This window comes from Rossellomorea marisflavi, from assembly GCF_001274775.1.
Classification (GTDB): domain Bacteria; phylum Bacillota; class Bacilli; order Bacillales; family Bacillaceae_B; genus Rossellomorea; species Rossellomorea marisflavi.
Genome location: NZ_LGUE01000001.1, coordinates 976,049 through 1,033,552, shown reverse-complemented (window position 1 = coordinate 1,033,552; position 57,504 = coordinate 976,049). Strand labels below are relative to the sequence as shown.

Here is a 57,504-nt window from a genome sequence, read left to right as displayed (position 1 = left end):
GACTGGAACCTGTGATCGGAAAACATCTCTATGAAAAAAATGGATACCTTGCAGGCAAGGATGAAGAACGACTGGCAGATTTGCATGACATGTTCAGAGATCCCGAAATAAAGGGAATCATTTGTGCATGTGGTGGGGTGGGAACAGGAAGGATCGTTTCAGATCTTGACTTCGGCCTCATCGGCCGCAATCCAAAGATTTTTTGGGGCTATAGTGATATCACTTTTTTACATACGGCCATATTCCAACAGACTGGTCTCGTAACTTTCCACGGTCCCATGCTAAGCTCTGATATCGGACTTGACTCTGTACCGGAGTGGACAAAGAAATCTTTTGATCAGCTCTTTGGCACTGAGGATGTCATTTATCCAGAGTCGCTTTCAACCATTGAAACATTGGTAGAAGGGAAAGCAGACGGAGCCGTTGTAGGCGGGAACTTGACACTGTTGGTCAATTCATTGGGAACAACGCATGAGATCGATACAAAAGGAAAACTCTTTTTCATCGAAGAGATTGATGAGGAACCTTATAAAGTGGATCGGATGCTCAACCAATTGAAGATGGCCGGGAAATTATCCGATGCGTCCGGTATCATCATCGGAGATTTTAAAAACTGCGATCCAGTTAAACGGGACCGCTCCCTCAGCTTGGATGAAGTGATCAACCACCATATCATTCCCGCTGGAAAACCGACCCTTAAAGGATTCATGATTGGTCATTCTTCACCTAGCTTTGCCATTCCATTCGGGGCACATGGCTTTATGGATACACAGGATCTTTCCTTTAGAATCGAATCTGGGCTTCGAAAGGGGTCATGACCATGATCATCCAAAAAATTGAAACATTTCAAACCCATGTTCCACTGATCAAGCCATTTAAAACGGCCCTGAGGACCGTGACCGCCGCTGAAGCGATCATTGTGAAAATCACCTGTGAAGATGGACGGATCGGGTGGGGAGAGGCCCCGCCCACAGCTGTCATAACAGGAGAGACCCTTCAAAGTATAGAAGGAGCAATCCACTATCATCTGAAGCCTGCCTTGTTAAAAGGGGATCTATTGAATCATGAGGAGATATTCCATCGGATCCAAACATGCATGACCGGGAACGGAAGTGCAAAAGCAGCCGTTGATATGGCAATCTATGATCTAGTAGCCCAGCGAAGCGGGCTGCCCCTTTATCAGTTTCTTGGAGGGTACAAGAACCGATTGGAAACGGATTTCACCGTCAGTGTCAATGAGCCCTCTGAGATGGCCAATGATGCACGTCAGTACATAAGAGAAGGATTTGATGTATTAAAAGTCAAGGTAGGTAAAGATGACATAGAAAAGGATATCCGCCGGATCCAGGCGATTCGGGAGGCAATTGGTAGGGAAGTGCAGATACGGCTCGACGCGAATCAGGGCTGGGGAGCAAAAGAGGCAGTCCGTGCCATCAAAAAAATGGAAGACTCTGATCTAGGAATCGAATTGATCGAACAGCCGGTGCCCGCTCATGACCTGAACGGACTCAAATGGGTAACGGACCATGTGGATACACCGATCATGGCCGATGAGAGTGTCTTCAGTCCACTTCAAGCACTGGAAGTGGTAAAGCACCGATGTGCGGATCTCATCAATATCAAACTGATGAAAGCAGGTGGGATTCACCAGGCTATCAAGATCAACGTCCTTGCAGAAGCTGCGGGAATGGAATGCATGGTGGGGAGCATGATCGAGTCCCGTTTAGGTATCACCGCTGCAGCCCACTTTGCAGCCAGCAGCCGGAATATCACCCGATACGACTTTGACGCTCCCCTTATGCTAGCGCACGATTTTCTTGAAGGCGGGGCGACCTATGAAGGGAAACAGATCAGACTTTCTGAAAGTCCTGGATTGGGCGTTAAACATATTCACTTTGAGAAAGGGAGGATAACCAATGAAGGAAAGGTCAGTAGTTAATGTGGCCGTGGCCACTTTATGGACGACACCGCAATCCCCTAGAAAACGTGATGAAGAAATCCTGTCCGACCCTGTAGACATGGAAAAGTGGATTGCTCCGCAGGACTATGAATCACTATTGGAGCTGTGCGATCGCAATCTTATCCAATCCCAGCTATTGTTCGGAACCGAAGTAAACGTGGTAGGGATAGAAGGGGACTGGTCTGAGGTAGTCGTGGCGGAGCAGCCTTCGTCCAAATGTGCAGACGGATATCCAGGATGGATCCCGAGCTCTCAGCTGAGCAAGGATGAACGCAAGGTACCGAAGGACGGGTATGCCATCGTCAATGTCCCGTTCACTGAGCTGGAATATGAGAATGGAAGAATGAAATTAAGCTATCTGACTGCCCTTCCGGTAATCAATCAAACGGAAGAAGCCGTTCGGGTGCAGACACCGAAAGGTCCCGGCACCCTCCAAGTGGATGATATCGTTTTCTCTTCACGTACTATACCAGATGTGCAGGGAGACGGTGCTGCGATTGTGAAAGACGGAGAGCAATTTTTGGATCTCCCTTATCTTTGGGGCGGAATGAGCGCTTTCGGATATGATTGTTCAGGTTTTTCCTACAATATGTGCCGTGCTAACGGTGTGATCATTCCAAGGGATGCAAATGATCAGGCCCTGCACGGAAAGAAGGTGCCATTGGATGCGTTGGCTCCTGGAGATCTCCTGTTTTTTGCTTATGAGAAAGGCAAGGGTGCGGTCCATCATGTTGGTATCTACCATGGGGACGGCGTGATGATCCACTCTCCAAAAACAGGGAAGACGATCGAGACCCTATCGCTGAAAGGAACGTATTATGAGGAAGAACTTTGTGAAGCAAGGCGCTATTGGAAAGACTAGGAGGCGGTAAGGATGACCAATGAAAAGCTACTTCAAGTGAAACGGCTCAAAAAACATTTCCGACTGGATAAAGGGAAGCTACTGAAAGCGGTGGACGACATATCCTTTGATATATATCGTGGCGAAACATTCGGGCTTGTAGGAGAATCCGGATGCGGAAAATCGACGACTGGACGAACGATCATCGGGCTCTATGAATGTACGGACGGGGAAGTGGACTATGCGGGTCGGAATCTCCACGCACTAAGCGCAAAAGAGCAACATGCATTTCACCGTAAGATCCAGATGATATTCCAGGATCCCTATGCTTCTCTCAATCCCAGATCCACTGTGAAAGAAATCATAGCGGAGCCCATGGAGTCCCATCAGCTTTATAAGGATAAGAAGGAACAGCTGGAAAAGGTCTATCAGTTGCTGGAAGACGTCGGATTGAACCGGGATCATGCTAACCGATATCCCCATGAATTCAGCGGCGGACAGCGTCAGCGGATCGGGATTGCACGCGCTCTTGCTCTCGATCCTGAGTTCATCATCGCAGATGAACCGATATCGGCACTTGACGTATCCGTACAAGCCCAAATCGTCAACCTCCTTAGGAAACTCCAAAAGGAAAAAGGCATTACCTTCTTGTTCATTGCCCATGACTTATCCATGGTGAAGCATATCAGCAATCGGATCGGCGTCATGTATTTGGGTTCGATCGTCGAGCTGACTGAGAGTAAGGAACTTTACAAAAAGCCTCTGCACCCATATACACAGGCGCTACTATCTGCCATCCCGATTCCGGATCCCGACGTGGAAGACAGGAGGGAGCGGATCATCCTGAAGGGTGAGATCCCTAGCCCCATCGATCCCCCGAGTGGATGCGTATTCAGGACGCGCTGCCCTCACGCAATGGATGTTTGTGCAGAGAAAAAACCATCCTGGAAGGAAGTGGAATCGAGTCATTTTGTAGCGTGTCACCTTTACGATGAAACCATAATCAAAGATCATGACGAAGTGGCCGTAACCAAATGAAAACAGCAGGGCTGGAAGGTTTGAGAGAGGATCTGATGAAGGTCGTACACGAATGTCCCGGAAGTGTAAGTTTCACGATCCTCTCACATGACGAGTCCCTGTCTTGGGAAGAGAACCGGCGCAAATCATCTGCCAGCCTGATCAAGCTGCCGATCATGATGACTGCATTTGAACAGATTCAGACAGGCAGCCTCAATGGTGATGCCATGGTGGTCCTGCGTCATGAAGATCATGTGGAAGGCGCAGGGGTCTTGAATGGATTACATGATGGAATCACACTGTCCATTGAAGATTTGTTGAAGCTCATGATCACCGTCTCAGACAACACAGCCACCAACCGGCTGATCGAGCTGATTGGAAAGGATTCAATCAACAGATTCTGCCTGACGTGGAATCTAAAGCGGACGTTCTTGAACCGTAAGATGATGGACTTCCGATCGTTGGAAATGGGACAGGACAATTGGACGTCATCCATGGACGTGGTCAGCTGTCTTAAAGGGATCAACGAAGGTCCCTTTAAGGAGGCATCCAAGAGAAAAATGCTTACGATGCTCTCACGCCAGCAATTTCGTGATAAACTTCCTGCATTGGTAGGGGGAGATGTAAAAGTCTTCAATAAAACCGGGGAACTACCTGGCGTTGAACATGATTGTGCAATCTTGGAGTCAACTTCAGGAAAGATTGCTTATGTGGCTGTTCTGATTGATGGGCTGCAGGCTCCAGAGGATGGTAGGAGGGCGATCTCGAGAATCGGAAAGCTTGTATATGATTATTTAACCGTTTAATACCTGTAATCGTTTTGTCATAATTGTCATATAAAACATTCAGACAGACATGGGGCTCCTCCCAGAAAGGCGCAGAAAGACCTACAACCTTGGAGGAAGATGGTAGGCTACCCTTATCCTACAGCCTATCCTGCCGGCCGATCAAGGTAAAGAAGAGGGGCATACGGCTCGTTTTAGAGTTCCTGGGTCCAACCCTTTCCCTGTGAAAAACATCATTGTTTCATACGGGTGTAACATGCCTATTCTTTCCTTCCTGTACAATAATAGGAGGGGGGATATACGATGAGAGAATGGATAGTAGATGAAAACGATGTAATGAAGATGCTGGATTCATGGTTAAGGGATCCCAAGCCTTTCTGGGAAGGATTTTATGAAAATCGCGAACGGAAAATCCCTATTTTTACAAGTAGACCCGATGAGAACCTTGTGTCGTATGTGAACAGCGGTCGATTGAAAACGGGCAAAGCACTGGATATTGGCTGTGGTGCCGGAAGGAATGCCATTTATCTCGCCAGTAATGGATGGGAAGTCGATGCAATGGACCTTTCTTCGACTTCCCTAAAGTGGGCAGGGGAACGCGCAGAAGAAGCGGGTGCTACGATCCGCTTCTTCCAGGCAGACCTCCTTGAACATCAGATTGAAAAGGATGCATATGATCTAGTGTACGACTCGGGGTGCTTTCACCATATTGCTCCACACAGAAGACCCCGGTACAGAGAAGTGATCCTGAATGCGTTGAAGCAAGATGGATATTATGGTCTCGCCTGTTTTTGTGAGGACGGAGAATACGGGGGTGCCACCCTATCAGATTGGGAGATCTACCAAACGGGGTCGCTCCATGGCGGGATGGGATATACTGAGGAAAAGCTCATTCGGATTTTTGAATGTTTCACCTCAGTTGAAATACGGAAAATGGTCGGGGACGGCGATCCGGATGTATTTGAATCCGATGGACTATGGGCAGCATTATTCAAGCATGATCTGCTCCGGTCCTGAACAAAAAGTAAAAGAGTTGGGCGTCCATCGCCCAACTCTTTTAGTCTATCAATAAACTTTGTCGCCATTGAAGATCGAATTTTTCACAACTACATAATCGACGGTCCGGATGGCATCGAGCTTCGTTCCGCCTGCATAGGAGATCGAGGATTGAAGATCCTGTTCCATTTCCGTCAGTGTATCCTGGAGGGAGCCTTTATGCTCAACGAACATTTTCTTCCCTTCCACGTTTTTCTTTTCACCTTTTTGGAATTCAGATGCAGAGCCGAAGTATTCTTTGACGCGCTTTCCATCAATTTCGGTCGTCTCACCAGGAGATTCTTCATGCCCTGCGAATAACGACCCGATCATGACCATGCTGGCACCGAATCGGATGCTTTTGGCGATATCTCCATGGGTCCTGATCCCGCCGTCAGCGATAATCGGCTTGGTTGCAGCTTTTGCGCACCATCTTAGTGCCGCAAGCTGCCAGCCACCGGTTCCAAAACCGGTTTTGATCTTTGTGATGCAAACTTTGCCCGGACCGATCCCAACCTTGGTCGCATCGGCTCCAGCGTGTTCAAGTTCTCTTACCGCCTCTGGTGTCCCCACGTTTCCAGCAATAACAAAGCTCTCAGGCAGGAGTTTTTTAATATGTTGGATCATGCTGATCACGGCATTTGAATGGCCATGTGCAATATCGATCGTGATGTATTCAGGTACCAACCCTTTAGAGGCCAGTTCCTCCACAAAACTATATTCTTCTTCTTTCACGCCAACGCTGATGGAAGCAATCAGTCCGCGAGCGTGCATGTCCTCGATGAAGCTGATTCTTTTCCCAGGTTCGAAACGGTGCATAATATAGAAATAGTTATGTTCTGCAAGGTACATAGCAATCTTCTCATCGATGATGGTCTGCATATTGGCAGGAACCACAGGAAGTTTAAATGTATGTCCACCCAATGTGATGGCTGTATCACATTCTGAACGGCTGTTAACAATGCATTTGGCTGGAATCAATTGAATATCTTCATAGTCGAACACGTTTTCCATCATGAACACTCCTAAACACGAATAATTATCGTCGGACGAAAATGAAATGTTCGTCCATTGGTAATGTACATGATTTCTTGACCGTTGTCAAAGTTTTTTATCAATTTAAGATGACGTGATTGTAATCGATTACTATTTTTCGCAGCAGCAGGGGCAGTCGCATTCTTTTATTGTTTCACAAAGACAGTTTGGGCAAGAACATTCGTGGACCATCAGGACACCTTCTTTCTTTTACCAACCAGTATATCCAGATGAAAGAATGTTCAATCGATTTTCATTCTCCCATTGCAAATCGATCGCTAATGGATTAGAGTAGGAATAACCGTTAAATTATTTTTACCGAGTAAAAAGAGGTGTACAGTATGGCAGGAATCTATATCATCAAAGACCTTGATCAGCTTAAAGCGCTCAGCGATCCGTTTCGGGTCAGGCTGATGTTCAAACTGATTGAACGGCCGTATACGGGTCAGCAGCTGTCCGAAATCTTCGAGCTTTCACGAGCACGGATTCATTATCACCTGAAAGAGCTTGAAAAACTTGGTCTTGCAGAAATCGTGAAAACCGAAGAGAAAAATGGCATTATTCAAAAGTTCTATCAGTCTGTGGCAACAGGTTTCTATCCCCATTCAAGTCTTTTCCCACACACAAAGGAAATCAGCGATATGAAACAATATCTCATGCTTGAAATGATGGAACAGACGACATCGAAGCTATTATCTGCACCATCTGAAGCACTTGAAGATGTTGATTCGAGTGAAGATCCTTCTGAGTGGAATATGATGGCGTCATCCTGGGAAATACAAGCTTCGGAAGATACCTTCAAGTGGTACATCAAGGAACAATTCAAACTGATGGAAGAACTTGATCGCCGCGCGGAAGCAGAAGAGGCGTCGAGCAAAAAGAGATATTTTGTATCCAACTACGGTTTCCGGGTAGAAGAGCCTGTTTTTGAAAGAGTAAAAGACAAAGACCAGTGAGAAGGTCTTTTCTTTTAGTACAACGGTAAAATAATTTTAACTGAGTATATTTTTTTTACTTTGACGGTCAAAAAAAACTTACTGTCAGGAGATGGTGAACGGGATGAAAGAGCATTTGTTTAGAAATCGAAACTTCAGCTTCATGTTTACAGGCAGGATCCTATCGAATATGGGGGACAGCATCTACTATGTTGCCGCCATGTGGCTTGTGTACGAACTGGGAGGGAGTGCCTTTTATACGGGCTTGGCCGGTTTCCTCACCATGCTGCCGACGGTGCTGCAGTTCTTGATTGGTCCACTGGTCGATCGTTTCAGTACAAAAAAGCTGCTGACCATCGTACAGCTACTTCAGGCTGGATTGATCCTGATGATTCCGGTTGCCCATTTCATAGGTTATTTGAATGTGGCCGTGATCTTGACGATCATGCCGATAGTATCCATGATGAATCAGTTTACGTATCCCGCCCAAACAGCCGTCTTGCCACGGATCATCAAAAAAGAACAGCTTGTAAAAGGGAACGCTCTGTTTACGTTCGCCTATCAGGGAGTCGACATGATCTTCAATGCCCTTACCGGAATCCTTCTCCCATTGATCGGTGCCATAACCCTCTTCATGATGGATTCTGCTGTGTTCTTAGCAGCCGCATTAGTATACAGCGCCCTTCGCTTCCCGGCGAAAAAAAATACCACGAAAAGGACGTTGAAAGAATCGACCATTCTGTATAAGCATGAGCTTACAGAAGGGATGATGATTGTTTTTCGCTCGTATATGGCCATCTTCCTGGTCGCGTCCGTGATTGCAAATGGGGCCATCGGTGCTACATATGCCATCCTGCCTGTATACACGGGTGAATCAGCAGGAGCATCCTGGTATGGATGGTATCTTGGAGCCATTTCACTTGGTCTTCTGACTGGTGCACTATTCGCTCCCGTTCTCTTCAGGTTTCCGCTTGGCCGGTTAACCATTATATTGTATTTACTAGGCGGGGCCAGCTGGATCTTGTCTGGTCTTTCGGGTATTTCCATAATCGGGGCTATATTGTTTGGCCTGGCCTGGCTACCCATCGGTGCAACGAATGTCATTACGGGGGCTGCCATCCAGTCCATCTTGCCACCGCATCTGATGGGAAGGGTATTTTCGGTTGTCGCGTCCATGAGTGCTGTGGCCATGCCCCTTGGCTCCCTTTTTGGGGGGAGTATGGCCGACAGGTGGGGAAGCGGCATCATCTTCATGTCGGCAGCAGGCGCCATCGTCTTCATTTCGATCTTCTGGTTAAGTGTCTCGAAGCTCCGCAGGCTTCCAAGTTCACATGAGTTGTCTGCCGAGGATCTCCATTTACCTGAAAATTCCCACTCCACAAACATTGGATGATAATGGTAGAATAAGAAGGGATAGTCAGTCTATGGAGGCATGAATATGATATTGAACACAACCATTCAAGAAGCAGGGTATGGCCGGGATGATCTGATTCTGCAAGACATTTCATTTGCGGTCGGGAAGGGTGAGCTTGTGGGGCTGATCGGGCCCAACGGTGCGGGGAAAAGCACAACAATCAAAACCATCCTTGGTCTTATGAAGCATGTGAAGGGAACGGTCGAGATTTCTCCCTATGCGTATATACCGGAACGTCCGATTTTTTATGAACGGCTGACGATGAGGGAACATATCGACTTTCTGTACACGACCATTGGAGGAGAACCGACAGCCTTTGAAGAAAAAGTGACTAGCCTGGTCAGCTACTTCCGATTGACCCATGTCCTTCATCATTATCCTGATCAGTTCTCAAAAGGGATGCAACAAAAAATGATGCTGATCCTGGCGTTTCTGAAAGAGCCGGATCTTTATATCATTGATGAGCCGTTCATGGGGCTTGATCCGACTGCCGTGAAGAAACTCCTCGCCCTTTTGGAAACTGAGCGTAGAAGGGGAGCGGGCGTCCTGATGTCGACCCATATCCTTGACACTGCCGAGCGGATCTGCGACCGCTTTGTACTGGTAGCAGAAGGGAAAATGATCGTCGAGGGGGACCTGAAGGCCATCCGGAGAAAGAGCGGACTCCCAGCAGGCTCGCTATTCGATTGCTTCGATGCGTTGACAGAGGGGGAGGAGAATGGTGGTCTGGCCCATTTTTCGGCATCGATTCAAGGATGAGTGGCGGCAGAAATGGAAGGTGATCCGCTCGGTCATCGACTGGACGATCGCCCTCTACCTTGTAGTTCCGCTTGCATTCATGGCGCCTTTTTTCTATCGGGATTGGTGGACTGAAACGGAATCCTATTGGGCTTCTGGTATCCCGGTCTGGATCCTTCTGTCTATGTTGGGCTTCATGACACTCGGGGGAAACATTCGCACCTATGTCCTAGAGCCGGATCTATTGTTCCTGATAGAAAAGAAGAAGCAAGTCATTGGACTTAAAAGACTGGGCTTAATGGTCACCCTGGGACAGATCCTGATGTCACTCATTTTACCTATCGCCCTCTCACTTCCCATATTCCTGAACATTTATAATGAACGTCCCTTGACTATAGCCGTGATCTTCATTCTATTCGTCTTACTAAAATGGTCAGTGCTGCTCATGAAGAAATACATAGCGGGAAAATGGTCAAGGGGAGCCCTGATGCTATTGATGGTAGCAGTCTTTGTACTGGTCTCAACGGATGCGGATTCACCGATATACGGGTTCGTGGCATTGTTGGTCCTGCTGTCGACGGTCATGGGTTACTTCGTTCAAGGGGTGAAAAGTACAGGGGATTTCCTAAGTGAAGTGGAGACCGAGCAATCGGAAAGAAATCAGTATGTAAACCTGGTGTATAGCCTTTCCTCTCAAATAGAAAAAGAAAAAGGAGGGAAACGTGGCAGGCCATTGATCTTGTTCAGGAGCTCCAGTCGTTTGTTCCGGGAACGGACAGCTGAAAATGGAATCCTGGAACTATGTTTAAAGGCATTTTTACGTAATGGAACTTTCTTTCGGACATATATACAGATGATTTCCATCACCACAGCCGGAATTCTGTTCCTTCCCCTTTTATTGAAGTGGTTGCTGTTTGGGGGTATCCTCATTTTCATGACCTTCTGGCTCCATACCATTTTCAAGAAGCTCATGGGCAACCGGTTCTTTGAAGTGGCGCCATTTGATCAAGAGGCGGAGTACGCTGCTGCCAACAGATTTGGTAAGTGGCTCGGAACGCCCGTCCTTATCTGGACAGGGACAATCACGATAATCTCGACAATCTGGTCGGTTTATTTTTAACTAGGAGGAATCTACATGGTTGAACTGAAGAAAATGAGTGATCATGAGTTTGAAGTATGGAGGAATAGAAGCGTCGCTTCTTACGCCGCGGAGAAAGTAAAAGCCGGTAATTTCAAGGAAGAAACGGCAATTGAAGAGTCTGAGAGAGAATTTCAGAAGCTTCTGCCACAAGGGAAGGATACACAGGATCACCATCTGTTCACCGTCATGGACGAGGGGGAAAACGTTGGGGTATTATGGTTTCATGCCAATAACGAAATGAAGGAAAATTACATATTTGATATTGAGATGCTCGAAAGCAAGCGGGGCATGGGATATGGAAAACAGACGCTTCAGGCATTGGAAGAGCTCAGCCGGGATATGGGGATGGAGAAAATTACACTTCACGTGTTCGGTCATAACAAGACAGCCATCGGACTTTATACAGGCACAGGGTTTGAGCCGACCAATATTATTATGTCTAAACAGCTATAATAGTCTTATTTAAGAGATTGAGACAAAACAAAAAAGGTCATGACGACCAATATCAGCATGGCTTCTTAATACCGCTCATGATTTCCGTGCAAGACTTCGCTTTCCGCGGGTAGCCCGTGAGCCTCCTCGGCACGCCTGCGGGGAGCCATTCTTCCCGCCGGAGTCTTCGTCTTGCACTCCAATCAACCGCTAGGAACAAGTAAATAGTAATGGTCATGAAACAAATCAAAAACCCGAACTTTCTCAGACAAGATCGTTCGGGTTTTACTATGACTAAAACACTCTTGTCCCAGCTTCTTTTCTATTGTTATTGAATCGTGACGTAATCCTCATCCACGCTATCTTGTCCTTCCTCGAACTTGAGCTTTGTCCTGAATAGGTACCTTGCTCCTGCGTGTTCACCCGGCAGATCATCTGGAATCTGGTAAACGAATGAATACATATCCTTCTCTTCAGTCTCAAGAGCATGAGTGATCGCCACGATCCTCGTATCGATAATCTCTTCTTTCTTACCGTTCTCATAGATCATGACAAGCTGACATTCGATTTTTGTCAGGAGCTGGTCCACGATCCCCCCGTTGATATGGAATTTCCCTGATAGTTTTTCACCTTTTCGGTAATGATCTTTTGGAAGGGTCAAATCAATCATTGCTGAGCCGACACCGTTTAAGGACATGTATTTTCGCAGTAACATAGGGATCCTCCTTTTATCTATTGAACGTAAAAGACCTTTACCACGAAGAGATGCCACATTTAGCCACATACTTCCGGTAAAGGTCTCGCTAACAACAATGTTGCCGATGAAGCCGGGGGTCTTCACCCCGTAATGACGACCTCATCGTATAAGCTACTCCCCTTTATGGGATTCAGTTGAGATTATCATAAGGAGAAATATCTATTCTGTCAAATGTTACGGTGAATGGATGTAAGCCGTTCCCAAAAGGACGAGCTTTTCATATAGTAACGTAAAAGGAGTGATGATTATGGCTAAGGCCAGTGACTTTTTAATTGCACTTGATGACGGGCATGGAATGGAAACTGCGGGGAAAAGGACCCCTTATATCGAATCCCTTGGAAGACAGATCCGTGAAAATGAATTCAATGCTGCTGTGACGAATTATCTCAAGATCGAGCTGGAGAGATGTGGTTTCAGAACGGTTTTGACTGCCCCTACAGATGTGGATACCCCATTAAAAGAAAGGACGGATCTCGCCAATTTCCTGAATGCGGACGCGCTTGTTTCCAATCATTTCAATGCTTTGAAAGACCGCTTCGACCCCGGCGGCAATGATCCTGAAGGACATTCCATCCATATTTACCCGGGAGATGCAGTTGGAAGACAATTCGCAGAAACGGTGGCAAAATATATCCGTCAAAACCCCCGTCAGAAGTTCAGGGGAATCATCGAACAAAATCTTCATATCACCCGCGAGTTCAAGAATGCTGCCATCTTGATTGAGAATGGGTTCATGGATAACCGCAAGGAATCCTTACTAATGATCAATCAGACCTTCCAACAGGAAAGGGCACGCGAAGAGGCACAGGGAATCTGTGAGTATTTCGGTGTGCCTTATGTAGGGGGAAGCGCGCCTGCTCCTGCCCCAGCTCCATCCCCAACCCAAAAGCCTGTAAATGGTAGTGAGATTGGAAAACGTGTTGAATCGATCTACCGAGGTGCGGATCAATTGAATTTTTATTCTAAACCGACCTTCGACCAAGCGTTCGTGGCAGGAAAACTTGCATTCGGGTTTGGCTTTCCTACTATTACAGCGAAGCTGAACGTAGAAGGTGCCCAGATGTATGAAGTGAAGAATTCCAAAGGAAACACCTACTATGTGACGGCGTCCCCTCAGTTTGTGAAAGTCGTCGGTCCTGGTACCAGTTCACCTCAGCCCCCATCATCACCGTCGATTAAAGCCATCGGAGAAATCACCATCATCGGGGTGGCGAATGCTGCCATCATCCAAGACCGACCGGATCGACTTGCATCCGTCAATCTCGGTACCATCAATCGAGGCCAGACCATACGGGTTGCTGGCTCGGTTAAAGGGAGGAATAGTCCTACCGGCTACTGGGAAGTCATCTACAATGGAAAACGTGCGTATATAACAGGTGAATTTGGTCAGTTCCGTCCTTATTGATCAGGAAAGCCCGGATATATTCCGGGTTTTTTTGTGTATAGGAAGGTACAGATACAGAAAATGTCGTATAAACAAGATAGGGAGGGATGATATTGTACGTATTGAAAACGAAGGAAATGGATGACGACGTGATGGAATACATGGAAATATCCGTGCCTGAGAAACGAAGGGAGGATGCCTTCAAACTGCTGGATCTCTTTACTGAAGCATCAGGTTTCGAAGGGAAGCTGTGGGGGAAAAGCATCATTGGATTTGGATCCTACCACTATACGTATGCAAGCGGGCATGAAGGAGATGCGGCACTGGCAGGATTTTCACCGCGCAAATCCAAGATTTCTATCTATCTGGGCTGTACGGGAACTGATAAAGACAAACTCTTATCGAAACTTGGCAAACACACAAGCGGAAAGGGCTGTGTGTATATCAATCGGTTAAGTGACGTAGACACGGACATTCTGAAAGAACTGATCCGGTTATCAATCCATCAACTTCAAACCAAATATCCTTCAAACGAGTGAAGAAGAGTCAGTCAAAAGACTGATTTTTCTTTTTTGCTTCGCTGGTAAAATGAATTCTTGTGTTAGAGATTTCAACCATATTCCATCCCTTCGCAAACTTATGGCTTGCAATCGGAACGAATATCTTATATGATTAATCTCGAATTAAGAATATCTCAGTTCAAGATATACGAGGTATTAACTCCCAAGAAAAGAAAGGAACGAATACACACATGTCAAAAGTATTGTACATCACTGCACATCCACATGATGAGTCTGCTTCATTCAGTATGGCAGCAGGTAAAGCATTCATCGATTCTTACAAAGAAGCCAATCCATCAGATGAGGTTGTTCATATCGACCTTTACAAAGAAAACATCCCTCACATCGATGCAGATGTATTCAGCGGATGGGGCAAACTTCAAAGCGGAAGCGAGTTCAACGCATTGTCTGCTGAAGAGCAAGCAAAAGTAGCACGCCTGAACGAACTATCTGATCAGTTCGTTGCAGCCGACAAATATGTTTTCGTTACACCATTCTGGAACTTCTCTTTCCCTCCAGTTATGAAAGCGTACATTGATTCTGTCTCTGTTGCGGGCAAATCATTCAAATACACCGAGCACGGCCCTGTTGGACTCCTAACAGACAAAAAAGCCCTGCACATCCAAGCGCGCGGCGGTATCTACTCTGAAGGTCCTGCAGCAGCAATGGAAATGGGACATCGCTACCTTGAACTCATCATGCAGTTCTACGGTGTGCCTAGCTTCGAAGGTCTCTTCATCGAAGGACACAACGCTATGCCTGAAAAAGCGCAAGAAATCAAAGAAAACGGAATTGCCCGTGCAAAAGACCTTGCGAAAACATTCTAATAGTTGAAACAAAAAAGACCGCCAGCCTGGATACCCAGTCTGGCGGTTTTTTTATGGAGTACTCCCTCTGCAGCGAAGGAAGCACTCCGTTCCGTTCGTTTATCTAGGGAGGAAGGTGGGTAATGCATGATCTATGCTGGTCTTGCTTGTCCAGTCACGGATTAGCCGGCGGTAGCCAATGCCGTGAAACTTTCAGGACCTACCCTGACAGTACCCAATGCTGTGGCACTGACATAGGCGGAGTAAACCAGTGGACCACTCGCAGGGATTCCAGGATTGAAGTCAGCGCCAGCGAATGTGATCAATTGTGGACCTACAATGGATAAATCCAAAACTTGCCTGGCTGTATACACTGTAATTAAACCAGATTGTTGTGTACCACGGATGATGGTGATATCAACGTTCGTCGCAATTGGGAGCAAAGGCAGCTGAACAGCCATCGTTCCTTCGAATTGAACCCTGATCTGTCCAACGGTTGCTTTCGTCACGTCCAGACCCACAACTCCGAAAAGACTATTTTGACCTACAAGGATCGGTGTTGAAATCTGTCCATACGTGCTCGCATTCTGTGAAGTACGCGCATCAAGAAAAATTCCCATATATTCACCTCCTGTCTTGTTATCTAGTACAGTATATGCATGTCCACTGAATGCGTCTGTGCACATGATTCAGTTTTAAAAAATGGATGATACCCCCAAGTGAAACTTTTCCACCCGCTATATCGTATATAGAAGAAACCATACATAAATTGGGGGAGTCAACATGTGGATCAGCATCGGTTTCAGCATCATCTATCTTTTTTGTATCATTTATATGATTTCTTATCGCCTGAATATAAAAAAAGCGGTTGAACGTTCAGACGAAGCCTATTATCCTTCAGCACAAACGAAATTAGATAATATTATCGTCCCTGACAGGTGGGAGCCCATGATCCCACTTGATAAACGCTCTAAATCCTATCGGATCCTCCACTGGGGAACGCCTGCCCTCATCCTGCTGATGAGCATTCTATTCATCCTGGTATTCGGAATGGATTTTTTGCATGGTTCATTCATTAATTTTGGTTATATCTTCTTTACCTTCCTTGTCATGATCCGGCATCAGGGTAACATCTATCTGTTGAATGATGGCGTCATTTTAAATGGCAGATTCTTCTCGTGGAATAAGGTGAAGGGCTATAAAGTGGAGAAGATCGTGAAGTGGCACGAATTATATGGGTTGGACGAACGATTGAACAATAGTTATAAGGTCAGCCTCCTATTGAAACGGGGGATCTTCCAGCCGAATTACGTAGTACTCACGGAAGAGCGTGACATGAGAACTGTCGTTCAGCTGCTGGAGGATAAAGGAATTGAGGGGACGGTAGCGTATGTACTTCCTCACCCGGAGGTGCAACGATGACCATCGAGCGTGCCCTAGAGTCTGCTAAAGAATTGATCCGTATCCGGTTCCCTTCATGTGAGGCAGCCGTATTAAGTGGAAGTGTGGTGAGAGGACAGGACACGGCCACTTCTGATTTGGATATCGTCGTCGTGATCAACGAACTCTCCTCTTCATACAGGGAAAGCCTGATGTGGCAGGGGTGGCCGGTTGAACTATTTGTCCACACCCCGACGGGGATACTGGACTTCTTCAGAGATGATTGTCTCCGCGGCAGGCCATCGCTCCCGCGGATGATCTCAGAAGGGCTGCCTCTAACAGGCAATCAAACCCTCGACTCATTAAAGGCTACCGCAAACAGGCTTCTCAGTGCCGGACCAGAACGCTGGGATGAAGATACCATTGATAGGAAGCGGTATTTTCTAACCGATGCCCTCGATGATTTCAACGGATGTACCGACCGGGGAGAAGGATTGTTCATTGCCGGCCATCTGGCAGAACTACTACATGAATTTGTCCTGAGGACCAGTGGTTGTTGGATCGGCAGTTCAAAATGGATTGTGAGGGCACTGAAGGAGTTTGACCCTGAGTATGCACTACGTTTTGTCGATGCATTCGATTCCTATTACAAACATGGGGAGAAAAGAGGGGTGATCACTCTGGTGAATCAAGCTCTCAGTCCGTTCGGTGGCCGCTTGTTCGAGGGATTCTCAATCGGGAAACCCTTAGTCGGGCCATTCTCCTGACTATACTAAAAAGGGTGTTCCGGTTGAACCGGAACACCCTTGGTTTTTAATCAGGTATGATTTGGAAGCTGTCATGATCTTTTCGATGCATGCCTTCTTCAAAAATGAGACGAGTAACAAATTTATACGAGATGCCCTCTTTACTTGGAGGGAATGTATCTGCCAGTCGGCAGGCAAATTGAATTTTTCGTTGCTCTCCTGCTTTCATAATGGAAGAGCTCAGGATCGTATTCTGGTGAAGGATGGATGAACACTCGGTCTTTTCATTGTATTGAAGCAGATCGGTCTCGATCCTTTTCAGCTTCTGGTCGACTTTACCGCCGATCAGTTCGTATTCCCCTTTAATAAGTTCTCCTGGACAATAGGCAGAACGATGCAATACAAGATCGATCTTCGCAGCACCGATCCCCATCTTACACATCAACTTTGCAAACATCATTCTCACCCTCGCTTTCTTTATAATATTTATCTGATCATGGGCAGAATTATCCTCTAACAAAGCTATATTGTAAAGAAAGAAATCAACGATGTCTACACTAGATTTTCGACATTTTTCGATTAAGCTCACTAACCTCATGAAAATATAAAATATAATGGAATAGTTGTAAAATAGAGGTAGATTAATAGGGTGACTTTCTATACAATAGGAAGCGGAAGAAGTCTTATCTGCCGGACGCGCAGGTAGTGAATATAACGTACAAAGGGGTTATCGAATGAAGGAAAAGAAAGCGAAAAAAAATCAGACGACGGTCCGGATGAATCTGCTGTTCGTTTCCGTGTTTTTTCTGTTCTCCATGCTCATTCTCCGACTAGGTGTCGTCCAAATTGTCAAAGGAAGTCAATATGAAGCGGAAGTATCGAGAACGGAAAACGTCAAGTCGGATAACGGCAATCCACCCCGAGGCAAGATCTATGACCGCTACCGGAATGTGATTGTCGATAACGTCCCCATGAATGCCATTACGTATACGAGCACTCAGTCGACAAAATCTAAAGAAATGCTGGAAGTAGCTGAAAACCTCTCCAAACTGATTGATATCGACGAAAAAGTGATCGAGAGCATTAACCCTCGTGACAAACAGGATTACTGGCTACTCCGAAATAAGGAAAAAGCCGCTGAGCTCGTCACGAAGGATGAATTGGCTAAATTGGAAGCCAATGAAGAGATGGACGAGGATGAACGAAACAAAAAAGCGTATGAAATGCAACTAGATAGAATCCCTAAAGATGAACTGAAGGCTTTTACAAATGAGGAATTGAAAGTACTCGCTATCTTCCGCCAGTTCAATACCGGATATGCCCTGACGCCGAAGATTGTCAAAAATAAAAACGTCAGTGATGAAGAGATGGCCAGGGTAAGCGAAAACCTGTCAAGTCTTCCAGGGGTGAATGTTACTACGGACTGGGAGAGGAAGTATGTCCAGGACAGTACATTGCGATCAATCTTAGGTAAGGTATCAACGACGGAACAAGGAATCCCTACAGAACTGGTAGATGACTTCAAATCCAAAGGGTACGCCATGAACGACCGGGTAGGAACCAGCTATTTCGAATCAGAATATGAGAGTCTCTTGAAAGGAAAAAAAGAGGAGATTGAACACATCACCAAAAACGGAAGCGTCATTGACTCTCAGATGATTAAAGAAGGGCATAGCGGAAAGGACGTCTACCTTACCATTGATCTGAAGCTTCAAAAAGAATTGGAAACAATCGTAGAAGAAGAGTTAAGCAAGCAGGCTGCCAAGCGCTGGGAGTCACCGTATCTTGATCGTGCCTATCTGATTATGATGAATCCTTATACGGGTGAGATCCTTTCCATGGTCGGGAAGAAATATGGTCATGATAAAGACGGAAATGTGGAACTACAGGATGATGCACTTGGGACGTTTACTTCGGAGTACGGAGTGGGGTCGGCTGTGAAAGGGGCCACCGTTTTGACTGGGTATATGACAGACAGTCTGGCCATCGGCGAATCCCTTTTGGATGAAGCCATCCAGATAAAAGATACTCCGGTCAAACGCTCATGGTTCAACCAAAGCAGAGGGGCCATGTACATGACGGATAAGCAGGCACTTGAATGGTCCTCAAATGCTTACATGTGGAAAACGGCGTTTAAAGTAGCCGGCGTAACATATCAAAAAGATCAACCGATGAACATCAAAAGAGAAACCTTTGATACATTCCGTAATCATTTTAAACAGTTTGGTCTTGGAGTCAAAACGGAAATTGATCTTCCAGGTGAAGCAGATGGGCTCCAGGGTTCCGAATATAAGCCGGGTAACCTTATGGACTTCGCCATTGGGCAATACGATACGTATACCCCAATGCAATTGGCTCAATATGTATCCACCATCGCCAATGGAGGATACCGCATGCAGCCTCATATCATGAAGGAAATCAGAGAGCCGAACTATGAGAGTGAAAAAGTAGGATCCTTGTTATATGAACATGAGTCTAAAGTGCTAAATAGGCTTGATGCTTCTGAAGAAGAGATTCATTCCGTCCAACAAGGATTCTACCGGGTGGCCCATGGTGCGAATGGAACGGCTAATAACTTTGCCAACGCTCCTTACGATGCCGCCGCAAAGTCAGGTACAGCTGAAGCATTCTACTATGCCCCTGAACGCGGAAAAAACCTGGAAACCTATAACACCACTCTGGTAGGGTACGCCCCGTATTCACATCCTGAAGTGTCGTTTGCAGTAGTACTCCCTGCATCTCATCAGGATAAGGACCCTTATGTCAACAAAACCATCGCTAAACGAGCAATGGATAAATACTTTGAGTTGAAAAAGGAATACGAGAAAAAGGGTTATTACAGCGAATCAACAGATAAAGAAGTTATAGAGACAGATGAATGACCAGACAGGCAGTCCCTACTGAGGGGAGTGCCTGTTTTCTCATAGACGGGAGATTGAAATGAAGACAGAGTCGGAAATTACCGAAATAATTAAAAATGATCCATGGATGATGAATATACTCCAAGTCACAGCCGAATTAGGCCTCCCCGATTGCTGGGTATGCGCAGGTTTTGTTCGAAACAAAGTGTGGAATCATCTCCATGGTCGGGGACGGGAACCAATGAATGACATCGATGTGGTGTATTATGACACTAGTGACACCGACGAAGAGACGGAAAAAAAGATCGAACTTCAGCTTCTGAAGTCTGTTCCCCATGCTCCTTGGTCGGTGAAGAATCAGGCAAGGATGCATGAGGTGAATGGGGATGAGCCATATGCTTCCACGGCCGATGCCATCTCGAAATTCCCTGAGACAGCCACGAGTGTAGCAGTCCGAATGAATGATTCACAGGCTCTCCAATTGCTTGCTCCTTGGGGAATCAAGGATCTTGTCAACTTGGAAGTGCGTCCGACCCCGCATTTTAAAGAAATGCCACCTGGATACACGGTTTATGAGAAGAGAATACAGGAAAAAGGATGGAACAAAAAATGGCCGATGGTGAAGGTCTTTTCCAGAGGGGGAGTGCTTTATGACTGAAGGGTACGCTCTATCCTCGAACACCATTGAACAATGGAAAGCACGGATCCTGCCGGAAGTGGATTGGTTTTTCTTCACGAACGATGAATACTTTCCTTATGGAGAGATGGACGTGTTAGTGAAAAGCAATCTTTCACTGGATATCAGAACATCGTATTTGACGTGGGCTCTTCCTGAAGGGGTATTTGTAAAAAAAATGCATCCAGGCGAATTTGAGGAGCTATCATATGAAGCCAGACAGAGAATCGCCGAAATTCAATGGCAACTCGGGAGGGGCTTAGTATTTGATCACGAAGAAACGGAAGAATGGTTTGGTGAACATGTACCGCCATTATATAAAGGAGCCGGAAAGAAACTCGTACTCTTTACAATCGCTTTTTGGCGTTCACTTGAGGAGCATCAAAAGGAAGGCTTTCTAAGAGCCTACAGCCGAATGTGGGTAGATGAACAACCATCATGGAAAGGGGCTCCTTCATCTTTTAAAACATTCATGCAGCGGGAATATCCGCATCTTATTCCGTATCTTGATGTTTTTCCCGACAGGAACGGCGCCAACTGCCTGGCTGCAGTCGCATTCGCCGTCGACGCTTCGTCCGATCCCTATCATTGGATGCAGGCAGAGGAACTCGATCATCTGATGGCCGGGAGGGAGGAGGTCGGGGATATAACCGGAAAGGAGGTCCTGGTGTGGAGGGATTCTGAAGGGATGATCATCCATGGGTGCTATTCGTTGAATAAGGAATTTGTTTTCAATAAGCACGGACAGACGATGTTCAATCCCTGGCAGCTTCTTACGGTGGAGCAGGTGATAGGCTCCTGGGGAGCGCCGGTCATATACAGATAAGAAAAGAAGGGACCCATCAGGAGGTCCCTTCGTCGTCACTTTCTTTTTCGTTAAACCATAGTGGATCGTCATTATCGACTTCACCATTGTAGTTGATAAACAGCTCTTCGCCAGCTTTGATATCCCGATACGCATAAAAATCGAATGTATGATTATCAAAGTTGATGTCATAGATCGTATTTGGGGTATAAGAATGGTTGAAAAGCATTCCATATCCGAGAAGAAGTGCCGTATGGTTCATGCCATACTCAAACACATAATCCGCCAAGAAGGTCTTTTCAATATAGTGATGCTCTTCATTTGGGTATGGAATCACGGGAGCCTCATGAATCAGCTCTCCTTTTGGGATATCCTGTTTAGCAAAGACACCTCTTCTAAGTTCCCCGTCACTGACGGGAGACATTTTCACTTCAATCATCCTGACACCTGCTTTCAAAATTCTCTTCTAGATCTGTCAGGCCGACCGGCTCATGCACGATTAGAAAAGGCATAAAGGTTTTTCATCACTGTGCCCTATTGGGAACGATCAGAAAACCTCTCCCTTTAGCCTGACAGACTTACCGGTAAATTGCAATCGTTAAAAAAGGTCTTTAAAGAAGGATTTGATGCCCCGGGCGCTTCGCACAACCCAGCTCGCTTTTTCAACCGTTTCTTCAGCCGTTACGTCCACTGAGTAAGAAGCAGGTTCACCGTCCGGGATATACTCCTCTTCAGGAGGATTTTTCACCTTGAGGACACCGACCTTTTCTCCTTTTTCAATCGGAGCGATCAGCTTACCGTCATCAGTTACTTTATCCGGATCCAGGACCAATTCCACTTCGGTCTTTTCTTTTTGTTCTTTTGGAAGGGTGAGTGCAATCGGTTCTTTTATGGAGACACTGAGCTCTCTATCTTTTCCATTGTATACCTTTATGTTTCCAGATGCTGAGGTTGCATCCTTTAGGGATAAATCCACTTCCTCGAATTCATTGAATCCGTAGTCCAGAAGCTCGGCAGATTGAATGAACCGCTCGGCACTGCTGGATTGACCATTCGCATCCTTTGCATCCAGGATGACGGATATGTAGCGGTTTCCATTTCGTTCGGCTGTGGCCGTGAACGTGGTGCCGGCAAATGGGGTCGTCCCGGTTTTCAACCCGTCTGCTCCTTTATAATAGAAGGATTTCCCTTTCAGCAGCCCATTTGTACTTTTCATCGTCAATTCTTCATCGGTTCCCGGTCGGAACTTCTTGGATGAAAGACCCGATGTTTCAAGGGTTTCAGGGTAGTCGTGAATGAGGCGATAGGCAAGGGTGGCCATATCTTCAGCAGAGACGACATTTTCATCATCCGGTTCAGTACCTTCAGGATACATGCCAAGCATATCCACGTTGCTGAGACCGGAAGAATTGACGAAGTGGTAACGCTTCAACCCGAGTTCTTTCGCTTTTGAATTCATCTTCTTGACGAACTCACCTTCTGAACCGGCGACGATTTCCGAAAGGGCGATCGCAGCGCCGTTTCCAGATTTGATGACCATGGCTTCATAAAGTTCTTTGACTGTATAAGATTCGCCCTGCTTCAGAGGCACATTGCTCAATCCGGGAGCGTTGGCGAGCTGATAGACTTTGTCGCTGATCTTGTAGGATTGATCCCATTTGATCTTCCCATCTTTAACAGCTTCTTGAACCAGATACTCCGTCATCATTTTGGTCATGCTGGCAATTCCCAGCTCTTTATGTTCATTTTCACCATACAGGATCTTTCCTGTGTTTCCATCTATCACAATGGCCGCATCCGCATGGATTTCCGGCTCCCCCGCCGCAAAGGCTTCACCTTGAAACCCGGCGACGGCAAGCATGGATACCAAGAGGGCAGATGCCGTCTTACGTCCATTCATATCTGTATACCTCCAACGTCTAGTGACTTACAACCCCGTTATTTTACCATAGTTTCATTGGAAGGGACGAGTCAGTTTGTGACAGATACAGAAGGATATGCCGGAAGAATGTCGAATGGGTAGAGAAGTCTTGCCTAAAAGGAGGAAATCACCATTCCTAATTTAAAAATCAATTTCGAAACCTCATTGATTCCCTGGGTGGAGGATATCGCCCGGAAAAATGATAGTTCAGGCCACGCCCTCTATATTATGAAAGATGGGAAGACCATTCTCGAGCATTACGGCGGATACCACTCGTTTGAACCAGGTGCCCAAAAGGTGAATCCAACATCACGCTTTAACATCGCATCTGCACGGAAGAGTTACATAGCGTTGGTGATTGCATATGCCCTGTACGACAGATTGCTTGAATTAGATCGACCCGTGCACGATTATATGGAAGAAAGTAATCCAGTGTTCAATGGGGTCTCGATCAGGCATCTCCTCACCCACACCCATGGTATCGGGGAAGGGGGCGAGGGCCTCTATAAGGATTTCACTCCAGGAGAGAACTGGAGCTATAACAATGTTGGAGTAGATACACTGGCGCATCTGGTGATGGAAATGTACGGTGTGACCATCAGCTCCTTCCTTCAGGAAAGAATCTTCGACCAGCTTAATTGGACGGAAACTGGCTGGGAAAATGAAGATTCTCCCCAATTGGTGAAGATTATCAACAGCAGAGATGAAGAAGCTTTGAACGGTCTGCATGCGGATTGCGATGGTTCAAAGAAAAATTTATTTGTTTCCGCAAGGGAATTCGCTTGGTGGGGTCAGCTGCATCTTGGTAAAGGGAGGGTCGGTAACCGGAAAATCATTCCTGAAGAAGTGGTCAATCTTGCAACTACCATCCAGACCCCCATTGGACTTCCGTACGACTTGCCGCGGAACGGGGCTTTTTGGTATATACAGGACATCCCACGGATGAAAAGTGAAATCGGGGATGCTGTCCCGGCTGGTTCCTACCAGATTCTCGGGGTGACAGGGCCAACGATCCTGGTGATCCCGAAATATCAAATTGTTGCTGTCAAAATGTATAACAAAAGGTATAATTACGGAGGCGCAAATTACCTTCATTTTTTGAAGGAATATAGTAATCGGGTGGCAGACGCCTGTACATAAAATAGGGGATGAATGGAATGAATGAGCAGCGAAGCAATAACCTGAAGAATTATGCGGCCCTTGCAGTGAAGGTAGGGGTGAATATCCAAGGGGGACAGGCACTTTGGATCAGTGCTCCCCTCGGGACGGAGGAATTTGTCCGTTTGGTGGTGGAAGAAGCCTATTTGGCCGGCTCGAAAAATGTGCATGTCCAGTGGTTCGATGAAGCGATCTTGAGGACCCACTATGAACTGGCTCCGGAAGAAACTTTTTATGAGTATCCTGAGTGGCTCGCCGCTGCCCACGAATGGCTAGTCGACCATAAGGGTGCTTTCCTGCAGGTTGACTCAGGGGACCCCGATCTTTTGAAGGGAATTGATGCGGAAAGGATCACCGCTTTTGAAAAAGCGAGCGGAGATGCACTGGACCGGTTTTACGAAGCCATCGAAAACGACCACATTCCATGGTCGATTGTGGCAATCCCTTCTCAGAAATGGGCAGAGAAGGTATTTCCTCACCTAACGGGCACAGAGGCAATCGATGCCTTATGGAAACATATCTTCCAATCGGTACGGATGTATGAATCCGATCCTGTTGAAGCGTGGAAGAGACATATCAGTGAGCTGACAAAAAGGGCTGAAAGACTGAACGATTTCAATTTAAGGAAATTACATTATACTGCACCAGGCACAGATCTCAGCGTGGATCTGCATGAAGACCATATTTGGCTGACTGGTGCAAGCAAGACACCTGATGGAAAGGACTTCATCGCCAATATGCCTACGGAGGAAGTCTATACCGTTCCGGTCAAAAGCGGGGTGAACGGGACCGTCCGTGCAACAAAACCCCTTGCCTACAACGGCAATGTCATCGATGATTTCAACCTTACATTCAAAGATGGGAAGATCATTCATGCTACTGCTCAAACAGGAGAAGAGATCCTGAAGAAGATGATCGAAGTCGACGAAGGGGCGGCATTCCTTGGCGAAGTAGCCCTCGTTCCCCACGATTCACCGATCTCAAACTCCGGAATTCTATTCTTCAATACGCTCTTTGATGAAAATGCATCCAATCACTTGGCAATCGGTTCTTCCTACCCTACCTGCATGAAGGATGGCAGCATTCTCTCTGATGAGGAGAAGGAAGCGAGGGGACTGAACGAAAGCGTCGTTCATGAAGATTTCATGATCGGTTCCGAGAGGATGGATATCGTCGGTGTAACCAGGGATGGGGAGAGTGTACAGATATTCAAAGACGGGAACTGGACATTCTGATTCAAGGAAAAAGAATTAAAACATGAAAAATTATGGTAATTTAGGTTTAGTTCAAACTGCCTTGAGGTATTGAAAAAACAGGGCGATTTTTCCAGTCGCTTTGTTTACTTTAATACTTAAGGAGGGTAGACCGTTCTCACTAACTTAATAGGATGATTAGGAGCGATGGGTCATGAGCTGGTTTTTAAAAGGCTTGAAGCAATACACTGATTTCAGTGGGAGGGCAAGAAGGCAAGAGTATTGGATGTTTACTCTTTTTAGTATTATATTCGGTTTCGTATTCTATTCGGTGCTTTTGATTAGTTTGATCATTGATTCTATGGGGTTGGGCGTGTTTGGTATCCTCCTTGCAGGTATATATTATTTAGCAATCTTCATTCCATCACTGGCCGTCACAGTGAGGAGATTACATGATATGGGCCGCAGTGGATGGTGGTACTTCATCAGCTTCGTACCTTTTGCAGGAGGAATCATTCTAATAGTATTCTGCTGTCTTGATAGCGAAAACGGAAACAACCAGTGGGGGTCGAATCCTAAGAATAGCGATAGTATGATTGAAGCAATCTAAAAGGACTGGGAGACCCTTCCTACACAAGCAATGAAAGGATCGAGGAGCCTTGAATCATCCGTCTCTTCCAGCTACCGATGTGGATGCGAGAAGAAAGAAAGGCTCCACTTTCCTATTTACAAATGAAACGGTGATGCAAAATGAGTTTTGAAGGACAAAGTATTTTACCCGCAGTGAGATCGATGAAAGATTTTGACAAAATGCTCAAAACGTCATTCCAATACGGAGTCTTTCTTGACCTCCACGTAGGGATGCTCAAAAGTGTATTTGACTATGCTAAAAAGGAAAAACGGAATATGTTCCTCCATCTGGATTTGATCCACGGCTTATCAAGTGATGAATATGCTACAGAATATATCTGTCAGGAAATCAAGCCGTACGGGATCATCTCCACCAAAGGGAGCGTGATTAAAAAAGCACGTCAGAGGGGGATTTATGCCACCCAGCGAATATTCGTCATTGATTCCAGTGCCATGAAAAGGAGCATTGAACTCATTCACAAGACGGACCCCGACTACATAGAGGTGCTTCCCGGGGTAGTACCTAAAATTATTCGTGAAATAGGCGAAAAGACGGGTAAACCGATTTTTGCAGGTGGTTTGATTGATACCGTGGAGGAAGTAGAGGCATCCCTTGAAGCCGGTGCCACGGCCATCACGACCTCCAATCTCGATCTTTGGAAATATTATGATAGAAAAAATCTTAATAACTGATTGACAACGCTTCCATGTTATTTTAATATAGGGATTAAGTTAATAACCAGTGAATGAGACCTAAGAGACTCACAAGATTTTTTCCGTTTATAACCATTATAAAAGGGATATTTCTGTGGGTCTTTTGTCTGTGAACTGGTTGTTCCATAGACAAATTGTTATACCAGAAGTTGAAAGCGGAATCAATCAAAGGGGTAACGGGGTCCAACGTCTATGGAATTGACTTATACTATCTTGTTGGAAAGAAGGGGTATTATGTCTCCATTTTTAGCTGAAGTGTTGGGAACTGCACTGCTTATCGTATTCGGTGCAGGGGTATGTGCCAACGTCAATTTAAAAAAATCATTCGCTTATAACTCCGGATGGATCGTCATCACATTCGGATGGGGCTTGGGTGTTGCTATGGCTGCCTATGCAGTCGGTCAATTCAGCGGAGCCCATTTGAATCCGGCTGTAACATTTGGACTTGCCTTTAACGGGGACTTCCCTTGGAGCGACGTGCCGATGTACATTCTTGCTCAAATGATCGGTGCCATTATCGGTTCTGCGATCATCTATCTGCATTTCCTTCCACACTGGCATGCAACAAAGGATCCGGGAGTTAAGTTGGGCGTGTTTGCAACAGGTCCTGCAATCCCACATTATTTCTCGAATATCTTAAGTGAAATCATTGGAACTTTCGTCTTGGTTATAGGATTATTGACAATAGGGGCGAATACATTTGCAGAGGGATTGAATCCATTCATCGTCGGATTCCTGATCATCGCTATCGGTATCTCGCTAGGTGGTACCACTGGATATGCGATCAACCCTGCACGTGACCTCGGTCCACGTATCGCTCATTTCATCCTGCCGATCCCGGGTAAAGGGTCATCCAACTGGGGCTACTCATGGATTCCGGTTCTTGGTCCGCTATTGGGTGGATCATTCGCCGGTGTATTCTACAAAGCATTCTTCAGCGGATCGATGACATCGGCGTTCTGGATCATCCTTGCCGTGATGGTTGTAGTATTGGTACTTGCCTACATGGCAGACAGGAAACAATCTCTTGCTGAAAAAGCTGCATTACTAGCAGACGAAAATTGAATGGAGGAACAAAATCATGGAAAAATTCATTCTCTCCCTTGACCAAGGGACAACAAGCTCAAGGGCAATCCTTTTCAATCAGAAAGGTGAAGCGGCCCATACGGCACAAAAAGAATTCACACAGCATTTCCCGAAACCAGGCTGGGTAGAACACAATGCCAATGAAATCTGGGGATCGATTCTTGCCGTCATTGCAAGCGTTTTATCTGAATCAAGCGTAAAAGCAGAGCAAATCGAAGGAATCGGAATCACAAACCAGCGTGAAACAACAGTGGTATGGGATAAAGAAACAGGCGATCCCGTATATAACGCAATTGTTTGGCAGTCAAGACAAACGGCTGGAATCTGTGATGAACTGAAGGCCCAAGGATTGAACGACAAATTCCGGGATAAAACCGGATTGCTGATCGATGCATATTTCTCCGGGACAAAAGTAAAATGGATCCTTGATAATGTTGATGGGGCCAGGGAAAAAGCTGAAGCTGGAAAACTTCTATTCGGTACGATCGATACGTGGCTCATTTGGAAGATGAGTGGTGGAAAAGCGCATGTAACGGATTATTCCAACGCATCCCGTACGCTCATGTACAACATCTATGATCTTGAGTGGGACAAAGAACTACTTGATATCCTCGGGGTTCCTGAAAGCATGCTGCCAGAGGTAAGACCGTCTTCTGAAGTGTACGGCACGACGATTCCTTACCATTTCTTCGGACGTGAAATCCCGATCGCAGGAGCTGCAGGGGACCAGCAAGCAGCCTTGTTCGGACAAGCTTGTTATAATGAAGGAATGGCAAAGAACACTTATGGTACAGGTTGCTTCATGCTGATGAATACTGGAGAGAAGGCTGTGAAATCTGAGAACGGTCTGTTGACGACACTTGCATGGGGAATCGATGGTAAGGTCGTATATGCCCTTGAAGGAAGCATCTTCGTTGCCGGATCGGCAATCCAATGGCTTCGCGACGGTCTTCGCATGTTCAACAACGCAGCAGACAGCCAGGCTTATGCAGAACGCGTTGATTCTACGGATGGCGTGTACGTAGTTCCTGCTTTCGTAGGTTTGGGAACACCATACTGGGATAGCGATGTCCGCGGATCTGTATTCGGATTGACGCGCGGTACATCCAAAGAGCATTTTGTCAGAGCAACATTGGAATCCCTTGCGTATCAAACGAAAGATGTCTTGACTGCAATGGAAGCCGATTCCAACATTCCCCTGAAGAAACTCCGTGTAGATGGTGGAGCAGTCAAAAATGATTTCTTGATGCAGTTCCAAAGCGATATCCTGGACGTCCCCGTCGAGCGTCCGGTCGTCAATGAGACAACGGCCCTAGGTGCTGCCTACCTTGCAGGACTTGCCGTTGGATTCTGGAAGGATCAAAATGAAATTTCTCAACAGTGGAACATGGAGAAGCAGTATGATCCGGATATGGAACAAGAAAAGCAGGAAGAACTTTACAACGGGTGGAAAAAAGCCGTTAAAGCAACTATGGCTTTCAAATAAGATCAACCTGTGATATAATAAACTCAAGTTAATAAAACGGTTAGAGACCAAGAGAGACCATTTCCACATTTATAGAGATTATTTCTATAATGCTGGTTTTGGTCTCTTTTTTTATGGTTAAAGTATAAGAGAGATTACTCATTAACCGTTCACAACCATACATTCTAGGAGGAACCACTTATGACTTTTTCCAGCACGCACAGACAAGAAGTGAAAAATGCATTAAAAAATGAACACTATGACTTGATCGTAATCGGTGGGGGGATCACCGGATCAGGTATTGCTCTTGATGCTTCCAAGCGCGGTATGAAGGTTGCGCTTGTAGAAATGCAGGATTTTGCTGCAGGGACTTCCAGCCGTTCTACCAAGCTTGTCCATGGTGGTTTGCGCTATTTGAAACAATTCGAAGTGAAAATGGTTGCAGAGGTCGGAAAAGAACGTGAAATCGTGTATGAAAACGGGCCACACGTCACCACGCCTGAATGGATGCTGCTCCCGATGCACAAAGGTGGTACATTCGGTAAATTCAGCACATCCATCGGTCTTAAAGTATATGACTACCTTGCAGGAGTCAAACGCAGTGAGCGCCGGACCATGCTTTCTGTATCAGATACATTGACGAAAGAACCTTTGGTGAAGAAACAAGGCCTCAAAGGTGGGGGATACTACGTAGAATACCGGACAGATGATGCTCGTCTGACCATCGAAGTCATGAAGGAAGCCATCGCTCACGGAGCAACCTCCATCAACTATACAAAATCCCAGCGTTTCATTTACGACAACAAGAAAGTCGTGGGAATTGAAGCGGAAGATCTGCTTACCAATGAAACGTACGAGATCCGAGGAACAAAAGTCGTGAATGCTGCCGGTCCTTGGGTAGATGATGTCCGCCATAAAGATTACAGCACGAATAATAAACAGCTGCGCTTGACTAAAGGGGTACACCTTGTCATCGACCAAAGCAAATTCCCGCTTCGTCAGGCTGTGTACTTTGATACTCCGGATGGCCGCATGGTCTTCGCGATTCCGCGTGATGGGAAAGCGTACGTGGGTACAACAGACACCATCTTTGATAAAGATAAGGCTCATCCGTACATGACATCTGAGGATCGCGATTACATCATGAATGCTATCCACTTCATGTTCCCTGATGTGAACATCACCAACGATGATGTAGAGTCAAGCTGGGCTGGTGTACGACCGCTGATCTTTGAAAAAGGGAAAGATCCTTCAGAAATCTCACGTAAAGATGAAATCTGGGAAGCCGAAAGCGGTCTGATCACCATTGCAGGTGGTAAATTGACGGGATACCGCAAGATGGGTGAAACGGTTGTAGACCTTGTGGCAAAACGATTGAAGGAAGAAGCGAAGCGCAAATTCCCAGAGTCCGCTACCAAACATATGCCGATCTCAGGTGGGCATGTGGGTGGATCCAAGAACTTCCCTGCTTTCGTCGATGAAAAAGCGAAGGAAGCTGTACGCTACGGTCTATCTGAAGAAGAAGGACGCAAACTGGCCACCATGTACGGCTCCAATGTAGATCAGCTGTTCAAACTTGCACATGCGTATACTGGAACTTCAGGAGACAAAGAAGTACCCGCTTCCCTTTATGCTCAACTGCTCTATGCCATCCAGGAAGAGATGACCGTAACGCCGGTCGATTTCTTCATCCGTCGTACGGGCGCATTATTCTTTGATCGTGCATGGGTCGTCAAGTGGCACGAGCCTGTAATTGAAATGATGAATGGATTGCTCAATTGGACGCCTGAGCAAAAAGAGAAATTCACCAACGATCTGAAAGTCGAATTGAAGAATGCTGTCGTACCAATCGATCAGCAGTAATATGCTTAGAATTATAAAAAAGGTCATGTGTGTTAAAGACTTTGACAATCCGAGCGTCTCATTACTCTAAATAAAGCTTTATTGCTTTAAATGGATATTGAACGCAGGGGGAAAAGTCTTTACCATTAAGAATGAAATTGACCCTCATAGAAAAGAACGGTTCCCGCGATGGGAGCCGTTCTTTTTTTGATATACTTGAACACAAAGGGAGGGATCGTATGAATCACAAAGTAGCCATCGTGACAGGGAGCAATAGCGGATTCGGCCTTCTAACGACGGTAGAGCTCGCGAAAAGTGGATTCAGAGTGATTGCCACCATGAGGGACACCGCCAGGAAAGAGGAATTGCTGAAGAGAGCGTCATTCTTGCACGTTGAAGACCGTATTTTCATCCAGGAACTCGACGTAACCTCTGCATCGTCCCTGGAATCGTTCAAGGAGTTCCTGAAGTCTTTGGATAGAATAGACGTGCTCGTGAATAATGCAGGATTTGCACAGGGTGGGTTCCTTGAAGAAGTATGTCTGGAAGAGTTCCGTCAACAATTCGAAACGAATGTTTTCGGGGTGATCGGGGTGAGTCAGCTTCTCTTGCCTTATATGAGGATGCAAGGCAGTGGGAGAATCATCAATATCGGCAGCATCAGCGGTCGGATTGGTTTCCCCGGTCTGAGCCCTTATGTATCATCCAAGCATGCGCTGGCTGGCCTTTCAGAAAGTCTGAGACTCGAAGTGAAGCCATTCGGGATCGATGTCCATCTGATTGAAGCAGGCTCATATCAAACAAACATCTGGACCACTGGAAAGAAAATTACAGAGCGTTCCCTTCATTCAACATCACCTTATCATGCACAAATGAAAAAGCTGAATGCCCATTTGGTTGAAGCAGGGGCTAAGTATGGGGACCCCCGGAAAGTATCGGATTTGGTCGCAAGGATCGCCACTGGCCGTAGTCGAAGATTCAGGTATGCAATCGGAAAAGGTACTGGTGTGACAATTTTAATTAAATCGCTTTTACCATGGAAGGTCTTTGAAAGGATCATGCTTCATATACTAAGGTAATATACCTTCCATATTCCTTATAGAAATGGTGAAAATTTCATGATAAAATGAAAAACGTGCAATATCCACTTCTTTATAGTGGAGAATGAAACAGACTACTACATAATCGAGAAGGAGAGTATCAAATGATCAAGCGTACAGGGGAAGTAACAATGGGGATTTTCGGCATTATTTTCTCATTTGGTTTTACCATCATGGGAATCATGGCCAATGTCCTTTTAAGTAATCCCGACTTTGTAAGAGGAATGGAGGAAGCAGAAAACGATCCTCAATTTCAGGCGGACACTGGTGGGATGAGTGTGGAGGATATCATGACGATGATTGAAGCATCCAGTACTTATCTGATTATTTTAGGGATTGTCGCTTCCATTATTGGTTTGCTTGCGGTCATCTTCATCACAAAGAATCGAAAGCCTGTTCTTTCAGGAGTACTATTCATCGTTTCGGCCTTGATTATCGGTATTGGAACGTTCGGTGCCGGATTAGTACCAGGGATCCTATATTTGATTTCAGGCATCATGGCCCTTGTCCGCAAGCCAAAACCGATGGACACGGCACTTTAATTTTCACAGTAGAGCATCCCTTAAAGGGGTGCTCTTTTTTCATCCGATCCCAAACCATTCAATCAAACCGCCAAATATGGTAGCATAGAGAAGGAAAGACCTTTACCAGCACTGGAGGAAGAATCATGAACCGATTGGAACAATTCAAAGAATGGCTGCAACAAGAACAAATTGATGCAGCATTCATCAATTCAAGTGAAAATGTATTTTACTTAAGTAAATTTCTAACTGACCCACATGAGCGCCTCGTCGGGGTCTTTGTATTCCCTGAAGCGGAACCATTCGTTGTCGCACCGGGAATGGAAGTACGCCAGGTGAAAGATGCCGGGTGGCCATATGAAGTGATCGGATACTCCGATCATGAAGACCCTTGGGATTTTGTTGCAAAAGCTATGGAAGAGCGGAACGTCCAAGCCAAAAAGGTGAGCTTCGAAAAAGAAGTGGTCACCTATGCACGAAGTGAAGCGTTCCTCAACCTCTTTGACGCACCTGAAATCGTCAATGCTGAAGACCGGTTGAATGACATGCGCGTCTGCAAATCTCCTGAAGAGATCGAAATCATGAGGAGAGCAGCGAAAATGGCCGATTATGGTGTGGAAATCGGAGTCGCTGCCCTTAAGGAAGGGATCTCGGAAATGGAGGTCCTTGCCACTATCGAGTATGAACTAAAGAAACAGGGTGTACGTGAGATGTCTTTCGCCACGATGGTCCTTTTCGGTGAAAAAGGCGGGGATCCCCATGGAAATCCAGGAGACCGTAAACTCAAGGCCGGAGATCTCGTCCTTTTTGATCTAGGCGTGGTACTTGATGGCTATACGTCTGATATTACTAGAACCGTTGCATTTAAATCTATTTCCGACAAACAAAGGGAAATATACGAAACGGTATTGAAAGCAGAACTTGCTGCCCTTGAAGCAAGCAAGCCAGGCAACCGTGTAGGGGATCTTGATTCAGTCGCCCGTGACATCATCACAGATGCAGGATATGGAGAAAACTTCCCACACCGCATCGGCCATGGTCTTGGCATCAATGTCCATGAGTTCCCTTCCATGAGCCATACCAACGATGGGATCCTTCGTGAAGGAATGACCTACACCATCGAACCTGGAATCTATATTCCTGAAATCGGCGGTGTGCGAATTGAAGATGATGTGCTGATCACAAAGGACGGCTGTGAAACGCTCACATCCTATCCGAAGGAACTGCAGATCATTGAATGACCTTTTACCAGCAGGTAACACCCTGCTGGTTTTTCATATTTATCTCAGCGCTGCATGATATAATAGGAGGAAATATTCCATAAGAAAGGATAGGCCGATGAAACTTGTAATTGCCGAAAAACCCGATCAAGGTGCCACATTGGCAAAACCTTTCCCCCATAAGAAACGGCAGGGATATATCGAGATCCAGCCAAACCCGATTTTTCCGAACGGAGCCTATGTGACATGGGCCGTAGGACATCTGCTTCAATTGAAGTCTCCTGAAAAGTATGAATCATCATGGAAAAAATGGTCCCTCGATACCCTCCCCATCGTACCCGACCGCTTCCAATATGAAGTCCAACGCAGCAAAGCGAAACAGTACAATGTCATTAAAAGTCTCCTTCAAAAGGATGAAGTGTCTGAAATCATCCATGCGGGAGATGCAGGACGGGAAGGAGAACTGATTGTCCGCAATATCACCACCATGGCAAAAGCCAGGAAACCGATGAAAAGATTGTGGATTTCTTCCCTAACGGAGAAAGCCATTGTGCAAGGGTTTCAGAATCTGAAAGATGAAAGTGAAACGCGAAGTCTTTACCATGAAGCCTACTCAAGGGCATGCGCAGACTGGCTTGTCGGTATGAATGCTTCGAGGGCCTATAGTCTCCTCCTGCAGGGGCAGGGGATGTCGGATGTCTTTTCAGCGGGAAGGGTCCAGACCCCGACTCTTGCTTTGATCGTAAAAAGGGAAGAAGAGATCGAACGATTCAAAAGTGAACCATTCTGGGAAGTGAAGGCCACCTTCAATATGGATGGCGACGTTTATGAAGGAATCTGGGTCAAGGATGGGAACACACGCATCCAGTCCAAGGAGATGGCTGAAAAAATTGCCGCCTTCTGCCAAAAGGGCAGTGCCCGTGTAAAAGAAGTGAAGACAGAGAGAAAAGAATTTGCACCACCGATGCTTTTCAATTTATCCTCACTGCAGGCTACCATCAATAAAATGTATAAGTACTCTCCTAAAAAAACACTGGATATCCTTCAAAAGCTTTATCAAAAAGGAATCGTTTCATACCCACGATCCGATTCTCAGCATGTGACGAAAGGAGAAGCGGAAGCATTCCCGGAAATCCTCGCTAAGCTGAGGAAGTTCAACCCATACTCCAAATGGATCGGTGAATCACCACCCAGCCTCATGAACAATAAACGTTTCGTGAATGACCAAAAGGTATCCGACCACTATGCCATCATTCCGACGGAACAGGTAAAAGATCCCGACAAGCTCACCGAGGAAGAACGGAAAATCTATGATGTTGTGATCAGGAGGCTGATTGCCGCCCATCATGAGAAGGCCATCATCGATTATACATCTGTGTCCACACTGGTAGAGGAGAGGGCGGAGTTTACCTCAAAAGGAAAACAAATCATTCAAGAGGGCTGGAGGAAGGTCATCGTCCCGACTGAAAAAGACAACGACGTCATCCTGCCTCCTCTTTCAGAAAACCAAAAGGGAATGGTGACAAAAGCCTCTGTTAAAGAAGGGAAGACCCAGCCTCCCAAGCGATATACAGAAGGCCAGTTGATCACCCTGATGAAGACTGCCGGAAAACACATTGAAAATGATGAACTTGAAAAAGTCCTGAAAGCAACCGAAGGACTTGGAACGGAAGCTACACGGGCGGGGATCATCACGATGCTGAAAGATAGACAGTACATCTTCATCCAAAAGAATATTGTCTATCCCACCGACAAGGCCAGGGTGCTGATCAGAGCGGTTGGCCCTCATGTACTTGCCTCCGCCGAGATGACCGCCAAATGGGAGCAAAGACTGCAGGAGATTGGAAAGGGACAAGCCTCAGCACCTGAATTCATGGAGCAAGTGAAAAAGCTAAGTGCGAGCCTGGTAAAAAAGGCCACAGAAGAATCAAATCGCTGGGATTTCAACGACCTTGATACATCTTCCATCCAAAGGGAAAGAGGGAAGGGAAAAAGCAGGGTGAAGACCCCGGTCGGCATCTGTCCTAAATGCGGCGGGAAAGTCATACCCAAAGGGAAATTCTATGGATGCAGCGAGTATGGGAAAACGAAATGCAGCTTCAGCATTTCAAAAAAGATCCTTTCGAAAACGATTCCTCAAGCCCAGGTGAAGAAGCTTCTCAAAGATGGACGTACGGACCGGATTGACGGCTTCAAAAAAGGAGAAAAAGAATTCTCTGCCTATCTTGGCTGGGACGCCCAGGCTAGGAATATACAGTTCCTATTTGACGTAGAATGACGTGTCTTCCATCCATTTCCTCCGGATACCATGATGGTTTGATCGAAAACAATGTTTAATTCAAATGAAAATGGATAAAACATAAGAGAAAGATCAAACTTGGAGGTTTTAATGTGAAGAAGATTTTAATGGTATTGACCAATGCAAGTAAAATTGATGATGAACATGAAACGGGACTCTGGCTTTCAGAGTTTGCTGAACCATATGAAGAATTCACGAATCAGGGATATGGTGTAGACGTGGCCAGCCTTAAAGGCGGAAGGATCCCTCTCGATCCGAACAGCCTTGAAGACGGCGATCTCGTCGAAAAATGGAAGGGTGTAACGAAAGAGCTTGATCAGACCCTCGTCTTATCTCAGCTCAACATGGAGGAATATGTAGGGATCTTCCTTCCGGGAGGCCATGGTACGATGTTCGATCTTCCAGACAGTCCTGAATTGAAGTCGGCGCTTGCTCATTTCGCTGACAACGATAAGGTGATCGGCGCTGTATGCCATGGACCGGCAGGGTTTGTCGGAACGAAGCTTTCAAATGGTAAGTGGCTCGTGGAAGGGAAGAACATGACCGGATTCACGAATGAAGAAGAGCAACAGACAGGGCTTGACTCACTGATGCCGTTCCTTCTTGAATCCCGCCTTCGCGAACAGGGAGCGAAGTTTGAAAAATCGGCACCGTGGAGTGACTATGTCATAACGGATGGTAAATTTATTACCGGACAAAATCCTCAGTCCAGCCAGTCAACAGCAGAAGCGTTCGTTAAAGCATTATCATGATCCAAAAGCCAAGGGGCGTAACCCTTGGCTTTTTTTTGCCCAAACCACCACCTGGATATGTTAAAATTTTCTTACTAATCCAGGAGGGATCATTCATGCACTTCTTGCGGGTCGCTTTACAAATTTCGGGACTGATCGTTCTGTTCGAGACAGGGAAATGGCTCTCAGCCGCTCTCCATCTCCCTATACCCGGAGGGATTTTAGGAATGGGGATCTTATTTCTACTCCTATCAACGGGAGTCGTTCATGATCAACTGTTCGCACAAGGGGCATCCATTCTTTTGAAATATCTTTCGTTCCTGTTCCTTCCTTTGTCAGTCAGTGCCATCGTGCTGATTCCATTCATGGATCTATATGGGTGGAAAATCCTTGTGGTACTCATCACCTCAAGCTTCATAGGATTTGTGGCTACTGCAATCCCTGCTATACATGTCGTACGGAAAGGGAGTGCTTCCCATGACGATGACCGGTGAGGTCGTGGCCATATCCGCCAGTGCGGTGATTTTCCTTTTAGCGAATCTCTTGTATAAAAAATGGACGTATCCGCTCCTGCTTCCAATCTTCACCTCTACACTGGTGATCATCGGGGGACTACTATTCATCGAGCTTCCGTACGCTCAATATGCTGAATGGACCAGAGGCATCACCTATCTTCTAGGACCGGCAACGGTGGCTCTCGCTTATCCCCTATATCACCAGAGGAGATACTTGAAATCCTATGCACTTCCGATCGTACTCGGTTTGGTGATTGGGAGCCTGGCACAGATGACGATTTCGTATTATATGGGGAAATTCCTGCGCCTGCCCGAAGATTGGAACCTTGCCGTCATGATCAAAACGATCACCACTCCCGTCGCACTGGGGGTGGGGGATATCATCGGGGCAAAGATCGAGGTCATCCCATCAGTCGTCATCATAACAGGAATGCTTGGGGCCATGGCCATTATTCCACTTCTGAGAATCCTGCGCATAGACGATGCCATCGTTACCGGTCTGACTTTCGGTGTCACCTCTCATGGAGTGGGCACGGCAAGGGCCCTTAAAGAGGGGGAAGTGGAGGGAGCCGTTAGCGGAGCTGCGATGGCACTGACGTCCATGGTACTATCCGTCATCATTCCTCTTTTGTTTTTCCTTTTTTCCTGATCCTATCGCTTTTAAAAACGTCATCCTTTAGGTATGATAAGGGATGGAGATTATATAAATAGTAAAGGAAGATTGTATGATAGTACGTAATGATGAAGAACTGAATGCACTCAAAGAAATAGGCAGGATTGTCGCGGAAATCCGTGATGAATTGAGGAACCAAACGAAACCTGGCGTGACGACCAAGGAACTCGATGAGATTGCAGGACGCATGTTTGAAGAAGCGGGCGCCCTTTCAGGACCAAAAGGAGAATATGATTTTCCAGGGTACACATGTATTTCCGTCAATGAAGAAGTAGCTCATGGCATCCCGGGCAGCCGGATCATCAATGAAGGGGATCTCGTGAATGTGGATGTATCGGGTTCTAAGAACGGTTTCTATGCCGATACGGGAATCTCATTTGTGGTTGGTCAAGGAGAAGGCGTCTTGACAGAGCTTTGTGAAACGGCAATCAAATCATTCGAAGCAGGACTGCGTAAAGCAAAAGCAGGATCCAAGCTCAATGGAATCGGAAAGGCCGTACACAATGAAGCAAGAAAGAATGGATTCACCGTCATCATGAACCTGACTGGCCATGGAGTGGGGAAATCCCTTCACGAAAAGCCGGATCATGTGTTGAATTATTTCGACCCGTGGGATAACGCTCTCCTTAAGGAGGGGATGGTCCTTGCGTTCGAGCCTTTCGTTTCAACTGAAGCGCAAAACGTGATCGAAAAAGGGGATGGTTGGACATACATCACTCCTGATGGCAGCAAAGTGGCTCAAATCGAGCACACCATCGTCATTACCAAAGGTGAGCCGATCATCCTGACGCAACTATAAAAGAGAGCGATCCTCCTAGTAAAGGGGATCGCTCTTTTCCTGTTTAAACAATTTTGGTTTTGCCGCACTCCTGGCATTTACGGTAGAACTTCCCGTCTTCGACTCTTGATTTGAAGACATTGTTGCCACATTCGCAACGACCACTGTGTTCATCAGGTTCATCTTTATATAAAACGATATTTTCCTCAGACATAACCTCTACCTCCTCACGCTCATTCCTATTCATTCTAATATAAGTCCCCCGTATTGTTAAGACGAATGTAATTTCAATTAATTTACATATACTCCAGAATGCACCTGGAAAACGCTCTCTATTACATTACTGAAATATTCTTGACTTATTATTATAAAGTTCCTGTTATTGAAATGAGATTTTACTATGTTAGTATGGTCACTGTTAGCTAATACAAACTCGCTAGCTACATAAGGAGGAATTTTTCATGAAACTAAAGAAATCGATCATTTCTGTAGCAGCTTTCACCACACTCGCGGTTGCCGGTGGTGCCAGCGCATCAGCACAAGATATCGATGTCAAAAAGGGAGATACGTTATGGGGAATAGCGAAGGAGTATGGTACATCGGTTGATCAACTCAAAAAATGGAACAACATTTCCAGTGACTATATTTACCCTGATCAAAAGCTTACGGTATCTTCTAAAGAATACTACACAGTGAAATCAGGAGACACACTCTGGGGCATCTCTTCTTATTATGGTCTTTCAGTAGAAAACCTTAAGAACTGGAATGCACTGGATAGCGATTTAATCGTTCCGGGTCAAGAGCTCGTTATAAACTTTGAAGATAAATCATCTTCAGCCCCTGTAAATACTTCTGATGAGGCAGCACCTGCCCAAGAAAAAGCAGAGGTAGCTCCAGAAGCTGAAGCACCAAAGGCAGAAGCTCCTAAAGCTGAAGCTCCTAAAGCAGAAGAACCTGCCAAGGAAGCCTCTGCTGAGCCGGCTCAAGAAGAGAGCGTGGCAAAAGAACTTTCAGTGGAAGCCACTGCATATACCGCTGACTGTGCAGGATGTTCAGGTGTGACGGCTACTGGTGTCAACCTGAAGGATAATCCTGATCAAAAAGTAATCGCCGTTGATCCAAGCGTGATCCCACTAGGATCCAAAGTATACGTTGAAGGGTACGGTTATGCGACTGCAGCCGATACAGGCGGTGCCATCAAAGGAAATAAAATTGACGTATTCATCCCTTCTGAAGACCAAGCAAGAGATTTCGGACGTAAAACTGTAACGGTAAAAGTTTTAGACTAATAGAAAGTCAATCAGGAACCATCCAAATCATGGATGGTTCTTTCTTTTTATGGTACCCCATTTTCCTCATTTATACTCTGTTTTATAACAATTACCATTATTACATCTCTGTCATCTAACTGTCATAGAGTTATAAACAGTTTGTTATGGAGATGAGGCATGACTATGTTACTATTTCCTCTGGTTGGTTCATTAGGACCACGATTAAGGAGGAATCAAACACCCATGATAAAAGCGATCATTTCCACATTTACCCTCGCTTCTATTTTCTCCATCGGACTTGCAGAAGTATCGGCCAAAGGGAATTCCAAGGAGTTAGCACTGGCTGATATCCAACATATAGATCAGGATAACTACTTCACAGATCTCGCTGAACGCCATGAGGATTCCGTTGATGAAGTAAAGGACCGAAAATCTCTCATAAAAGAAGGCGTCCGGAACGAACCGCAGATCAAAAAGGAAAAAAAGTCTGCCTCAAAGCCGAAAGCCGAAACAAAAAAAGAGAATATAGGAAAGACGGTAACCGTAAAAGCGACTGCCTACACCGCGCATTGTGAAGGGTGCATCGGGATCACCAAAACAGGAGTTGACTTGTTGGCAAACCCGGATGAAAGGGTAATCGCCGTCGATCCCTCAGTCATTCCTTTGGGCTCAAAGGTTTATATAGAAGGCTATGGGTATGCTAAAGCTGAAGATACCGGAGGCGCTATCAAGGGAAACCGGATCGATATCTATATGCAACATGAAAAGGATGCACTGGCTTACGGAGTAAAAGAAGATATTGAAGTCAAGATAATCGAATGAACTGGGGAGGATGCCGATTCGGCATCCTCCTTTCTTATAGCGACAAAGGTGTTCAAGGGCGCTTCATGAAGGAATGATTTCAGTAAAATCACTCATACTAATAGTACAAACCTCGACATCATTCGCTTAATCGTGGTTTATGCATGTCGAAAAACGGGAATGGGTAAGAAGTATTACTCCTTGTGTCAAAAATCACAAAGGGATATCAGTTTCACTAGTTGATAAATAGCTTTCATTTGAAATTGTCAACGTCCTCTGTTAGTGTTACATGGGAGTTTTTCGTACATACCTACCACTTTAATCGAAAGGGAGAATTTTATGAAAAGAATTTCAAGCGTATTTTGGATCACCCTGGCAATCGTCTTAGTTGCCGTGGGCTTCGGGGCCATTGCTCCAGACACATTTAAAACGGCAACAGCCAATGTGCAATCATTTATAACTTCGAGTTTTGGATGGTACTATCTCATACTCGTCAGCGTCATCGTCATATTCTGTATTTTCCTCATCGTCAGTCCGATTGGGACCATTCGCCTTGGGAAGCCGGATGACCGTCCGGAATACTCAAGAAGTACATGGTTTGCCATGTTGTTCAGCGCCGGGATGGGGATCGGACTTGTGTTCTGGGGGGCAGCAGAGCCTCTTTCACACTACATGACACCTCCACTTGCCGAAGGGGGGACGGATCAAGCGATAAAAGAATCACTTCGCTACACCTTCTTCCACTGGGGGATCCACGCTTGGGGTATTTATGCCATCGTCGCACTTGCCCTCGCTTATTTCAACTTCAGGAAAGATGAACCTGCGTTGATTTCTTCCACTCTCCGGCCGATACTCGGGGATAAGGTAAAAGGGCCGATTGGTACCATCATCGACGTCTTGGCCGTATTTGCAACGGTTGTCGGTGTAGCTACCACGCTTGGTTTTGGAGCAGCACAGATCAATGGAGGATTATCTTATCTGTTCGGCATCCCGAACAATATCACCGTTCAAACCATCATTGTCGTTGTCGTTACGGTACTCTTCATGATTTCTGCCTGGTCAGGTTTGAGCAAAGGAATCAGATACCTATCCAATACAAATATGGTACTTGCCGTTGCATTACTCATCCTGGTCTTCATAATGGGGCCAACATTGCTTATCCTGAACCTCTTTACTGATACGCTTGGTTCCTATATGCAAAATATCGTATCCATGAGTTTCCGTATCGCTCCGCTGAATGCAGAGCACCGTGAATGGATCAATGGATGGACCATTTTCTACTGGGCATGGTGGATCTCCTGGTCACCATTCGTCGGAATCTTCATCGCAAGGGTATCAAAAGGAAGAACGATCCGGGAATTCCTTATCGGAGTGCTATTGCTACCATCCCTCGTCAGCTTCTTCTGGTTTGCCGTATTCGGAAGTTCTGCCATCGATGTCCAACAAGCCGTCAGCAACGATATCTCCAAACTGAATACGGAAGAGGTCCTGTTCGCTGTATTTAACGGAATGCCGGGTACAACGATCCTTGCCATCATCGCTATCGCTTTGATCGGGACATTCTTTATCACCTCTGCAGACTCTGCGACATTCGTACTTGGTATGCAGACCACTTATGGATCCAACAATCCGCCGAACTATGTGAAGCTAACATGGGGAATTGCACAATCCATCGTTGCGCTTATCCTATTGTATAGTGGGGGACTCGATGCACTTCAGAATGCATTGATCATTGCCGCTCTTCCTTTCTCCATTATCATCGCTCTGATGATGGCTTCCCTGTATAAATCCTTGAACAGGGAAAAGAAAGAGCTCGGATTGTATATCAAGCCAAAGCCTAGAAAACCGAAGGAACCTAAACCACATAAAGAAAAAAGGCGCAAGAAGCACGAAGACGCCGACGAGCCTAAAACTGAATCGTAACGTCCAGAGAGAGGGACATTCCTTAACGGGAATGTCCTTTTTCTGGTCATTTGACTCATTTTTTCTTCTTACAAGAGTCTTAACCCCTTGAAAATAAGGGTGAATGAAGGCAACGAGAAAAAAATACAAATATGATATTAACCTACAAGTTGTCCTCTACATACATTGATATCGTAGTAAGATACTTGGAGGTGACTGATGATGTACGGATACGGATACCCTGGTTATGGATATGGCTGCGGTGGCGGAGGCGGATACGCTGGAGGCTTTGCGTTAATCGTAGTATTGTTCATCCTATTAATTATCGTTGGAGCAGCATTTGTTTGCTAATGAGATAACATAAAAGGTGCCCGGTACCACCATTACAAAAAGATGACGGTGGTACCGGGTTTTCTTTTTTGATTGTCAGAAGTAGTCTTCTGTATTAAGATACAGTGAGGAGAACCGACAATCATTACATAAAGGATCAGTGATATGGCTAAACAAAAGAGAAAATCTAAAAAGAAGAGAAGAATTTCTATCCTTGTGATCCTGGCGATCCCATTACTCATTATTGGGCTTTATACCGTTCTCTACTATGAATATCCTTACAAGCTGTCTTCGATTGTTCAAACGGATGTACCTGAAGAGTACATGCCCATTTATAAAGCGGCCGAAAAAGAGTACGGTGTTCCTTGGTATCTTCTGGCTGCCCACCATAAAGTAGAGACGAGATTTTCGACTATGAGGACAATGATATCTCCGGTAGGTGCCGAGGGTCATATGCAGTTTATGCCGTGTACATGGGTAGGATGGTCACATCCGAGCTGCTCGGGACTTGGTGAAGGGGATATCCCTGAAGAGGATAAAGTAAATCCTGATGTGATTGCGAAGTATGGCGGTTATGGGGTCGATGCAAACGGTGACGGGAAAGCAGATCCGTTTGATATCGAAGATGCCATATTCAGTGCAGCGAATTTCCTCGCTCATAATGGAGCGGCCGATGGTGAAATTGAGAAGGCAGTATTAACCTATAATCAAAGTGACGAATATGTAGAAGACGTGATGTATTATGCAGATCTATTCCTTGAAAAAGAAGAAGAAGACGATAAGACTTCGATGTAAAAGGCCCTCTGGGCTTTTTTTCGTTCTGAGTATTGATTGATTGATTTGAATATGAAACGTCCGTCAAGAAAGGGGACCTTAATGAAGCATACAGAAATCATAAGCGAATGGCAGGATGCCCTTGATATGGAAATCCTTCAAATGAAAAAAAAGCAAAACGGGGGAATAAGGGTTGAGAATGGTCGATGCATTAAAAAAGAGGAAGGGAGCTGTGTTTATTGGTTTACCCTTCCTTATCCCCGTTCATTCCCAGAAGGCGGGTCCATTCAGGTGGAGTATCATCAGAAGAACCTCCAAGGGATCGTGATTTCATCGGAAGAAACGGAATGTATCATTGAAGTGGATGAATACCTGGGGGACATACTCAGTCACGCCCGTCTCATTTATGAACCCTGGGAGCTCCTGGAGAAGCTGTGGCAGCGCTTGGAAGAAGTCAAAGAACGCCATGGTAAATCTTCACGTGCACTCCGGACCATCCAGCCCTCCGGAGTGACGCATCACCCTCCGGGTAAGCATCTCCTGCATGAAGCGTACGTTAGAAGTAAATACAATGATGTGACATTTATATGGGGACCGCCCGGGACGGGAAAGACCTACACACTCGCACGGGTGGCCGCTTACCATTATACAGAAGGCAAAAAGATTCTCATCTTGTCACACAGCAATGCAGCCGTCGATGTATTAATAGAAGAAATGCATCATTTTTTAACAGAAAATGATCGCTGGAAGCCTGGTGAAGTCGTCCGGTACGGTCAAAACCGAAAATCCCTTTCTGCCGAAGCCCGTGACGTCAACTTGACCCAGCTTCTCGAACTCCAGGATCCCAAGCTGTCAGAGGAGCGTGGGAAGGTAGAAAAATACCGACTGAAGCTGAAGAAGAAACTGACAAAGAAATTTTCGAGTTATGACTCAGAACGCTTGAGCCGGCTTGAGCTGCATTACCAAAAAATCAAGGAAAAGCTGAAAAGGAGGGAGGGGACGGTACTCGAAGAAGCAAGCGTCGTCGGGACCACCCTATCCAAGGCAGCCATCGACTCTTTAATCTATGATAATGAGTATGATCTGGTCATCGTAGACGAATCCAGTATGGCCTATATACCACAGCTCGCATTCGCTGCCACTTTGGGAAAGCGGGTCATCATCTGTGGAGACTTCAAACAGCTCCCGCCGATTTCTACATCATTTCATCCCCTTGTGAAAAAGTGGCTGAATGAGGATATTTTTCACCGTTCGGGTGTAGCGAAGTTGATTGAAACAGGTGGACACCACCCCCAGCTACTTCTCCTGCCGGAACAGCGCAGGATGCACCCTAGTATCTCTTCATTTACCAATCGATACATCTATCATTCCCGGGTTTATGACCATCCTTCCGTAGCGGACGCCAGGGCTTCGATCGTCATGAAACGTCCGTTCATGGGAGATGGGGGTATCTTGCTAGACGTTCCCGAGATAGGTGAATGGGGATTGACTCATAAAGGATCTAGGTGGAATCCCCTATCAGGGATCATCTCGATTTCCCTTGCCCTTGAAGCCATTCAAGATGGGGTGTCTTCCCTCGGGATCGTTACACCTTATAGGGCGCAGGCACAGTGGATCAAGACCCTTATTGATGAAGGGATTTTGAGGGATTGGGAGGGTTCGGCTCTTCAACTATATGCCTCCACCGTTCACGGATTTCAAGGATCAGAGAACGATATGATGATTTTTGATGTAGTGGACGGACCGAATCATGAACGTCCTGGACGACTGTTGACAGGGAAATCGAGTGATCGTCTCGTGAATGTAGCCGTAACGAGAGCAAGGGGGAAATTCATCCTGATGGGAGATCACGGCTTCATGAAGAGAAAAGGAGGCAAGTCCATGCCCCTGCGACAGCTGATCGACCATTTGGAAACCACAGGGAGGAACACAGCGCTTAAAGAAATAGAACCGGTTTCTGCCAAACGCATCAAATGGTTTGGCCGTGAAGTGGAAAAGAAGCTAGTAAAGGACCTTGCTTCTTCAAAGAGCTCGATCCGCGTCTTTGTCAGGGATCAACAAAAAATCCCGACAAGCATTATGGCTCTCCTCCAGGCAGCCAGCCGTACAATTGAAGTCACGTTCGATGACCAAATTGGAGGGACCTCCCTGATCATTGATCAAAAGATCTTATGGATCAACCCGTTTCAACAAGGGGCGTTTCCAAACCATTTGCGACTCTTTTCAAAGGCCATATGTACCCGATATCTGGAATTGAACAGCGAGTGAAAAACGATCAGGACATGTAGTCCTGATCGTTTTTGCAATCAATGATATAGCGATCCTTAGTGAAGGATCCGGACTGTTTCTTGAAGATCATGATTTCGATGGAATGGTGTCCAACAGTGTATGAAATGGGATGGTGATCCAAAGAAAATGGAAAGGTCACCGACCGCTTGCATTTCCTATCCTTCAGGTTGAGGATAATATGGAGACGGTGACCCTCTTTCTTAATGATCACCGCCTCCGGTTGTATGTGTTCAGTATCGACTTCAAGGATAAAGGATGCCGTTGATTCGAAGAACTCCAAACGGAATTCCTTTTCATCAAGCTGCCCATTGACAGGATCGAGGAACCAGTCCTTCATGTCCTCTTCCCAGCTTTCAAGGCGAAAATCCTCTTTTTCCTTCCCCATGTGACTACGACCCCCACTGATCTCTTTCAGCACAGTATATTCGCGGCTTAAAGAAAAGGTGAGGAATCAGAGACAAGCCGGGCTTGGAAGCCCGGCCTGCTTGTTACATATCGTGATGCTGATTATGCTTTTGACGTGAATGGTTCCGATTCTTCACTTTGTGGGAACCACTCAATGGCTTGGGTTGGCCGGATTGTTCGGGAGCATTTTTCCTGATGTCTTTCGGTGTGTGTTTTTCCAATTTCATATGCCTCCTTGATCCGCATGTTTATCTGTGAATGAAAAGGGTAGTGTATTGGTGAGAATTCCCTTGCATCCATTGGTGTTTCTTTTCAGTGAACCGCTTTGCTTCTCCGTCAGCGGCTCAATGGACAGTTCTTCGTGATTTCACTGTCATGTACACCGGCGGCAATTGTGCCGCTAACATTCTGTTCGGTTATTCCCATTCCCATGAGAACACCTCCCATGTAATTAGAATGCCTCAATGGGCAAGCTTCTATTGAAGGGAAGAGCCACCATATTCATTTTTTCAGCATAATATTTTGAAGATGTTGACATGTTACGACACGACGCAGATCCTTGATTTGACAATGTTCTCACCGTTTATGAAGAGTGTTGGATGTTTTTGATAAGCAAAACTTATCAAAAACAATAACTTTATTGTTATTTACTTATGTAATCGCTTGTAATATGATAATTAGTGTGAGAAAAGTTTGACCATTTTTACAGCTTTTCTGCGTCAATGTACGCAAGCAGTCAGAGGGGGAACTAACTATGGCAAAGAATGATGTATTCAATGCACGCACTTCATTTGAGCTTGACGGTAAACGTTATCATTACTACCGTCTGAAAGCACTTGAAGAAGCAGGCGTGACAAAAATCAACCGCTTACCTTACAGCGTGAAAGTACTACTCGAATCCGTCCTGCGTCAATATGACGGACGTGTCATCAACCAAGAGCACATTGAAAACTTAGCGAACTGGGGATCTTCCGAAGTAAAGGATGCGGAAGTTCCATTCAAACCATCACGCGTCATCCTTCAAGATTTCACGGGTGTACCGGCTGTTGTCGATCTTGCATCCCTTCGTAAAGCCATGGCGGATATCGGTGGGGATCCACAGAAGATCAATCCAGAAATCCCGGTCGACCTCGTCATCGACCACTCGGTCCAAGTAGATCAATATGGCACGGCTACAGCACTTAAAGCCAATATGGATCTTGAATTCGAACGTAATACAGAGCGTTACCAGTTCCTGAGCTGGGCGCAAAAAGCATTTGAAAACTATCGTGCCGTTCCACCGGCAACCGGGATCGTCCATCAGGTTAACCTGGAGTACCTTGCTAGTGTTGTCCATGCCGTTGAAACAACGGAAGGCGACTTTGAAACGTATCCGGATACACTTGTAGGAACAGACTCCCATACGACCATGATCAACGGAATCGGCGTTCTTGGTTGGGGTGTAGGAGGAATCGAGGCAGAAGCAGGTATGCTTGGTCAACCTTCATACTTCCCGATCCCAGAAGTCATCGGTGTCAAATTCACAGGAGAACTTCCAAACGGTGCAACGGCAACAGACCTTGCCCTTAAAGTCACTCAGGTGCTCCGTCAAAAAGGTGTCGTAGGCAAATTTGTTGAGTTCTTCGGACCAGGAGTTGCAACACTTCCTCTTGCAGACCGTGCAACCATTGCCAATATGGCTCCGGAATACGGTGCGACATGCGGATTCTTCCCTGTAGATTCAGAATCACTTGACTATATGCGCCTGACTGGCCGTGACGAAGCTCATATATCCATGGTGGAAGAATACTTGAAGCAAAATGATATGTTCTTCACACCTGAAAAAGAAGAGCCTACTTACACTGATGTAGTGGAACTTGACTTATCTACTGTAAGTGCAAACCTTTCAGGACCGAAACGTCCACAGGATTTGATCCCTCTTTCTGATATGAAAGAAGCGTTCCATCAATCCGTAACGGCTAAAGAAGGTGTCCAAGGATTCGGTTTGGATCAAGCTGAATTCAACAAGACGGCAAAATATTCCACAGCTGAAGGCAAGGATGTCGAAATGCCGACAGGTGCCATCGGAATCGCTGCCATCACTTCTTGTACGAATACATCCAATCCATACGTCATGCTTGGAGCGGGACTAGTGGCCAAGAAAGCCGTTGAACTCGGTATGAACGTTCCAGATTACGTCAAGACTTCCCTGGCACCAGGTTCAAAGGTCGTAACTGGATACCTGAGAGACTCCGGATTGCTTTCTTATCTTGAGGAAATCGGATTCAACTTGGTCGGATATGGTTGTACGACTTGTATCGGTAACTCCGGTCCACTTCGCCCTGAAATCGAGAAGGCCGTATCGGATGCAGACTTATTGTTGACTTCCGTCCTATCCGGAAACCGTAACTTCGAAGGACGGATCCATCCTCTCGTAAAAGCAAACTATCTTGCTTCTCCTCCACTTGTTGTGGCTTATGCACTAGCAGGTACAGTGGATATTGACCTTGAAAAAGATTCACTCGGAAAAGATAAAGACGGAAACGATGTTTTCTTCAACGATATCTGGCCTTCACAGGATGAAGTCAAAGATGTCGTGAAATCGACCGTTACACCTGAGCTTTTCCGCAGGGAATATGAGCACGTCTTCACAGAGAATGAGCGTTGGAATGAAATTCAGACGAGCAATGAGCCTCTATACAGCTTCGATGATAATTCGACGTACATTCAGAATCCGTCATTCTTCACTGGCCTTGCTCCAACGCCTGAAGCCATCCAAGGACTTGATGGTCTTCGCGTTGTAGGGAAGTTTGGAGATTCTGTTACGACTGACCATATCTCGCCTGCAGGCGCAATCGGCAAAGATACACCTGCCGGAAAATACCTTCGTGCCAATGGTGTAGAGCCTCGTGATTTCAACTCTTACGGTTCACGTCGTGGGAACCATGAGGTCATGATGCGCGGAACATTTGCGAATATCCGTATCCGTAACCAGATCGCTCCTGGTACAGAAGGTGGATTCACAACCTACTGGCCTGAGGAAGAGATCATGCCGATCTATGATGCATGCATGAAGTATCAAGAAGATGGCACAGGTCTTGCGATCCTTGCCGGTAAAGATTATGGCATGGGTTCTTCACGTGACTGGGCAGCTAAAGGTACGAACCTCCTTGGCATCAAAACGGTCATCGCTGAAAGTTATGAGCGTATCCACCGTTCCAACCTTGTCATGATGGGTGTCCTTCCGCTTCAATTCAAGCAGGGCGAAAGTGCTGAAACCCTTGGATTGACAGGCAAGGAAGCCATCTCTGTAAATATCACCGATGGAGTCAAGCCTCGTGATATCCTTACAGTGACAGCAGTCAAAGAAGATGGTACGAAAGTAGAATTTGACGTACTCGCTCGATTTGATTCTGATGTGGAAGTGGATTACTACCGTCACGGCGGAATCCTGCAAATGGTCCTTCGCGGCAAGCTTCAATCATAATTTAGATGAAAGCCCCCGTCCTGTACGGGGGCTTTTTGTATGCTTTTTCCCTCATATAGTTGGACATGCCTGCATAACGTTAAAAAGAGGATGTCCATGGAGGGGATTAACATGAAATCATTTTTCGGTTTATTACTCATCGCCCTATTGGTTTACAGCCTATATGTTGAAAATCAATCCCGACCATCCGCTCTCTTGGCAGAACAACAGGGATTCGATCAATTGATCGATATTGAAGAAGGTGATCCGGGGGAGGTTCCGGTAGAGCATTATCCTGGTCCAAACGTAGGGGACAGGGCGCTTGACTTTACACTAAAAACCACAGCAGGCAAGACGGTTACCTTATCCGAATTACGCGGGAAAAAGGTGATCTTGAATTTTTGGGCCACCTGGTGCCCTCCTTGCAAGGATGAAATACCGATTTTTCAAGAGTTTCATGACAAGCAGAAAGAAGACGTGGCAATGCTGGCGGTTAACATTGATCCACAATACAATGTAAAGCAGTACGAGGACAATCTGGGAATCACATTTCCCGTCTTACTCGATGAAGATGATAAAATCAACTCTGCCTACGATATTCTTACCGTTCCCACAACATTCATTATTGATGAAAAAGGCGTGATCATTCACAAGAAGGTCGGAGCCTTCACTTCTCTGGAGGAGTTGGAGAAAGCAACGGACTGAACTTGCCTTATGAAGTTTAAACAGTCTGATAATTGGCTATACTGTTTATACAACTTCATTGATGATAAGGCGGTGTACCATGAGAAGACCAAGGAAAAGAAGCTTTACTGATTTAGTTAACGAAAATAAAAAGCAGCTGATGCTTGATCAGGATGCCATGAATGCCATTGAGGAACGAATCGATGCACGTTATGAGATCAAGCGTTCATTAGACAGAGCCGAGTAACCATCGGCTTTTTATTTTTGTCTTTTTCCTGCCAAAAATTTCGACTGTTTCGATCAAAAGGAATGGACAGACTAATGAGTAAGGAGGGGATTTTCATGAGTAATCCGAAGCGCAACAGCAAACAGTTTGTTCCTAACCATATCGGTACCCAGCAGAGGGCTGCCGGAGGCAATAAAGGAAAACAGATGCAAGATACATCAGGTAAACATGCACAAGTGATTCAAACAAAGGGTGAATAAAGCTCAAAAGGGGGAACTTGGTATGAATCATCGTCCAGACGATCGACGTGACAACGCACAGAAGCTTCAGAGTATGGTCCAGAATACGCTGGAGAACATTGATAAGGCTGAAGAATCCATGGCCTATACAGACAGTGAGGAACAGCTCGAGTCCATTCGTCAGAAGAATGAAAGACGGAAGGATAGCATCGAATCATTCCGTCAAGAAATCAAAGATGAATCGCAGTCATAATGCAAAGCCACCCGTCGTTACGGGTGGCTTTCTTGCTAAGCACCACAATTCATTCCTTTCCCATGTTATGTTAAAATGGGATGGACTTTAAAAAGAGGTGCTATTACTATGCAGATATCAGAAAAAACCATTGAAGTACGCTATGCAGAAACGGACCAAATGGGTGTCGTGTATCACGCCAATTATCTCGTGTGGATGGAACTCGGCAGAACGAAACTCATTGAAGACCTGGGCTTTCAATATGTAGAGATGGAACAACAGGGAATCCTGTCTCCTGTCATCGACTTGAACGTCGCTTACAAGACACCAGTCAGATACGGGGAAAAGGCATTGATCAAAACATGGATTGAAGAATATGATGGCATTCGTGTTACATACGGATACGAAATCTATAATGGCGATAATAAGCTCGCCCTGAGTGGTGAGTCAAGACATGCTTGCGTCAAAAAAGAATCCTTCCGTCCAGTGTCTATTCGGAAGACGTTCCCGGAATGGCATGAAGCATACGAGAAGGCGAAGAAAAAGGACTGATCGATATGGCCTTTGGCATCAACCGTTCAGAACTGAACCAATGGAAAGCTCGGGTGGAACAAGGAGAAATCGCCTTTTTGACACACTACTGGCTGGATCCCCGATTCCCAGATGCAAAAACCGTCACGAAGGCGGGTTGCTCCAATTTGAACGCACTCATAGAGTGGGGGATAGGGTATGGGCTGAAGCCTGAATGGATCGATCATCGTCATAGCGGCTATCCCCATTTTGACCTCCTTGGTGACAAACAACTGCAGGTCCTCCTGGCCGAAGGGCTAGAGGATCATATTGAACGGTTCCAAATGAAATAAGAAAAAGGCTGACCTTGACGGCCAGCCTTTTTCTTATGCTTTTTTATATTCGTAAGCAGGTTCTTGTCTTTTGGAATCAAACTCTACGAACAGGTCATGCCCGTCAAAAAACCATAGATCTCGTTCTTCAATGAAGAATGTCCGATCAGCCTTTTTCAACGTTTCCACTGCTTCAATCGGTTCTTCCTTGCTGACTCCGAGTGAGAAGCTATCATGCAAAGGACTGGATCCTCCGTATCGCACATAAAAGCGGACATACTCGCCTTCATCTACGAGCATTTCGTCTTTAAACCAGGCAAGTGCTTCATCTGATAGATGTATCTTCATCGACCGAGACTCCCTTCTTTATATGTATTCAACCTTCAGGTTCCCCCTTATTATAGCTTGAACAAAGGGAAACCACTAGTCATGAGCTCGTGTACGTCCTTCTTATTGAGCAATTCCCTCAAACATATGCGTGTTGATTTCTTTTGCAGAGTTTGAGATCAAGCCTTTTTTATGCGCCTCTGAAAGGGGGTGTAGACGATAGTTTGAATTCCCTTGTTCTGACACATACGTCGGTTCGAAGTCCACTGATGGATAGGAGAGGGTCACACGACCATCCTGAATCGTTTTATTCACCGTTATGACAGCCATGCCGCCTATATCCTTGTAATCCTCCTTTTGCCCTGAAAGGAAATTTCCCAATGAGTACACGATGACCGCTTCACGTCCATCTTCTGTCTTCACTTTCTCGATAGGTTGCAGTACATGAGGATGGTGACCCAAGATGATATCGACACCGCTATCTGTCATGAGTTTCCCCAGCCGCTTCTGTTCTTCATTTGGAAATCGTTCATATTCATTTCCCCAGTGAAGGCTCATTACGACCATATCCACGTCAAGTTCCCTTGCCCTTTTAACTTCATTGATCATGTTGTTTTCATCGATCAGATTGACGAGGTACTCTTTACCGGAAGGCACAGGGATGCCGTTTGTTCCGTATGTATACGATAAGAGAGCGAATTTGATACCATTGACATTGAACGTGCGGATCGTTGCCTGATCTTCCGGATTTTTAAACGTTCCCACATATGGCATGGACACCTTCTCATAATAATCGATGGCACTCAAGAGCCCTTTTTCACCACGGTCGATGGAGTGATTGTTTGCCGTTGTCACGACGTCCACACCAACGTCCTGGAGGGTATCGACGATTTCATGGGGGCTGTTGAAGGACGGATAGGTGGACAATCCGATCTTGGTGCCACCAGGCGCCGACTCCTGATTGGCAATAAGGAAGTCAGGGGAGTTGAGAATGTCCTTAACACCGGCAAACATGGGCGCAAAGTCGTATGAACCATCCTTTTCCGCATCTTCATACACACGGTCATGCAGAAGGATGTCCCCGATCCCAGCAATGGTGGCGCTTGTTTCAATGGACTTATCCTTCACTTGCAGCTGTTTGACTACATGCTTATCAGAAGTAATTGCATCTGATTTCGTGCTTGCATCATTAATCTGCATGCTCAAAAGACCACCGACTGCAATCAGTAATAGAAAGGCAATCGCGAGTCCGATCATTTTTTTATTCACATTCATCATCCTTTTTAACTAGTTGACTCCACCCTATTTTACACAAAAATGAAGCGAATAGGCGAAATTTTTTAAATTGATGCAGGATTCAGCATGTTAAAGTGGCGAAAAGCAAAAGAAAAAGCCCTGAAATGGGCTTTTAGGGAATGCATCAAATCCACGTGACTTTCGGTTCGGTCTTATTCTTGATACGGGCGATATTGCTTCGATGTCTGTAGATCACAAAAGCTGTGAGTACGCCAACGACGATGATGAGGGGAACATCCCAGATGATCAACGTATAGATGAAGGCGAACACACCTGCCATCATCGAGGAAAGTGACACATATTTGCTCAAGTAAAGACTGATGAAGAATACAACCAAAAGGATGGCAAACACCAATGGGGCATAACCAAGGAGGACGCCTGCGGAGGTGGCAACCGCTTTTCCTCCTCTGAACCCTGCAAAAATCGGGAACATATGACCCACGACGGCTACGACTCCCGCCAGGAGCTGATAATCATGTGTACTGGCAAAAAGCAAAGGGATGAGCGTTGCAGCCGTTCCTTTAAGGATATCCATGGCGGTCACGGTCATCCCGGCTTTCTTACCCAGCACCCTGAAGGTATTGGTTCCGCCAAGATTTCCGCTTCCGTGTTCGCGTATATCTATTCCGTAAAAGGATTTTCCAATCCATAGTCCTGAGGGGATGGAGCCCAGTAGGTAGGATAGCACGAGTATAAGGGCTAAGATCATATTCATTTCTCCTTTGATATAACTAATCCACTCTTATAGTAACATGTTTTACCTATTTGTTGGGGAAAAATACTGCAAAAATTAGTACCTGTTCTTAAAAGTAGATAGTGAGTGCCTTTCTATAACATATGATTCACAGTGTCACAGATATGTTAAAATGAATCGTTAGACTAGAAAATAGAAATGAAGGTGTCAACATGCAACTCGTTTTAGCCGCACTCCAGTGGATGGCATTCATGATCGCAGGATCCATTGCCGCTCCCATTGCGATTGCCGACCTATTCCAACTGTCTCCTGTCGAGACGGCTGGATTCATCCAGAGAACCATTTTCGTATTAGGTGCCGCAAGTCTGATTCAGGCGCTCATCGGGCATAAACTGCCGATCAATGAAGGACCAGCCGGTTTATGGTGGGGTGTGTTCACCATTTATGCGGGATTTGCCGGTACGTTGTACGATGCACACAGTCAAGTGTTGGGCGTACTTCAAGGGGGGATGATTGTAAGCGGAGTCATCTTTATTATCCTGTCCTTAACAGGTTTATTAAAAAAATTGACCACTCTATTCACTCCTACGATCACATTTATTTACCTCATGCTTCTGATCCTTCAGCTGAGCGGTTCGTTCATCAAGGGGATGTTCGGCATCCAGCATGAGGGGCAGCCGTTCAACTGGCTCGTCCTTCTCGGCAGCGCCCTTACGATCCTCATCGCTCTCTTCCTGCAGGGGCACAAGGTTCAATGGCTCCGTCGTTATTCGATCATCTTCGCCTTGATTGGCGGTTGGATCATCTTTGGGCTTTTAGGACTGACCAAGACCACGTCTGTTTCTAGCAGCTGGTTTTCCCTTCCGGAGGTGTTTGCTTTCGGAAAACCCGTCTTTGATTCGGGGATCATTGTGACGGCCATCTTTATCACCTTCCTGTTGACGACGAACATGATTGCTTCGATCCGGGTCATGGAAGAAGTGATGAAAAAGAGCGGAAAGGAGGTCCCGGTGCGCTACACGCAAAGTGGTATTGCTGCGGGTATCAATCAGCTTCTTGGTGGAGGTTTCTCCGCAATCGGCTCCGTCCCGATCTCAGGAGCTGCAGGATTTGTTGCTTCTACCAGACTTTTCTCTACGCTACCGTTCATACTCGGAAGCATCATCATCGTCGTCGCAAGCTTCGTACCGAAAGTGATGAATGTATTTGCCAGCCTCCCGGCACCAGTCGGGTACGCAGTCACCACCGTCATCTTCATCAAGATGGTCGGCCTCGCCCTGGACGAATATAGAAAGGTAAAAGAGGTGGAGCGTGTCCACTTTACAGCCGGAATCGCGTTGATCATCGGTGTAGGCGCCATGGGGGTACCGGCCAGTGCCTTTGAAGGCCTTCCAGTCATCGCTGCTTCAATCTTGAATAATGGTCTTATTCTTGGCACGATCGTAGCAATCATAACCGAACAGATCCTGATGAAAAAAAGCAGCTAATTGTTGAATCAAAAAGGAATCGGAGATTAGGGTGGAGAATTAAGGGAATAGTGATGTCTAAAGGAGGTTAACAACCATGGAGAATCCAAGTAGAGAAGAAATCGGTCGCATCTTGAAACGGTCGAAGCGGATAGCGGTCATCGGACTGAGTGATAATCCCGCCCGGACCTCCTATTCTGTTTCACAGGCGATGCAAGCAAGCGGCTATGATATCATACCTGTCAATCCCACGATCGAGTCCGCGCTTGGGGTGAAGGCTGTCAGCAGCTTGAAAGATATCGAAGGGCCCGTCGATATCGTCAATGTCTTCAGACGCTCCGAGTTTCTGCCTGATATTGCCCGCGAGTTTGATGAAATCGATTCACCTGTATTCTGGTCCCAGCTCGGTGTCATGAATGAAGAGGCCTATTCGTTCTTGAAAGAAAAAGGCTATACGGTCATCATGGATCGCTGCATCAAAGTGGAACATGCCCTAACAAGATAGGATTTCAAGGCAAGCGGCGAATGTTGCCGCTTGTTTTTTCTGTGACATGCATGCATAAAAATGTTATCCGGGATTATGTAAAAACAGGGATTTTCATTTGCGAAATTTAAATATAACGCTAAAATAAAGCATAGTGGTTCACCTTTTTACGGGTGAACGAACATGCGTTCTTATGGTATAGTAGTACATAGACAAGTAAGTGAAAGTGTTGAAAGGGGAATGTTCGTGGCCAGTCAGAAAAAGACCATGGATTACAATGATGATGCCATTCAAGTATTGGAAGGCCTCGAAGCCGTAAGAAAACGGCCGGGGATGTACATCGGGTCCACCGATACAAGGGGACTTCATCATCTGGTTTATGAAATCGTCGATAATTCAGTGGATGAGGCGTTAGCCGGTTTCGGTAACGAAATCATCGTCACCATACATAAAGATAATAGCATCTCCGTGCAGGATAAAGGTCGTGGGATGCCTACGGGAATGCACCGTTCCGGAAAACCGACTCCGGAAGTCATCCTGACTGTCCTCCATGCCGGAGGGAAATTCGGACAGGGCGGTTACAAAACGAGCGGGGGACTTCATGGCGTCGGTGCATCCGTTGTCAATGCCCTTTCAGAATGGC

The 57,504-nt window shown here is 46.0% G+C and carries 61 protein-coding genes and 1 pseudogene (2 of these 62 only partly in view); 50 read left to right on the top strand and 12 right to left on the bottom strand.

Features of this window, described 5'->3' with window-relative positions; translation table 11 throughout:
* From AF331_RS05235 to AF331_RS05210, 6 genes are all read left to right on the top strand, one after another.
* On the top strand, window positions 1-818 hold the 3' portion of the coding sequence (locus AF331_RS05235) for a S66 peptidase family protein (RefSeq protein ID WP_053427083.1). It extends 109 nt beyond the left edge of the window; only the last 818 of its 927 coding nucleotides appear in the window; its start codon lies off the left edge, out of view; the stop codon is at window positions 816-818.
* Between the two features lie 2 nt (window positions 819-820).
* Window positions 821-1,939 carry a dipeptide epimerase gene (locus tag AF331_RS05230; RefSeq protein ID WP_053427082.1) on the top strand — a complete coding sequence of 373 codons (1,119 nt, stop codon included), beginning with the start codon at window positions 821-823 and terminating at the stop codon, window positions 1,937-1,939.
* The gene (locus tag AF331_RS05225; RefSeq protein WP_053427081.1) at window positions 1,917-2,822 is read left to right on the top strand and encodes a C40 family peptidase; all 906 of its coding nucleotides are present in this window, start codon (window positions 1,917-1,919) and stop codon (window positions 2,820-2,822) included. Before AF331_RS05230 ends, AF331_RS05225 begins: the two co-directional genes overlap by 23 nt.
* Window positions 2,823-2,834: 12 nt before the next feature.
* Window positions 2,835-3,839, top strand: a complete 1,005-nt coding sequence (locus AF331_RS05220) for an ABC transporter ATP-binding protein (protein WP_053427080.1) — start codon at window positions 2,835-2,837, stop codon at window positions 3,837-3,839.
* Window positions 3,836-4,624, top strand: a complete 789-nt coding sequence (locus tag AF331_RS05215) for a serine hydrolase (protein ID WP_053427079.1) — start codon at window positions 3,836-3,838, stop codon at window positions 4,622-4,624. The genes AF331_RS05220 and AF331_RS05215 overlap by 4 nt, the downstream gene beginning before the upstream one ends.
* Window positions 4,625-4,906: 282 nt before the next feature.
* A complete protein-coding gene (locus tag AF331_RS05210) occupies window positions 4,907-5,620 on the top strand; it encodes a class I SAM-dependent methyltransferase (RefSeq protein WP_053427078.1) in 714 nt (237 codons plus the stop codon).
* Between the two features lie 48 nt (window positions 5,621-5,668).
* Here the strand turns inward: AF331_RS05210 and guaC are convergent, their stop codons facing one another.
* A complete protein-coding gene (gene guaC / locus AF331_RS05205; protein WP_048003616.1) occupies window positions 5,669-6,652 on the bottom strand; it encodes a GMP reductase in 984 nt (327 codons plus the stop codon).
* 362 nt (window positions 6,653-7,014) lie between these two features.
* On the opposite strand from guaC, the gene AF331_RS05200 reads away from it, so the two are divergent.
* The 5 genes from AF331_RS05200 (at window position 7,015) to AF331_RS05180 (ending at window position 11,354) form a co-directional block, all read left to right on the top strand.
* On the top strand, window positions 7,015-7,629 hold the full coding sequence (locus tag AF331_RS05200) for an ArsR/SmtB family transcription factor (RefSeq protein WP_048012752.1): 615 nt from the start codon (window positions 7,015-7,017) through the stop codon (window positions 7,627-7,629).
* 115 nt (window positions 7,630-7,744) lie between these two features.
* Entirely contained in the window at window positions 7,745-9,001 is a 1,257-nt protein-coding gene (locus AF331_RS05195; protein ID WP_235576317.1) for an MFS transporter, read from the top strand.
* Window positions 9,002-9,046: 45 nt separating this feature from the next.
* On the top strand, window positions 9,047-9,781 hold the full coding sequence (locus AF331_RS05190; protein ID WP_053427076.1) for an ABC transporter ATP-binding protein: 735 nt from the start codon (window positions 9,047-9,049) through the stop codon (window positions 9,779-9,781).
* The gene (locus AF331_RS05185) at window positions 9,744-10,880 is read left to right on the top strand and encodes an ABC transporter permease (RefSeq protein ID WP_160316490.1); all 1,137 of its coding nucleotides are present in this window, start codon (window positions 9,744-9,746) and stop codon (window positions 10,878-10,880) included. Before AF331_RS05190 ends, AF331_RS05185 begins: the two co-directional genes overlap by 38 nt.
* A gap of 15 nt (window positions 10,881-10,895) precedes the next feature.
* A complete protein-coding gene (locus AF331_RS05180; RefSeq protein WP_053427074.1) occupies window positions 10,896-11,354 on the top strand; it encodes a GNAT family N-acetyltransferase in 459 nt (152 codons plus the stop codon).
* Between the two features lie 307 nt (window positions 11,355-11,661).
* On the opposite strand, the gene AF331_RS05175 is transcribed toward AF331_RS05180, so the two are convergent.
* The gene (locus AF331_RS05175; protein WP_053427073.1) at window positions 11,662-12,048 is read right to left on the bottom strand and encodes a sporulation protein; all 387 of its coding nucleotides are present in this window, start codon (window positions 12,046-12,048) and stop codon (window positions 11,662-11,664) included.
* A gap of 289 nt (window positions 12,049-12,337) precedes the next feature.
* Here AF331_RS05175 and AF331_RS05170 point away from each other — a divergent pair, with 289 nt between their 5' ends.
* From AF331_RS05170 to AF331_RS05160, 3 genes are all read left to right on the top strand, one after another.
* Entirely contained in the window at window positions 12,338-13,495 is a 1,158-nt protein-coding gene (locus tag AF331_RS05170; RefSeq protein WP_053427072.1) for an N-acetylmuramoyl-L-alanine amidase family protein, read from the top strand.
* Between the two features lie 86 nt (window positions 13,496-13,581).
* Complete coding sequence (locus tag AF331_RS05165; RefSeq protein ID WP_327205386.1) at window positions 13,582-14,013, top strand: DUF1801 domain-containing protein; 432 nt, start codon at window positions 13,582-13,584, stop codon at window positions 14,011-14,013.
* A gap of 212 nt (window positions 14,014-14,225) precedes the next feature.
* A complete protein-coding gene (locus AF331_RS05160; protein ID WP_053427070.1) occupies window positions 14,226-14,861 on the top strand; it encodes an FMN-dependent NADH-azoreductase in 636 nt (211 codons plus the stop codon).
* A gap of 161 nt (window positions 14,862-15,022) precedes the next feature.
* Here AF331_RS05160 and AF331_RS05155 read toward each other — a convergent pair whose 3' ends face one another.
* Window positions 15,023-15,460, bottom strand: coding sequence for a hypothetical protein (locus tag AF331_RS05155; RefSeq protein ID WP_053427069.1), 438 nt, complete (start codon window positions 15,458-15,460; stop codon window positions 15,023-15,025).
* Window positions 15,461-15,623: 163 nt separating this feature from the next.
* On the opposite strand from AF331_RS05155, the gene AF331_RS05150 reads away from it, so the two are divergent.
* Entirely contained in the window at window positions 15,624-16,262 is a 639-nt protein-coding gene (locus AF331_RS05150; protein WP_053427068.1) for a hypothetical protein, read from the top strand.
* The gene (locus tag AF331_RS05145) at window positions 16,259-16,987 is read left to right on the top strand and encodes a nucleotidyltransferase domain-containing protein (protein ID WP_053427067.1); all 729 of its coding nucleotides are present in this window, start codon (window positions 16,259-16,261) and stop codon (window positions 16,985-16,987) included. Before AF331_RS05150 ends, AF331_RS05145 begins: the two co-directional genes overlap by 4 nt.
* A 46-nt stretch (window positions 16,988-17,033) precedes the next feature.
* On the opposite strand, the gene AF331_RS05140 is transcribed toward AF331_RS05145, so the two are convergent.
* The gene (locus AF331_RS05140) at window positions 17,034-17,423 is read right to left on the bottom strand and encodes a sporulation protein (protein WP_053427066.1); all 390 of its coding nucleotides are present in this window, start codon (window positions 17,421-17,423) and stop codon (window positions 17,034-17,036) included.
* A 277-nt stretch (window positions 17,424-17,700) separates the two neighbouring features.
* Between AF331_RS05140 and AF331_RS05135 the strand changes: the two genes are divergently transcribed.
* From AF331_RS05135 to AF331_RS05125, 3 genes are read left to right on the top strand one after another with little or no spacing between them, the layout of a single operon-like run.
* Window positions 17,701-19,848, top strand: coding sequence for a peptidoglycan D,D-transpeptidase FtsI family protein (locus AF331_RS05135; RefSeq protein WP_053427065.1), 2,148 nt, complete (start codon window positions 17,701-17,703; stop codon window positions 19,846-19,848).
* Between the two features lie 58 nt (window positions 19,849-19,906).
* On the top strand, window positions 19,907-20,485 hold the full coding sequence (locus tag AF331_RS05130; protein ID WP_327205385.1) for a nucleotidyltransferase family protein: 579 nt from the start codon (window positions 19,907-19,909) through the stop codon (window positions 20,483-20,485).
* Window positions 20,478-21,329: a hypothetical protein gene (locus tag AF331_RS05125; RefSeq protein ID WP_053427063.1), complete on the top strand. Its 852-nt coding sequence runs from the start codon at window positions 20,478-20,480 to the stop codon at window positions 21,327-21,329. The genes AF331_RS05130 and AF331_RS05125 overlap by 8 nt, the downstream gene beginning before the upstream one ends.
* A gap of 16 nt (window positions 21,330-21,345) precedes the next feature.
* Here AF331_RS05125 and AF331_RS05120 read toward each other — a convergent pair whose 3' ends face one another.
* Window positions 21,346-21,747: an SET domain-containing protein gene (locus AF331_RS05120; protein WP_053427794.1), complete on the bottom strand. Its 402-nt coding sequence runs from the start codon at window positions 21,745-21,747 to the stop codon at window positions 21,346-21,348.
* Between the two features lie 159 nt (window positions 21,748-21,906).
* Window positions 21,907-23,208, bottom strand: a complete 1,302-nt coding sequence (locus tag AF331_RS05115) for a D-alanyl-D-alanine carboxypeptidase family protein (protein WP_053427062.1) — start codon at window positions 23,206-23,208, stop codon at window positions 21,907-21,909.
* Window positions 23,209-23,406: 198 nt separating this feature from the next.
* On the opposite strand from AF331_RS05115, the gene AF331_RS05110 reads away from it, so the two are divergent.
* The 15 genes from AF331_RS05110 to map all read left to right on the top strand — a co-directional run bounded on the left by AF331_RS05110 (window position 23,407) and on the right by map (window position 39,175).
* Complete coding sequence (locus AF331_RS05110) at window positions 23,407-24,369, top strand: serine hydrolase domain-containing protein (protein WP_268786235.1); 963 nt, start codon at window positions 23,407-23,409, stop codon at window positions 24,367-24,369.
* Between the two features lie 17 nt (window positions 24,370-24,386).
* On the top strand, window positions 24,387-25,622 hold the full coding sequence (locus tag AF331_RS05105; protein ID WP_053427060.1) for an aminopeptidase: 1,236 nt from the start codon (window positions 24,387-24,389) through the stop codon (window positions 25,620-25,622).
* A gap of 172 nt (window positions 25,623-25,794) precedes the next feature.
* A complete protein-coding gene (locus AF331_RS05100) occupies window positions 25,795-26,190 on the top strand; it encodes a DUF805 domain-containing protein (protein ID WP_053427059.1) in 396 nt (131 codons plus the stop codon).
* A gap of 140 nt (window positions 26,191-26,330) precedes the next feature.
* Window positions 26,331-26,903: a glycerol-3-phosphate responsive antiterminator gene (locus tag AF331_RS05095; protein ID WP_053427058.1), complete on the top strand. Its 573-nt coding sequence runs from the start codon at window positions 26,331-26,333 to the stop codon at window positions 26,901-26,903.
* Between the two features lie 255 nt (window positions 26,904-27,158).
* Complete coding sequence (locus AF331_RS05090) at window positions 27,159-27,989, top strand: MIP/aquaporin family protein (RefSeq protein WP_053427057.1); 831 nt, start codon at window positions 27,159-27,161, stop codon at window positions 27,987-27,989.
* Window positions 27,990-28,005: 16 nt separating this feature from the next.
* On the top strand, window positions 28,006-29,496 hold the full coding sequence (gene glpK, locus AF331_RS05085) for a glycerol kinase GlpK (RefSeq protein ID WP_053427056.1): 1,491 nt from the start codon (window positions 28,006-28,008) through the stop codon (window positions 29,494-29,496).
* A 180-nt stretch (window positions 29,497-29,676) separates the two neighbouring features.
* Window positions 29,677-31,338, top strand: a complete 1,662-nt coding sequence (locus AF331_RS05080; protein ID WP_053427055.1) for a glycerol-3-phosphate dehydrogenase/oxidase — start codon at window positions 29,677-29,679, stop codon at window positions 31,336-31,338.
* Window positions 31,339-31,556: 218 nt separating this feature from the next.
* Window positions 31,557-32,396, top strand: a complete 840-nt coding sequence (locus tag AF331_RS05075; RefSeq protein WP_053427793.1) for an oxidoreductase — start codon at window positions 31,557-31,559, stop codon at window positions 32,394-32,396.
* A gap of 125 nt (window positions 32,397-32,521) precedes the next feature.
* Window positions 32,522-32,959, top strand: coding sequence for a DUF4064 domain-containing protein (locus AF331_RS05070; RefSeq protein WP_053427054.1), 438 nt, complete (start codon window positions 32,522-32,524; stop codon window positions 32,957-32,959).
* A gap of 125 nt (window positions 32,960-33,084) precedes the next feature.
* The gene (locus AF331_RS05065; protein WP_053427053.1) at window positions 33,085-34,179 is read left to right on the top strand and encodes a M24 family metallopeptidase; all 1,095 of its coding nucleotides are present in this window, start codon (window positions 33,085-33,087) and stop codon (window positions 34,177-34,179) included.
* Window positions 34,180-34,276: 97 nt separating this feature from the next.
* The gene (locus AF331_RS05060; protein ID WP_053427052.1) at window positions 34,277-36,436 is read left to right on the top strand and encodes a DNA topoisomerase III; all 2,160 of its coding nucleotides are present in this window, start codon (window positions 34,277-34,279) and stop codon (window positions 36,434-36,436) included.
* Window positions 36,437-36,549: 113 nt separating this feature from the next.
* Entirely contained in the window at window positions 36,550-37,209 is a 660-nt protein-coding gene (locus AF331_RS05055) for a type 1 glutamine amidotransferase domain-containing protein (protein WP_317948693.1), read from the top strand.
* 95 nt (window positions 37,210-37,304) lie between these two features.
* Window positions 37,305-37,682, top strand: a complete 378-nt coding sequence (locus AF331_RS05050; protein ID WP_053427051.1) for a CidA/LrgA family protein — start codon at window positions 37,305-37,307, stop codon at window positions 37,680-37,682.
* The gene (locus AF331_RS05045) at window positions 37,666-38,352 is read left to right on the top strand and encodes an LrgB family protein (RefSeq protein WP_053427050.1); all 687 of its coding nucleotides are present in this window, start codon (window positions 37,666-37,668) and stop codon (window positions 38,350-38,352) included. Before AF331_RS05050 ends, AF331_RS05045 begins: the two co-directional genes overlap by 17 nt.
* Before the next feature lie 76 nt (window positions 38,353-38,428).
* A complete protein-coding gene (gene map, locus AF331_RS05040; protein ID WP_053427049.1) occupies window positions 38,429-39,175 on the top strand; it encodes a type I methionyl aminopeptidase in 747 nt (248 codons plus the stop codon).
* A 15-nt stretch (window positions 39,176-39,190) separates the two neighbouring features.
* On the opposite strand, the gene AF331_RS22710 is transcribed toward map, so the two are convergent.
* On the bottom strand, window positions 39,191-39,337 hold the full coding sequence (locus tag AF331_RS22710; RefSeq protein WP_235576315.1) for a hypothetical protein: 147 nt from the start codon (window positions 39,335-39,337) through the stop codon (window positions 39,191-39,193).
* A gap of 278 nt (window positions 39,338-39,615) precedes the next feature.
* Here AF331_RS22710 and AF331_RS05035 point away from each other — a divergent pair, with 278 nt between their 5' ends.
* The 6 genes and pseudogenes from AF331_RS05035 to AF331_RS05015 all read left to right on the top strand — a co-directional run bounded on the left by AF331_RS05035 (window position 39,616) and on the right by AF331_RS05015 (window position 46,500).
* Window positions 39,616-40,443: a 3D domain-containing protein gene (locus AF331_RS05035; protein ID WP_053427048.1), complete on the top strand. Its 828-nt coding sequence runs from the start codon at window positions 39,616-39,618 to the stop codon at window positions 40,441-40,443.
* Window positions 40,444-40,668: 225 nt separating this feature from the next.
* Complete coding sequence (locus tag AF331_RS22800; protein WP_053427047.1) at window positions 40,669-41,247, top strand: 3D domain-containing protein; 579 nt, start codon at window positions 40,669-40,671, stop codon at window positions 41,245-41,247.
* Between the two features lie 318 nt (window positions 41,248-41,565).
* The gene (locus AF331_RS05025; protein WP_082346736.1) at window positions 41,566-43,149 is read left to right on the top strand and encodes a glycine betaine uptake BCCT transporter; all 1,584 of its coding nucleotides are present in this window, start codon (window positions 41,566-41,568) and stop codon (window positions 43,147-43,149) included.
* A 249-nt stretch (window positions 43,150-43,398) separates the two neighbouring features.
* Window positions 43,399-43,479: pseudogene (locus AF331_RS22855) on the top strand (YjcZ family sporulation protein); the annotation flags it as partial.
* A 144-nt stretch (window positions 43,480-43,623) separates the two neighbouring features.
* Window positions 43,624-44,253, top strand: coding sequence for a lytic transglycosylase domain-containing protein (locus tag AF331_RS05020; protein ID WP_053427046.1), 630 nt, complete (start codon window positions 43,624-43,626; stop codon window positions 44,251-44,253).
* An 81-nt stretch (window positions 44,254-44,334) separates the two neighbouring features.
* Window positions 44,335-46,500, top strand: coding sequence for a DEAD/DEAH box helicase (locus AF331_RS05015; RefSeq protein WP_053427045.1), 2,166 nt, complete (start codon window positions 44,335-44,337; stop codon window positions 46,498-46,500).
* A 7-nt stretch (window positions 46,501-46,507) separates the two neighbouring features.
* Here AF331_RS05015 and AF331_RS05010 read toward each other — a convergent pair whose 3' ends face one another.
* Window positions 46,508-46,906, bottom strand: a complete 399-nt coding sequence (locus tag AF331_RS05010) for a hypothetical protein (RefSeq protein WP_053427044.1) — start codon at window positions 46,904-46,906, stop codon at window positions 46,508-46,510.
* 103 nt (window positions 46,907-47,009) lie between these two features.
* Window positions 47,010-47,147, bottom strand: coding sequence for a small acid-soluble spore protein P (locus tag AF331_RS21760; RefSeq protein ID WP_063191536.1), 138 nt, complete (start codon window positions 47,145-47,147; stop codon window positions 47,010-47,012).
* A 533-nt stretch (window positions 47,148-47,680) separates the two neighbouring features.
* On the opposite strand from AF331_RS21760, the gene acnA reads away from it, so the two are divergent.
* The 7 genes from acnA to AF331_RS04980 all read left to right on the top strand — a co-directional run bounded on the left by acnA (window position 47,681) and on the right by AF331_RS04980 (window position 52,615).
* Window positions 47,681-50,392, top strand: a complete 2,712-nt coding sequence (gene acnA / locus AF331_RS05005) for an aconitate hydratase AcnA (RefSeq protein WP_053427043.1) — start codon at window positions 47,681-47,683, stop codon at window positions 50,390-50,392.
* A gap of 111 nt (window positions 50,393-50,503) precedes the next feature.
* Window positions 50,504-51,076, top strand: a complete 573-nt coding sequence (locus AF331_RS05000) for a peroxiredoxin family protein (protein ID WP_082346864.1) — start codon at window positions 50,504-50,506, stop codon at window positions 51,074-51,076.
* A gap of 79 nt (window positions 51,077-51,155) precedes the next feature.
* A complete protein-coding gene (locus AF331_RS21755; protein WP_079516113.1) occupies window positions 51,156-51,302 on the top strand; it encodes an FbpB family small basic protein in 147 nt (48 codons plus the stop codon).
* 95 nt (window positions 51,303-51,397) lie between these two features.
* Window positions 51,398-51,541, top strand: coding sequence for an acid-soluble spore protein N (locus tag AF331_RS04995; RefSeq protein WP_053427041.1), 144 nt, complete (start codon window positions 51,398-51,400; stop codon window positions 51,539-51,541).
* 22 nt (window positions 51,542-51,563) lie between these two features.
* Entirely contained in the window at window positions 51,564-51,773 is a 210-nt protein-coding gene (tlp, locus tag AF331_RS04990) for a small acid-soluble spore protein Tlp (protein ID WP_053427040.1), read from the top strand.
* Between the two features lie 108 nt (window positions 51,774-51,881).
* Window positions 51,882-52,304, top strand: a complete 423-nt coding sequence (locus AF331_RS04985) for an acyl-CoA thioesterase (protein WP_053427039.1) — start codon at window positions 51,882-51,884, stop codon at window positions 52,302-52,304.
* Between the two features lie 5 nt (window positions 52,305-52,309).
* A complete protein-coding gene (locus AF331_RS04980; RefSeq protein ID WP_053427038.1) occupies window positions 52,310-52,615 on the top strand; it encodes a hypothetical protein in 306 nt (101 codons plus the stop codon).
* 33 nt (window positions 52,616-52,648) lie between these two features.
* On the opposite strand, the gene AF331_RS04975 is transcribed toward AF331_RS04980, so the two are convergent.
* From AF331_RS04975 to plsY, 3 genes are all read right to left on the bottom strand, one after another.
* Window positions 52,649-52,942 (bottom strand): HesB/YadR/YfhF family protein, encoded by a 294-nt coding sequence (locus AF331_RS04975; RefSeq protein WP_053427037.1) that lies wholly within the window; start codon window positions 52,940-52,942, stop codon window positions 52,649-52,651.
* 102 nt (window positions 52,943-53,044) lie between these two features.
* The gene (locus AF331_RS04970) at window positions 53,045-54,196 is read right to left on the bottom strand and encodes a CapA family protein (RefSeq protein WP_053427791.1); all 1,152 of its coding nucleotides are present in this window, start codon (window positions 54,194-54,196) and stop codon (window positions 53,045-53,047) included.
* A gap of 145 nt (window positions 54,197-54,341) precedes the next feature.
* Window positions 54,342-54,926, bottom strand: a complete 585-nt coding sequence (plsY, locus tag AF331_RS04965; protein WP_053427036.1) for a glycerol-3-phosphate 1-O-acyltransferase PlsY — start codon at window positions 54,924-54,926, stop codon at window positions 54,342-54,344.
* A 197-nt stretch (window positions 54,927-55,123) separates the two neighbouring features.
* On the opposite strand from plsY, the gene AF331_RS04960 reads away from it, so the two are divergent.
* The 3 genes from AF331_RS04960 to parE form a co-directional block, all read left to right on the top strand.
* Complete coding sequence (locus tag AF331_RS04960) at window positions 55,124-56,398, top strand: purine/pyrimidine permease (protein WP_053427035.1); 1,275 nt, start codon at window positions 55,124-55,126, stop codon at window positions 56,396-56,398.
* Window positions 56,399-56,474: 76 nt separating this feature from the next.
* Window positions 56,475-56,882, top strand: coding sequence for a CoA-binding protein (locus tag AF331_RS04955; protein WP_053427034.1), 408 nt, complete (start codon window positions 56,475-56,477; stop codon window positions 56,880-56,882).
* Between the two features lie 225 nt (window positions 56,883-57,107).
* Window positions 57,108-57,504: the start of a DNA topoisomerase IV subunit B gene (parE, locus tag AF331_RS04950; RefSeq protein ID WP_053427033.1), read on the top strand. It continues 1,577 nt past the right edge of the window; the window shows 397 of its 1,974 coding nt (coding positions 1-397); the start codon lies at window positions 57,108-57,110; the stop codon falls past the right edge of the window.

Excerpts from the sequence above, each read along its gene's own strand:
- AF331_RS05230 (WP_053427082.1), top strand. The coding sequence starts at position 821 with ATGATCATCCAAAAAATTGAAACATTTCAAACCCATGTTCCACTGATC.
- AF331_RS05225 (WP_053427081.1), top strand. The coding sequence starts at position 1,917 with ATGAAGGAAAGGTCAGTAGTTAATGTGGCCGTGGCCACTTTATGGACG.
- AF331_RS05220 (WP_053427080.1), top strand. The coding sequence starts at position 2,835 with ATGACCAATGAAAAGCTACTTCAAGTGAAACGGCTCAAAAAACATTTC.
- AF331_RS05215 (WP_053427079.1), top strand. The coding sequence starts at position 3,836 with ATGAAAACAGCAGGGCTGGAAGGTTTGAGAGAGGATCTGATGAAGGTC.
- AF331_RS05210 (WP_053427078.1), top strand. The coding sequence starts at position 4,907 with ATGAGAGAATGGATAGTAGATGAAAACGATGTAATGAAGATGCTGGAT.
- guaC (WP_048003616.1), bottom strand. The coding sequence starts at position 6,652 with ATGGAAAACGTGTTCGACTATGAAGATATTCAATTGATTCCAGCCAAA.
- AF331_RS05200 (WP_048012752.1), top strand. The coding sequence starts at position 7,015 with ATGGCAGGAATCTATATCATCAAAGACCTTGATCAGCTTAAAGCGCTC.
- AF331_RS05190 (WP_053427076.1), top strand. The coding sequence starts at position 9,047 with ATGATATTGAACACAACCATTCAAGAAGCAGGGTATGGCCGGGATGAT.
- AF331_RS05180 (WP_053427074.1), top strand. The coding sequence starts at position 10,896 with ATGGTTGAACTGAAGAAAATGAGTGATCATGAGTTTGAAGTATGGAGG.
- AF331_RS05175 (WP_053427073.1), bottom strand. The coding sequence starts at position 12,048 with ATGTTACTGCGAAAATACATGTCCTTAAACGGTGTCGGCTCAGCAATG.
- AF331_RS05170 (WP_053427072.1), top strand. The coding sequence starts at position 12,338 with ATGGCTAAGGCCAGTGACTTTTTAATTGCACTTGATGACGGGCATGGA.
- AF331_RS05165 (WP_327205386.1), top strand. The coding sequence starts at position 13,582 with ATGATATTGTACGTATTGAAAACGAAGGAAATGGATGACGACGTGATG.
- AF331_RS05160 (WP_053427070.1), top strand. The coding sequence starts at position 14,226 with ATGTCAAAAGTATTGTACATCACTGCACATCCACATGATGAGTCTGCT.
- AF331_RS05155 (WP_053427069.1), bottom strand. The coding sequence starts at position 15,460 with ATGGGAATTTTTCTTGATGCGCGTACTTCACAGAATGCGAGCACGTAT.
- AF331_RS05150 (WP_053427068.1), top strand. The coding sequence starts at position 15,624 with ATGTGGATCAGCATCGGTTTCAGCATCATCTATCTTTTTTGTATCATT.
- AF331_RS05145 (WP_053427067.1), top strand. The coding sequence starts at position 16,259 with ATGACCATCGAGCGTGCCCTAGAGTCTGCTAAAGAATTGATCCGTATC.
- AF331_RS05140 (WP_053427066.1), bottom strand. The coding sequence starts at position 17,423 with ATGTTTGCAAAGTTGATGTGTAAGATGGGGATCGGTGCTGCGAAGATC.
- AF331_RS05135 (WP_053427065.1), top strand. The coding sequence starts at position 17,701 with ATGAAGGAAAAGAAAGCGAAAAAAAATCAGACGACGGTCCGGATGAAT.
- AF331_RS05130 (WP_327205385.1), top strand. The coding sequence starts at position 19,907 with ATGAAGACAGAGTCGGAAATTACCGAAATAATTAAAAATGATCCATGG.
- AF331_RS05125 (WP_053427063.1), top strand. The coding sequence starts at position 20,478 with ATGACTGAAGGGTACGCTCTATCCTCGAACACCATTGAACAATGGAAA.
- AF331_RS05120 (WP_053427794.1), bottom strand. The coding sequence starts at position 21,747 with ATGATTGAAGTGAAAATGTCTCCCGTCAGTGACGGGGAACTTAGAAGA.
- AF331_RS05115 (WP_053427062.1), bottom strand. The coding sequence starts at position 23,208 with ATGAATGGACGTAAGACGGCATCTGCCCTCTTGGTATCCATGCTTGCC.
- AF331_RS05105 (WP_053427060.1), top strand. The coding sequence starts at position 24,387 with ATGAATGAGCAGCGAAGCAATAACCTGAAGAATTATGCGGCCCTTGCA.
- AF331_RS05100 (WP_053427059.1), top strand. The coding sequence starts at position 25,795 with ATGAGCTGGTTTTTAAAAGGCTTGAAGCAATACACTGATTTCAGTGGG.
- AF331_RS05095 (WP_053427058.1), top strand. The coding sequence starts at position 26,331 with ATGAGTTTTGAAGGACAAAGTATTTTACCCGCAGTGAGATCGATGAAA.
- AF331_RS05090 (WP_053427057.1), top strand. The coding sequence starts at position 27,159 with ATGTCTCCATTTTTAGCTGAAGTGTTGGGAACTGCACTGCTTATCGTA.
- glpK (WP_053427056.1), top strand. The coding sequence starts at position 28,006 with ATGGAAAAATTCATTCTCTCCCTTGACCAAGGGACAACAAGCTCAAGG.
- AF331_RS05080 (WP_053427055.1), top strand. The coding sequence starts at position 29,677 with ATGACTTTTTCCAGCACGCACAGACAAGAAGTGAAAAATGCATTAAAA.
- AF331_RS05075 (WP_053427793.1), top strand. The coding sequence starts at position 31,557 with ATGAATCACAAAGTAGCCATCGTGACAGGGAGCAATAGCGGATTCGGC.
- AF331_RS05070 (WP_053427054.1), top strand. The coding sequence starts at position 32,522 with ATGATCAAGCGTACAGGGGAAGTAACAATGGGGATTTTCGGCATTATT.
- AF331_RS05065 (WP_053427053.1), top strand. The coding sequence starts at position 33,085 with ATGAACCGATTGGAACAATTCAAAGAATGGCTGCAACAAGAACAAATT.
- AF331_RS05060 (WP_053427052.1), top strand. The coding sequence starts at position 34,277 with ATGAAACTTGTAATTGCCGAAAAACCCGATCAAGGTGCCACATTGGCA.
- AF331_RS05050 (WP_053427051.1), top strand. The coding sequence starts at position 37,305 with ATGCACTTCTTGCGGGTCGCTTTACAAATTTCGGGACTGATCGTTCTG.
- AF331_RS05045 (WP_053427050.1), top strand. The coding sequence starts at position 37,666 with ATGACGATGACCGGTGAGGTCGTGGCCATATCCGCCAGTGCGGTGATT.
- map (WP_053427049.1), top strand. The coding sequence starts at position 38,429 with ATGATAGTACGTAATGATGAAGAACTGAATGCACTCAAAGAAATAGGC.
- AF331_RS22710 (WP_235576315.1), bottom strand. The coding sequence starts at position 39,337 with ATGAACCTGATGAACACAGTGGTCGTTGCGAATGTGGCAACAATGTCT.
- AF331_RS05035 (WP_053427048.1), top strand. The coding sequence starts at position 39,616 with ATGAAACTAAAGAAATCGATCATTTCTGTAGCAGCTTTCACCACACTC.
- AF331_RS22800 (WP_053427047.1), top strand. The coding sequence starts at position 40,669 with ATGATAAAAGCGATCATTTCCACATTTACCCTCGCTTCTATTTTCTCC.
- AF331_RS05025 (WP_082346736.1), top strand. The coding sequence starts at position 41,566 with ATGAAAAGAATTTCAAGCGTATTTTGGATCACCCTGGCAATCGTCTTA.
- AF331_RS05020 (WP_053427046.1), top strand. The coding sequence starts at position 43,624 with ATGGCTAAACAAAAGAGAAAATCTAAAAAGAAGAGAAGAATTTCTATC.
- AF331_RS05015 (WP_053427045.1), top strand. The coding sequence starts at position 44,335 with ATGAAGCATACAGAAATCATAAGCGAATGGCAGGATGCCCTTGATATG.
- AF331_RS05010 (WP_053427044.1), bottom strand. The coding sequence starts at position 46,906 with ATGGGGAAGGAAAAAGAGGATTTTCGCCTTGAAAGCTGGGAAGAGGAC.
- acnA (WP_053427043.1), top strand. The coding sequence starts at position 47,681 with ATGGCAAAGAATGATGTATTCAATGCACGCACTTCATTTGAGCTTGAC.
- AF331_RS05000 (WP_082346864.1), top strand. The coding sequence starts at position 50,504 with ATGAAATCATTTTTCGGTTTATTACTCATCGCCCTATTGGTTTACAGC.
- AF331_RS21755 (WP_079516113.1), top strand. The coding sequence starts at position 51,156 with ATGAGAAGACCAAGGAAAAGAAGCTTTACTGATTTAGTTAACGAAAAT.
- AF331_RS04995 (WP_053427041.1), top strand. The coding sequence starts at position 51,398 with ATGAGTAATCCGAAGCGCAACAGCAAACAGTTTGTTCCTAACCATATC.
- tlp (WP_053427040.1), top strand. The coding sequence starts at position 51,564 with ATGAATCATCGTCCAGACGATCGACGTGACAACGCACAGAAGCTTCAG.
- AF331_RS04985 (WP_053427039.1), top strand. The coding sequence starts at position 51,882 with ATGCAGATATCAGAAAAAACCATTGAAGTACGCTATGCAGAAACGGAC.
- AF331_RS04980 (WP_053427038.1), top strand. The coding sequence starts at position 52,310 with ATGGCCTTTGGCATCAACCGTTCAGAACTGAACCAATGGAAAGCTCGG.
- AF331_RS04975 (WP_053427037.1), bottom strand. The coding sequence starts at position 52,942 with ATGAAGATACATCTATCAGATGAAGCACTTGCCTGGTTTAAAGACGAA.
- AF331_RS04970 (WP_053427791.1), bottom strand. The coding sequence starts at position 54,196 with ATGAATGTGAATAAAAAAATGATCGGACTCGCGATTGCCTTTCTATTA.
- plsY (WP_053427036.1), bottom strand. The coding sequence starts at position 54,926 with ATGATCTTAGCCCTTATACTCGTGCTATCCTACCTACTGGGCTCCATC.
- AF331_RS04960 (WP_053427035.1), top strand. The coding sequence starts at position 55,124 with ATGCAACTCGTTTTAGCCGCACTCCAGTGGATGGCATTCATGATCGCA.
- AF331_RS04955 (WP_053427034.1), top strand. The coding sequence starts at position 56,475 with ATGGAGAATCCAAGTAGAGAAGAAATCGGTCGCATCTTGAAACGGTCG.